Genomic DNA, 57363 nt, shown 5'->3' on the forward strand with positions numbered 1-57363 from the left:
ACCACCGCTGACGCGAGGATGACGGTTTGGGTGTGCGGGGATGACCGCTTTGCGAGTCTACAACAATCGCAAAGGCTCTTCCTGTAGCGCCGCCAGCTGCTCCCGCAGCTCCAGCACATGCTCCGCCCAGTAGCGCTCGGTATTGAACCAGGTGAAAGAGCGGGGAAAGGCCGGGTCCTCCCAGCGCCGGGCCACCCAGGCGGCGTAGTTCACCAGGCGCAGGGTGCGCAGCGGCTCTATCCAGCGCAACTGGGCCGCATCGAAATCACAGAATTCCGAGTAGCCTTCCACCAGTTCGCAAAGCTGTAGCTCCCGCTCGTGGCGCTCGCCGTTGAGGAACATCCATAAGTCCTGTACCGCGGGGGCCATCATGCTGTCGTCCAGGTCGACAAAGTGGGCGACATCGTCGCGCCACAGGATATTACCCACGTGGCAGTCGCCGTGGACGCGGATTTCGTCTTCCCCGGTGGGCTGGTAGCTTTGTTCCACGGTTGCCAACAGGTCCGCGGTGAGCGATTCGTAGGCGGGTCGCAACTCGGAGGGGATAAAGTGTTGCAGCAGGAATTCGCGATTCTCGGCCAGCATGCGCTGGACGCAGATTCGCTGCCGGTGCTGGAAGCGGGAGGCCCTGCCCACGGCGTGGATGCGTCCCAGGGTCCGGCCCAGCACCAGCAGGTTATCCAGGTTGTCCAGTTCCGGAGGGTAGCCGCCGCGACGCTGGAACAGGGCGAAGTAGAAACCCTGGTACCGGTGCAGCGACTGTCCCCCATCTCCGACCATGGGGGCGACGACCGAGATCTCCGCCTCCGCCAGCTCCAGACTGAAACTGTGCTCCTCGCCGATCTGCTCCAGGCTCCAGCGCTGCGGTCGGTAGAATTTGGCGATCAGCGGCTCGCCCCCTTCGATACCCACCTGGTAGACCCGGTTTTCGTAGCTGTTCAGGGCCAGCAGGCGGGCATCGGACAGGCGTCCGGTTGACTCCACGGCGTCAATGACCGTGTCCGGGGTGAGCAGGTCGTAGGGATGCAGGTTCACGGCTGGTCTCCCGCCTCGGAGAGCAGGGCAACGCTCTTGATCTGGGCGAATACGCTGTCGCCCACTTGCAGCGCCAGGCGGTCAGCCGACTTGCGGGTAATGCGGGCCAGCAGGTGCTGCTCTCCCAGGCGCAGGCGCAGTAACAGGCGCGCCCCCCGGCAGGTTTCGATTTCTTCCACGGTGACCGGCAGGATATTGAGAATGCTGGAATCCTCGGGCCGTGAGCGGCAGATGCTGACATCCCTGGCGGGGATGCGCAGGCGCCGCGCTGAACCAACGGGCTGTTGCAGGTGATTCACGTACAGTGTTTCTCCCTCCACGTTAATCTCGGTCAGGGAGAAGGTGTCGTCCTGTGCCTGTATGCTGCCCTGCAGCAGGGCGGCGGCCTGCTCTTCATGGGCGAGGCGGCTGTCCAGCCGGGAACACAGTGCCAGCAGGGAGCCTTCATCCTGCAGTTCGCCGCCGTCCAGCAACAGCAGGTGATCCGCCAGCTGGCTCACTTCTTCGATATCGTGGCTGACGTAAATCATCGGCAGCTCCAGCTCACTGGCTATCTGTTGCAGCAGGCCCAGGCACTCGGCGCTGGCCTGTTGATCCAGGTTGGCCAGGGGTTCATCCAGCAGCAGCAGGCGCGGGGCGCCAAGCAGGGCCCGGCCGATGGCCACCCGTTGCTTTTGCCCCGCTGACAGGGTTGCCGGCAGGTGCGGCAGCAGCTTGCTGAGCCCCAGGGTTTGATACAGTTGTGCCTGCGCCATGGGCGGTGACCCCCGGGCCCGGCGACGGGCGTAATCAAGGTTGCCGGCCACGCTGAGGTGGGGGAACAGGCGCGCATCCTGGAACACGTAGCCAATGCGTCTGTGCCAGGGCGGGGTGTTGCGGTCCGCGGCGAACCAGCATTGCCCGCCAAAGTAAATCTCGCCGCTGTCGGGCTGGCGCAAACCCGCAATACAGTCCAGCAGGGTGCTCTTGCCGCTGCCGCTGGGGCCGTAAATAGCGGTGACGCCCTCACCGGGAATGTCGCTTTTCAGCCTGAGCTTGAAACCACCCTCGCCGGAGCAGCGGATGTCCAGCGCCAGGCTCATACCTTCACCCGCCAGGCCACCGGCCCGTTATTGCGGTAAATGAAAAACAGCAGGGCAAGGGAGAACACCACCAGTCCTCCGGCCATGCGATGGGCCTCATCAAAGCGCAGGGTTTCAACCTGGTCGTACAGCGCGATAGACAGGACCTGGGTTTCGCCCGGAATATTGCCGCCAATCATCAGTACCACCCCGAACTCACCGACGGTGTGGGCGAAGCCCAGGCTGGCGGCGGCGATAAAACTTCTGCGGGTCAGGGGCAGCACCAGGGAGCGAAACTGGTCCCAGGGAGTGGCGCCCAGGGTCGCGCCCGCCTGCAGCAGCCCCCGGGGCAGGGATTGAAAGGCGGACTGCAGTGGCTGTACCACGAAGGGCAGGGAGTAAATCACCGAACCGATCACCAGGGCGCTGAAACTGAAAGCCAGGCGGGTGCCGGTGAGTTGTTGCCACAGCTGGCCCAGCGGCGAATCCGGTGCCAGCGCCAGCAACAGGTAAAAGCCGAGTACGGTAGGTGGCAACACCAGTGGCAGGGCCACCAGTGCCTCGATGACAGCGGACGTATTGCTGCGGCGATTCGCCAGCCACCAGGCCAGCGGCGTTCCCAGCAGTAGCAGGATGACGGTGGTAACGGCGGCCAGGCTGGCGGTCAGGCCGATCACATCCACTTCGGCGGGGCTCAGGGGCAAGGCAGGTATCCGGCGTCGATAATCATTTGCCGCACGGTATCACTTCCCAGCCACTGTAGGTAGGCGCGGGTGGCGGGCGAGGGGTGCAGCACCAGCAGGGATTGTTGCAGGGGGGCGTACCAGTCACCCGGAATCGGTTGCGCTGCGGGCGCCTGGGACGCTGCCACCAGCGCCAGGTCAACCGCCCCCGCGCGCCAGAACTGGTAGGCCTGTAACACACTGGCCCCGCGCACGGGTTTGCGCGCTGCGGCGGCCGCCAGCTCAGGGCGCGACAATACCTGGGCCGCGGCCCGGCCGTAGGGCGCGGTTTGCGGATTGGCGATGGCCAGGGACTTGCGGGGATCGTTGAGTTCACTGAGGTCACCGCCGACGAGTGCCAGTTGCCCGATGGCGTAGCAGGCTTCCTCGACGCCCAGCCCATCCCGGCGCAGGTCGACAACGGTCTGGTGGTCGGCAGACAGGAACAGGTCAAAGGGCGCGCCGTGGCGTAGCTGGGTGGCCAGCACGCCGGTAGAGGCGCTGGACAGGAGAATCGCCGGCCCACCCTCGACCCGGTAGGCCAGGTTGATCTTCTCCAGGGTGGCACGAAAGTTCGCCGCCACGGCCACCCGCAGGGGCTCTTCTGCCGCGGTGCGGGTGCACCCGGCTAACAGAAGGACTAATAGAAGGTATCGGATCATGGACAGTACCGCTATTGTGGAGGTGGAGTGCGGGCCAGGCACCAGACGTCGACGCGCGCCGCTCCCGCCTGCCGCAGCGCGGACGCCGCCTCCCGGGCTGTTGCTCCGGTGGTGAGCACATCATCTACCAGCGCCACGCGGAGGTTGTCACAGCTCCCGGTGACAGTAAAGGTGCCCTGCAGATTGCGCGCCCGCTGGCGGGCGTCCATGCCGGATTGGGCCGCGGTGGCGCGGGTGCGCCTCAGTCGTCCGGCGTCCACTGGCAGGCCCGGCAGCGCCCGGGCGAGCTCCCCCGCCAGCAGTTCCGCCTGGTTATACCCGCGCCGCCATTGCCGATACCAGTGCAGGGGTATCGGCAGCAGAATGTCGGGCAGTACGGTGACGTCGGCGCTGCGCAACCAGAGATCCGCCATTAACGGCGTGAGCGCCAGATCATCCTGAAACTTCCATCGCCGCAGGATATAGGCAAAGTATTCGCCGTAGAGCCATGGGGCGACAACCCGGTCAAAGGCGGGGGGAGCCTGCAGGCATTGCCCGCACAGGAGGCTATCGCTGGCCAGGGGGAGGGCACAGCGCCGGCAACACCGCGCATTGGCCGCCAGCTCGTTCCGGCAGTCGGCGCACAGCGGCAGCCTGCCCGGGCACCGCCACTGGCAAAGGCAGCAGACATTGGGGAACAGGGCGTCGGCGAGGCGCCCGAGGAGGCTGTTAACCATTGTGCGCCCTGCAGGTTGACAGCACGGGGCTTGGGGTTATCATTACCGGCTTCCGCATTCTCTTTTCAGGTGTGATATGAGCACAGCCACCACCCGCCCTGCGCCCGATGCCCAGGAGATACGCCATGACTGGACACGCCAGGAAGTGGAGGCCCTGTTTGCCCTGCCTTTCAACGACCTGCTGTTTGCAGCCCAGAGCGTGCACCGTCAGTATTTTGACCCAAACCAGGTGCAGGTGAGCACACTGCTTTCCATCAAAACCGGCGCCTGCCCCGAGGACTGCGCCTATTGCCCCCAGAGCACCCGTTACGACACCGGCCTGGAAGTGGAAAAACTGATGGAAGTGGAAAAAGTGCTCGAGCAGGCCCGGGCCGCCAAGGCAGCGGGGTCCACCCGTTTCTGCATGGGCGCCGCCTGGCGCTGCCCCAAGCCCCGGGACATGCCCCATGTCGTGGCCATGGTGAAGGGCGTGCGCGAACTGGGCATGGAGACCTGCATGACCCTGGGGATGCTCACAGAGGAACAGGCCGAAGAACTGGCGGAGGCCGGGCTGGACTACTACAACCACAACCTGGATACCTCCCCGGAATACTACGGTGACATTATCACCACCCGTACCTACCAGGACCGCCTGGATACCCTGGATCACGTGCGCAAATCCGGCATGAAGGTCTGCAGCGGGGGCATTGTCGGCATGGGAGAGCAACAAACCGATCGTGCGGGTATGCTCCAGGCCCTGGCCAACCTGCCCCAGCACCCGGAAAGTGTTCCCATCAATATGCTGGTGCGGGTTGAAGGTACGCCACTGGCGGACGAGGAGGACCTGGATCCCATCGAGTTTATCCGCACCATTGCCGTCGCCCGTATCATGATGCCCGCCTCCCACGTGCGCCTGTCAGCCGGTCGCGAGGGAATGAACGAGCAGATGCACGCCCTGGCCTATTTTGCCGGTGCCAACTCCATCTTTTACGGCGAAAAGCTGTTGACCACACCCAACCCCCGGGCCAATCAGGACCTGGCCCTGTTTGCCCGCCTGGGCATTAACCCGGAGCAACGGGAAGTGGCCCAGGCCCCGGAAAATCCGAGCCCGTACTACTACGACGCGACGGCCGCCAGCGCCTGAGCCGTGTGGTGGCCGAATTTGAACACCGACTCGGTGCCGTTCTCGCGCAGCGCCGGGAGCAGCAGCTCTATCGCCGGCGACTGACCCTGGATTCCCCCCAGGGCCCCATCGTGCGCCTGGACGGCGCTGACTACCTCAACTTTTGCAGCAATGATTACCTCGGGCTGGCCGCCCACCCGCGGCTGGTGGCCAGCTTCCGGCAGGCGGCGGCTGACTATGGCGTGGGCAGCGGTGCCTCGCACCTGGTGTGTGGCCACAGCCGCCCCCACCAGCAGTTGGAGGAAGCGCTGGCGGAGCACACCGGCCGTTCCCGGGCGCTGCTGTTTTCCTCCGGCTTCGCCGCCAATACCGGGACTCTGGCCACGCTGCTGCAGCGCGGCGACAGCGTGTTCCAGGACCGCCTGAACCACGCCTCCCTGCTGGACGGCGGCCTGCACAGCGGAGCCCGCTTCCGCCGTTTTGCCCACAATGATGTAGTCGACCTGGCGCGCAAAATGTCCGCGGTTGAAGGCCCCCGGCTGGTGGTGGTCGACGGGGTGTTCAGCATGGACGGTGATGCCGCGCCCCTGGCGGAGTTGGCGGCCCTGTGCCGGCAGCAGGACGCCTGGCTGATGGTTGATGATGCCCACGGTTTTGGCGTGAGTGGCGACAATGGCGCCGGTACCGTGGCCGCCGCCGGCCTGGGGCAGGATGATGTGCCGGTGCTGATGGCGACCCTGGGCAAGGCGCTGGGCACGGGCGGAGCCTTCGTCGCCGGCAGCGATACCCTGATCGAAGCGTTGATTCAGCAGGCCCGCAACTATATCTATACCACCGCCATCAGTCCCGCCCTGGCCGCCGCCACCCTGACGTCGCTCACCCTGTTGCGCGAGGAGAGTTGGCGGCGGGAGCATCTTGCGGCATTGATCAGGCGCTTCCGCCAGGGTGCCGAACAACTGCAGCTGCCATTGATGGACTCACAGAGCGCCATCCAGCCGCTGCTGGTGGGCGATGCGGGCACCGCACTGGACATGAGCCAGTCACTGCGGCAGAGGGGCCTGTTAATCGGTGCTATCCGTCCCCCCACTGTCCCTGCGGGTACCTCCCGCCTGCGTATCACCCTGAGCGCAGCCCACAGCGAGGAGCAGGTCGACCGCTTGCTGGAGGAGCTGGCGCTTTGCCGACCGCAGTAACGATCGGGCGCGAATACCTGCCTGCCACCGATGCCGCCGTAGCCGAACTGGTGCTGCTCCACGGCTGGGGGGCTAACCGCGACATCTGGCGCTCGCTGTTGCCGGCGCTCAGGCCCTGGGCCAACCTTACCCTGCTGGATTTACCCGGCCTGGCACCCGGAATGCATCAGCCGGACCTGGACCTGGAAGGGCTGCTGCGGGCGATCGAAAGCAGTGTGCCCGGCCCCGCGGTCTATCTCGGCTGGTCCCTGGGCGGGCAACTGGCCATGGCTCTCGCCGCCCGGCGACCCGGGAAAACCACCGCGGTGATCACCCTTTGCAGCAGCCCCCGGTTTACCGCGACCGAGAACTGGCCGGGGATGCCTGCTGCAACCCTGGCCCGGTTCAGCCAGATGGTGGCGGACAACCCGGTGACCGGCCTGCGCCGTTTCGACAGCCTGCAGGTGGCGGGAGCGGCGCGCGCCCGGGACCTGCTTCGTTCCCTGCAGGCCATGCGGGGCCGTTGCACTGAGAGCTCCCTGGACGTCGGTTTGCAGTGGCTGGCGCAACTCGACCAGCGCGACGCCTGGTCGCGCATGGCCGTGCCCCAGTTGCACCTGCTGGGCGACAATGACCAGCTACTGGCGGCTGACATTGGCAGCGCCGTTGATGATCTGCTGGCGGGCAACACCGCCGCCGAGGTGGCAACCCTGGCGGCTGCCAGTCACCTGGCCCCGCTGGAGCGCGGTGAAGAGATAACCGCCCGCCTGTACCGGTTTCTGCACGCCCGCGGACGCCTGCGACAGGCCGACCGGACTCCGGCCCCGGTGGCCAAGGCGGATGTGGCCCTGTCCTTCAGTCGCGCCGCGCCCCGTTACGATTCGGTCGCCAGACTGCAGCGGGACGTGGGGCTGGCCCTGCTGCATACCCTCGATGTACTGGACACGCAGCCCGGGACTGTCCTGGACCTCGGCAGTGGTACCGGTTATTTCTGCCCCGAGCTCCAGCGCCGTTTTCCCGCCGCCACCTACCTTGGCCTGGACCTGGCAGAGGGCATGGTGAGGTACGCGCGGGAAAACCATGCCGGGGCCGATAGCTGGGTGGTAGGCGATGCCGAGGCGCTGCCGCTGGCCAGTCATTCGGTTGACCTCATATTCAGCAGCCTGGCGCTGCAGTGGTGCCATCGTGCCGAACTGCTGTTTGCCGAGCTGGCCAGAGTGCTGCGCCCCGGCGGCCGCTGTGTGTTCAGCACCCTGGGGCCGCAAACCCTGAGAGAGCTGCGCGCCGCCTGGGCGGCAGTCGACCAGCACCAGCATGTGAACAGTTTCCTGCCCCTGGAAACACTGCATCGTGCGGCGCAGAGTCAGGGTGAGCTTGCATTGAACGTGACCGAGCAGGTCTACCGCATGGAATATAGCAAGGTGGGCGAGCTGTTGAACGAGCTGAAAACCCTGGGCGCCCACAACGTCAACCGCAACAGGCCTGCCGGTCTCAGCAGTCGCCGGGTGTTGCAGGGGATGATGCGCGCCTACGAGGAGTGGCGGGAAGAGGACATTCTGCCGGCGACTTACCAGGTATATTTTGGCTCTCTGGAGAAATTATGACCCGCACCTATTTCGTGACCGGCACCGACACCGAAGTTGGCAAAACCGCCGTCAGCTGTGCGTTGCTGGAGGCGGCCGCCAGTGCCGGTCTCAGCACCGCTGCAGTCAAACCGGTCGCTGCCGGCTGTGATGACCGCGGTCAGAATGAGGACGCCCTGCAGCTGATGGCGAGCATGACCGCCCGGCTGGACTACGATCAGGTCAACCCGGTGGCCCTGCAGCCCGCCATTGCTCCGCATATTGCCGCGGCGCAGGCGGGTCGCAACCTGCAGGCCTCGCGGCTGGCGGGGCTTTGCCGCGGGGTGATGATGGCCGGCAGCGACCTGGTGTTGATAGAGGGCGCAGGTGGCTGGCGCGTTCCGCTGTCCAGCCGCGAGACCCTGGCGGACCTGGCGCGGGAACTGGGGGTGGGCGTAATCCTGGTGGTGGGCATGCGCCTGGGCTGTATCAACCACGCCCTGTTGACTGCCGAGGCAGTGCGCCGCGACGGCCTGCCACTGGCCGGCTGGGTGGCCAACCAGGCTGGCGAGACCATGAGCTGTTACCCGGAAAACCTGGACACCTTGCGGCGCTGGCTACCCGCGCCCTTGCTGGGCGAGATTCCCCGGCTCGACCCCTGGAATGCCCGCTCCGCCGCAGAATTCCTTTCTTTGCAGGCACTTATAGGTAAGTAAGTGCTTGCTACATAATGTCGGGCGCCCTGCCTGATATGACACTTATAACCAGATTTCTCCCGCAACCGGGGCCTGACAGCGAAAAAGATATTTGACTTTGCACCCGTTTTACGCAAAATGTGTGCACTGCTTACATAGGCCCCGTGGCGTAGCGCTTGCTGCCAACCCCGGGTCGGACCATCGAAAGAGGTAACCACCATGCCAGAGTACAAGGCGCCCCTGCGCGATATCAGTTTTGTCATGAATGAAGTGCTGGAAGCGGAGAAGCTGTACCAGACTCTGCCCGGCTATGAAGAAGCGACCACCGACCTGATGAACGCGATCACCGAGGAAGGGGCGAAATTCTGTGAGGGCGTACTGGCTCCGCTGTACCAGAGCGGCGACCAGGAAGGCTGCACCTGGAGTGAAGAGGGCGTGAAAACCCCCACCGGCTTCAAGGAGGCCTACCAGCAGTTTGTGGAAAACGGCTGGCCCTCGCTCTCTGCCGACGTCGAGTACGGCGGCCAGGGCATGCCCAATCTGGTGGGAATTGTGAACACTGAAATGGTCGGCACCGCCAACTGGGCCTGGGGTATGTATCCCGGTCTCAGCCACGGCGCGATCAAGACCATCGAAGAACACGGCAGTCCCGAGCAGAAGGACAAGTACCTGACTCGCCTGATCTCCGGCGAGTGGACCGGCACCATGTGCCTGACTGAATCCCATTGCGGTTCCGACCTGGGCCTGTTGCGCACCAAGGCCGAGCCCCAGGCCGATGGTTCCTATGCCATTACCGGCCAGAAGATTTTCATCAGTGCCGGCGAGCACGACATGACGGACAACATCATTCATATCGTTCTTGCCCGTCTCCCGGATGCCCCCGAGGGCACCAAGGGCATCTCCCTGTTTATCGTCCCCAAGGTCAACGTTAATGACGATGGCAGCCTGGGTGAGCGCAATCCCGTGCACTGTGCCTCTATCGAGCACAAGATGGGCATTCACGGTAACGCCACCGCGGTGCTCAACTTCGACGGTGCCAGAGGCTACCTGATCGGCCCCGAAAACAAGGGCCTGAACTGCATGTTCACCTTCATGAATACCGCCCGTATCGGTACGGCTGCCCAGGGCCTGGCGCACATGGAACTGTCCTTCCAGGGTGCCCTGGCCTATGCCAAGGACCGTCTGGCCATGCGCAGTCTGACTGGTCCCAAAAACCCCAACGGCCCCGCCGACCCGATCATCGTGCACCCGGACGTTCGCCGCATGCTGCTGACCCAGAAGGCATTCGCCGAGGGCAGTCGCGCCATGCTGTATTTCCTCTCCATGCAGGGCGATATCGTCGACAAGGGTAGCGAGGAAGAAGCCAGGGCAGCCGACGACCTGATGTCCCTGCTGACCCCCATCGCCAAGGCCTTCATGACGGAGACCGGTTACGAAGCGGCCAACCACGGCGTGCAGGTGTTTGGCGGTCACGGCTTTATCCAGGAGTGGGGTATGGAGCAGATCGTTCGCGACTGCCGCATCGCCATGCTGTACGAGGGCACCACCGGTATCCAGGCGATGGACCTGATTGGCCGCAAGGTACTGGGCTCCGGCGGCAAGCTGCTGACCCAGTTTACCGCCATGATTGACGAGCTGGTGGCCAGTGGCAGTGAAGAAGACAAGCAGTTCCTCACCCCCCTCAAGGCGCACAGCGACGAGTGGCTGGGCCTGTCCATGAAGATCGGTGAAGCCGCCATGGCCAACCCGGATGAAGCCGGCGCCGCCGCCGTCGACTACCTGATGTACTCCGGGTACGTGACGCTGGCCTACTTCTGGGCCCGGATGGCGATTGTCGCCCGCCAGAAAATTGCCGAAGGTGGCGAGGACAAGTCCTTCTACGAAGCCAAGCTGATGACAGCCAAGTTCTACTTCGAACGCCTGTTGCCTCGCACCGAGTCGCTCAAGGCGACCATGTTGGCCGGCGCCGACAACCTCATGCAAATGCCCGAGGAGCTGTTCGCAGTCTGACCAATGCTGCTGGGGAGTCATCCCGATTTCGGGGGTGACATTCCCTACTTTCGAGGGGAGAATACGCGTAACCGTGTTCTCCCCTTTTTTTATACCCGAAAAGCGGGGGGGAGATGGGGTCAGAGTAAAAACTCGCCCGGGTTCTGGCGTCGCAACAGCGGCCCAAGGTTCAGGCGAGTTTTTACTCTGACCCCAAATACCCGGGAGCACGACAACCTGACCGATTGATGCAGTAGCCAAACATGACCAATGACCAGACCGAGCAAGACCGCTCCCACCAGAACAGCCTCTACCCGGAAGACCAGCAAAAGGTGGACGCATTCCTCAAGCGAGGGGTGAACTCGGTAGAACGCAAACCCTTCCGCCCGGGCCGCCTGCTCATCATGCTGGTCGTGGTGGTGATGGGCCTGAGCATCTTCAGCCAGTGGCTGGCCCGCTGGGCGGGGGTTTACTAGGCAACAGCCCATTGGTTCGCCCCCAAGCATTTGGTATAGTACGCGGCCTCAACAAATCACGGTGTGTAGCGCAGCCTGGTAGCGCACTTCCTTCGGGAGGAAGGGGTCGGAGGTTCGAATCCTCTCACACCGACCAATTCGCGATAAAGTTCAGTACCCATCTATAACTAAAAATCTCACAAGGCCCTGTTTGCAGGGCCTTTTCCGTTGCGCTTGTTGTATTGCTGGCCGCCCTCTGCCGATGGCGCTGGTGACACTGCGAACAGACAACCGGTTGCAGGAGTATTGACGCCGCAGTAGATGCCGATATCCCGATCAACCGCAATCAACACCCGTTTTCAGGTTGGTTTCAGCCTGGGTCATATGATGCGCGTTGGTCTTCGCCCCACACCCCGCGAAGCTGACTTGACAACAAGAGCGCACGACAATGAAACACACAACCCATTTGCTGGCACTGCTGCTGGGCCTGAGCCTGTTGACCGCCTGTGGTGGCGGCAGCTCCTCGCCAAAGCATGACCAATCCCCCGTGATCGAGCAACCGGAAGAGGAAGTCGATCCCAACCTGGTCATCATCGAATCGGGTGAAGACTTCCAGCCCCGCCTTATGGAAGCCCTGATCGAAGCCCAGCCGGGACAGATCATCGAGCTGCCCGAAGGTGAATTCTTCTTCAGCTCCGCCATCAGCCTGGACGTGGACAACGTCACCATCCGCGGCCAGGGACAGGACAAGACCATTCTCAATTTCGACGCCCAGACCAGCGGTGGCGAGAGCGTCCTGGTTACCAGCAATAATGTGGTACTGGAAAATTTCGCTGTGGTCGATCCGCCTTCCGATGGCATCAAATTCAAATTCAGCAATGGTGTCACCATGCGCGCACTGCGGGTGGAGTGGACCTGCGGGGCCTGTGGTGAGAATGGCGCCTATGGGATTTACCCGGTGCAAACCGAAAACGTGCTGATTGAAGACAGCATTGTTATCGGCGCCAGTGACGCCGGTGTCTACGTGGGCCAGTCCGACAAGATCATCGTGCGGCGCAACCACGTCTCGCTGAACGTGGCGGGCATCGAGATCGAAAACTCCAGCAACTCTGAGGTCTACGACAACGAAGCCATCGACAATACCGGCGGTGTACTGGTTTTCGACCTGCCCAACCTGTCCCGGGAAGGCGAGCGCACCAAGGTCTACAACAACGTCATTCGTGGCAACAACACCACCAACTTTGCCCCCGGCGGCAGTATCGTCGGCGTGGTTCCCACTGGTACCGGCATGCTGATCATGGCCTTCGACGACGTGGAGGTGTTCGACAATGTCATTGAGGACAACCAGTCTGCGGCGATTGTCGTGGTGCACTACGATATTGCCGGCCGCCCGACAGACGACGTTACCTACGACGGCGCGCCCCGGCGGGTCTACATTCACGACAACCACTACCGTAACAACGGCTACGAGCCGGCGGAACTTGCCGCGGAAGTCGCTCCCCTGTTCGCTGCCGTCGGTGGCCTGCCGGACGTATTTTACGACGGCATCGGCGAGGAAAACGGTCGTTTTGAAGATGCCGACCGGATTTGTGTCAACGAAGATGAAACGGTAACCGTGGGCATTCTCATGGGCGAGAACGGCCCGGCCGTAGATCGCGACTACTTCGACTGCGCCCACGCCTCGTTGCCGGAAGTGGTACTGGATACCCCGGAAGAAATCAGTGAAGGGGAGAAACCGCTGACCGAGGAAGAAATCGCCGCGATCTGTACCCCCGAAGGCGACGAGCCCAACCTGGACGCGGTGGAAGTCAATTGTGACAGCCTGTCCGCCTATAACCTGTTCGCGGATGCCAGTGATCCCCGCAGCGGCGCCAATAAGGGCATCGCTTACGACATGATCACTCCGCTGTTCACCGACTACGCGGCCAAGTACCGCTTCATTTTCGTACCCGAGGGCAAGCAGGCGGCGTATAACTCCCGCAGCAGCCTGGACTTCCCGGTGGGTACCATCATCGCCAAGACCTTCACCATGCCCCGGGATTTCCTCAACGAGGCCGCGGGGGAAGAGATCATCGAGACCCGTCTGCTGATCCACCGCAAGGAGGGCTGGAAAGCGCTGCCGTTTATCTGGCGCGAGGACCTCAGCGACGCCGACCTGACCCTGGCCGGCGGCACGCGCGAAATCAGCTGGATTCACAGCGATGGCAACACTCGCAGCACCCAGTACGTGATTCCCGATGCCAACAGCTGCAAAACCTGTCACAGCACCGTTCGTTCCGAGTCCGGTAGCGGCGTCAACCAGGAGACGGTGATCACCCCGATAGGTCCCAAGGCACGCTTTCTCAACATGGACGGTCAGTACAATGGCAAGACCGTCAACCAGCTGGCCTATATGGAACAGCAGGGTGTGCTGGTGGGCCTGCCCGACGACCTGGCGACCATCGACACGGTACCGGCCTGGGATGACAACGCGGCAGAGCTGCAAAACCGCGCCAAGGGTTATCTGGACGCCAACTGCGCCCACTGTCACAGCCCGGGCGGCTTTGCCAGCAATTCGGCACTGTTCCTGGAGTACTGGCGCGAAGTCGATACCGGCTACGGCATCTGCAAGACGCCGGTGGCTGCCGGGGCCGGCTCAGGTGGACTGCGTTTTGACATCGTTCCCGGCGACGCTGACGCCTCCATCACCGCCTACCGCATGAACTCCAATGAGCCCGACGTGCGCATGCCGGAAATCGGCCGCAGCCTGGTTCACACCGAAGGTGTCGGCCTGATCCGCGAATGGATTAACAGCCTGCACGGCGCCTGCGAGTAACGCGGCCACAGGCAGTGAGAACAAAGATCGGCCTGTGAGTGTGTCTAAAAATATCTCAGGACGTTGACAAAATACCCGTATCGCCAGGTACGGGTATTTTTTTATGCGCCGCTTAGAGTAAGCGTCTCGACCTCGCAGCTCCCGGTGATCTCGGCATCGGGGCCCGGATATACATCGCGGCGAGGTCTCTCAACTTGATATGGAACAGCTCAGTGGCCCTCAGTTCAAAGGCTAGCCGCGGATGCGGACCTTGGCCGGCTCCCCCGCCTCTTCGCGCACCAATCGCGGCACCAGGTAGCCGGGCAGGCGGCGCTCCAGCTGGCTGATGAGTGTTACCCCTTTCTCTTCCGGCACATCGAAATGCGCTGCACCGCGCACCTTGTCCAGCAGGTGCAGGTAGTAGGGCAGCACGCCCGCTGCGAACAGGGTCTCGCTGAGGTCCGCAAGCGCATCCTCGCTGTCGTTTATGCCCGCCAGCAGTACGGCCTGATTGAGGACCGGGATGTTCGCATCCAACAGCTTGTGCAGGGCAAGGCTGACCTCGCCGTTGATCTCGTTGCCGTGATTGCTGTGCACCACCATTACCGGCTGCAGTCGGGTGCTGGTCAGTGAGGCCAGCAGCCCGCCAGTGACCCGTGCCGGCAAGACGATCGGCATCCGGCTGTGAACCCGCAGGCGCTTGAGGTGGGGGATATCGGCCAGTTGCTCGACCAGGGTTGCCAGCTGCCGGTCAGAGACCAGCAGTGGATCACCGCCGCTGAGTATCACCTCGGTGATGCTGGCATCGGCGGCGATATGTTGCAGCGCGTCGTGCCACTGCTGGCGGCTATTGCGATTCTCGCTGTAGGGAAAATGGCGGCGGAAGCAGTAGCGGCAGTTAATGGCGCATCCCCCGCTGAGAATCAGCAGGGCCCGGCCAGAATATTTCTGGATGATACCCGGGTGAGTGATGGCGTCCCCGGTTTCGCCCACCGGGTCGTCACTGTAGCCCCGGGTCGGCAGCAGCTCCAGCCTGTGACCCAGCACCTGCCGCAACAAGGGGTCTGCGGGGTCACCCGGCCGCATCCGGGCGACAAAGCTGTGGGGTACCTTGAGGGCGAAGGACTGGCACGCGGCGCTGGAAAACCCGGTCTGTTCCGGAGTCAGCTGCAGCCGCGCGAGCAATTCCTCGCCGCAATTCACCGCGTCGCGTAATTGGGATTGCCAGTCGCTGGCGGGCTGGATATCGGCCAGGGGTATCAACGGTATTGTGTCCAGGTGTTGAGTGGCCGGCTATTCTACCAGCTGCGACGACCTAGCCCAGTCGATCCCGCAGGCTGTAGAACAGCATGCCCGCCACCAGGCCGGGGAAGCGCAGCAGGGTGCCGCCGGGGAACGTCTTTGACGGTACCCTGGCCATGATATCGAAGCGTTCGGCACTGCCGGAAATCACTTCCGCCAGCAGCTTGCCGGCGAAGGTCGCTGTGGGCACGCCGTGGCCGGAGTAGCCGTGGGCGTAGAACACGCTGGAAGATAGCCGGCCGACGTCGGGCATGCGATTGAGGGTAATGGCGAGGGTGCCGCCCCAGCCGTAGTCGATGCGGGTGTTGGCCAGCTCCGGGTAGATGCGCAGCATGTACTTGCGCACGAAGCTGCCAATGTCCGCGGGAAACCGGCGGGTGTAGGATTCGCCACCGCCAAACAACAGGCGGTTGTCGGCGGACAGCTTCCAGTAGTCGATCACAAACAGGCTATCGGACATGGAGGTGTCGTCGCGGATCAGGCGGCGGGCCGTCTCCTCCGGCAGGGGTTCCGTGGCCAGCATGTAGTTGTTAATGGGCATGATGCGCCCGGCGGTGCGCGGTTCCAGTTTCTCCAGGTAGCCGTTGCAACCCAGCACCAGGTAGCGGGATTTAACCGTACCCCGGTCGGTCTTTACCGTTACCTGCTGACCCTCGGTGTAGGACAGCACCCGGCTGCCCTCGTGTAACTGTGTCCCCAGGTCGCTGGCGGCCCGGGCCAGCCCCAGGGCGTAATTCAGCGGGTGCAGGTGACGGGCCCCTTCATCGAGTACGCCGCCGTGGAAGCCCTGGCCGGAGGTCATTTCGGCCAGTTCCGTCGGATCGACGTAGCGAATTTGCCCGTAGTTGTAGACCTTCTGCAGGTGCTCGGCTTCGGCGATGAACCCGGACTGTTCCCGGGCCTTGGAGGCCACATGCAGGTTGCCGGTCTTCAGCTCGCAGTCGATCCGGTATTCATCGATCAGCCCGCAGACGGTGTCCACCGCCTCCAGGCCGAGGTCCCACAAGGCCCTGGCGTGGTCCAGGCCCACCATCTTCTCCAGGGTTTCCTGATCGGCCCGCTGGCCGGTCCCCACGTGACCGCCGTTGCGCCCGGAGGCACCCCAGCCCACCTTGTTGGCTTCCAGCAGAATAACGCTGTAGCCCGCCTTGCGCAGGTGAATGGCGGTGGAAAGGCCGGTGTAACCACCGCCAATAATGCAGACGTCCGCCGAGGCCTCGCCCAGCAGGGGAGGAAACTCCAGCTGCTGGTTGGCGGTAGCGGCATACCAGGATTCGACATGAGCTGTATTTTGCATGGTGGCAATATACCGTTTCGGGGCATGGTCCGGTCATAACACGTTAGGGTTAGCTCGGCCCCAAAGCCCTTGAACCGGGCAGGTTTCGCCGCGATACTCGGCTTTTGGGTCACATGGATATGGTATGAGTACCGACACGCAGGTCATCAAGGACTGGCTGAAACAGCACCAGATATCGGAAGTGGAATGCCTGGTGCCGGACATGACCGGCAACGCCCGGGGCAAGTTTATCCCGGCCAACCAGTTCCTCGACATGGGCGAGCCGCGGCTGCCGGAAAGCATCATGGTGCAAAGCGTCACCGGCGAATACTGCGATGAGCACTGGGAGCTGGTGGAGCCCACCGACGCCGATATGATCCTGGTGCCCGACCCGTCCACCATGCGTGTGGTCCCCTGGGCGCGGGAACCTACCGCCCAGATCATCCACGACTGCTACACCATGGATGGCAAGCTCCATCCCCTGTCCACCCGCAATGTCCTGCGCAAGGTACTGGATCTCTATGCAGCGGATGGCCTGCAGCCGGTGGTTGCGCCAGAGGTGGAATTTTTCCTGGTGGCCCGCAACATCGACCCCGATTACGAGCTCTCCCCGCCCGAGGGTCGTTCCGGGCGCAAGGAGACCTCGCGACTCTCTTACAGCATCGACGCGGTGGCGGAGTTCGAGGACTTTGTCGAGGACATGTACGACTACGCCGAGGCGCAGCAGTTGCGGGTCGACACCCTGATCCACGAGAACGGCGCCGCGCAGATGGAGATCAATTTTCTCCACGGCGACGCCATGGACCTGGCGGACCAGGTGTTCACGTTTAAGCGCACGGTGCGGGAAACCGCCCATAAACACGGGGTGTACGCCACCTTTATGGCCAAGCCCATGCAGCAGGAGTGCGGCAGTGCCCTGCACCTGCACCAGAGCATTGTGCGCGCCGACAGCGGAGAGAATATTTTCATTACCGAGCAGGGTGAGCACACCGAGGCCTTTCTCAGCTATATCGCCGGCTTGCAGCATTACACGCCCGAGTTGATCAGCTTTTACGCCCCCAACGTGAACTCCTATCGCCGGCTGGCACCGGACATCTCCGCGCCCATCAATCTCAACTGGGGCCTGGACAATCGCACGACCGCCTTCCGGGTCCCGGCGAGCAGCCCGGCCGCCACCCGGGTGGAAAACCGCTTCCCGGGGGCCGACGTAAATCCCTACCTGGCGATTGCCGCCAGCCTCGCCAGCGGCTACCTGGGTATGAAGAAGCAGCTCAAGCCCAGTAAGCCCCACCAGGGCACCGCCAATGAGGACGAGGTGGAAGTGGCGCGCACGCTGGAGGAAGGCCTGCGTAACCTGGGCAATTCGCCGGAGGTGCAGGAGGTGTTTGGCGCGCTTTTCCTCAAGGCCTATGCCGCAGTCAAGCGCGATGAATTCGAGGAATTCAACCGGGTCATTTCTTCCTGGGAACGGGAACACCTGCTGCTGCAGGTCTGAATGGGAGCGGCGACGGCAGGATGAAGGACACTGACGGCCTGGTAGGCACCAGCAATGCCCGTTACGGCCTGTTCACCCTGGTCAAGTATCTCGTCTACGCGCTGCTCAGCCTCAATGTCTATCTCTTCCTGCAGGAAGAGCTGGGCGCGCTGAAACACACCTTCGTTGACGGTTATGAACTGGGCCAGGTCATCCAGGTGTTCGCCGCCACCATCGACACCACGGCATGGGTCGTGCTGTTGCTGTTGTTCGAACTGGAGACCTCGGTACTGGACGATGCACGTATTCGCGGGCCGGTGAAGTGGTTGCTTCACGGTTTGCGACTGGTGTGTTACGCGGCCGTGTTTTACGCCTTTACCGGATACTACGCCGAGCTGGTGACGCTGTATCAGGTGACTGCCCTCCCGGGCTTCGATGCCTGTCACAGCCTCGACCAGAGCCTTGCCCTGTTGCTCGACATCGACGAATACGAACCGCTTTCCGCTGCCAATTGTGCCTCCCTCGTGCAGCCGGTCTACCAGATCGGCGACTTCGATATCGTTGCCCAGGGCGAAATATTGCAGCAGGCACGCTGGCTCGCCTGGACCGACGTGATCAACTCCGCGACCTGGTTGCTGGTGGTTATTGTGTTGGAGGTCGAGGTACGTCTGCAGCTGCGGGGCGACCTCTCAGAGCGGATCATGCGGGTTACCCTGGTGTGCAAGTATGCGCTGTACGGCACCCTGTTCGCCTGCGCCGGATACTGGGGGGTGGCCGGCGATTTCCTGGATTTCTGGGACGCCGCCCTGTGGTTGTTCGCGTTTATATTTATCGAGTTGAATGTGTTTGAATGGCAGGCCGAAACCAGCAAGGAAGCCCCGGCAGCGGCTTGAGGTAATACCATGTTCAGTAGCGATGATCTTTCCAGCCTGCGCTGGGATGCCGTATCCGGCGCGGTCGAGATTATCGACCAGACCCTGCTCCCCCACACCCTGCGCTGGGTTCACCTGGACTCACTGGAAGCTTATTGCCACGCCATCAGCGCCATGCAGGTGCGCGGGGCACCGCTGATCGGGGTGACTGCGGCATTCGGGTTGGCTCACGCCATTGCCGGCGATCCGTCCGACCACAACCTCGAACTGGCCAGTGCCCGCCTGCTGGCCACTCGCCCCACGGCGGTCAACCTGCGCTGGGCGCTGGAGGAGATGGCGCGGGAGCTGCAACCGCGTCCCCTCAAGCAGCGTGCGGACGCCGCCAGGAAGCGGGCGATCGCCCTGCGCGAGGCAGACATCGACAGTTGTTCCGCCATCGGCGATAACGGCCTGGCCCTGTTGCGCGCAATCAGCTACCGGGACACCCTGAACATCATGACCCACTGCAATGCGGGATGGTTGGCTACTATCCAGTGGGGTACGGCGCTGGCGCCAATCTACAAGGCCCACGCAGCGGGTCTGCCCGTCCATGTGTGGGTTTCGGAAACCCGGCCGCGCAACCAGGGCATGAACCTGACCGCCTGGGAGTTGCAGCGCGCCGGGGTACCCTGCACGGTCGTAGCGGACAACAGCTGTGGCCAGCTGATGCGTGCGGGCGAGGTGGATTGCATTATCGTCGGTTCAGACCGCACTGCCGCCAATGGTGATGTGTGTAACAAGATCGGCACCTATCTCAAGGCGCTGGCGGCGGCCGACAACAACATTCCGTTTTACGTGGCACTGCCTGAATCCACTATCGACTGGCGCTGCGCTGACGGTGGCGGCATTCCCATTGAGGAACGCGACCCGCTGGAAGTGCTGGCGATCGCCGGTGTGGACGCGGCGGGGCAGGGGCTGGAGATCAATCTCGCGGCGGCGGCAACCAGCGCCGCCAATCCGGCCTTTGATGTCACACCCGCGCGACTGGTGACCAGCCTGGTGACGGAATACGGCGTGTTTGCCGCCGATTCAGCAGGGCTGGCAAGGCTGAAAGAACAGTTGGGAATCGCTGGGGACGGCGAGAATATTGGCTAAAACGTACCAGAGCCGCGAGCCTCAGCTGCGGCGATTGCTGCGTCCGGAACAGGTGTTTCCAGGGCACGGGGCCCTAGAAGTCGTCCAGTTCCAGGTCGTAGTAGCCTAATTCGTCCCGCAGGCGTTTCTCTTCCAGACGCTGTTCCGCCCGGCGGCGCTTTTCAGCCAGGCGTTGCTTGTCGCTGGAAATGGGGGACAAATCGGCAAAATCCTCATCGGATAGATCTCCAAGCACTGGCTCGAAAATATCATCCAGAGGTTCCGGTTGGGACGGCTCCTGGTTGCGCTCTCCCATAAATCACCTCCCGATGATTTACATAAGGTCACAGGAGACAGAAACAGCTCTGCCTCAAGGCGGAGTAAATCAAAAAAACCCCGCGTGGGAAATATATTTTTTGTGGTTTTTTTAACCCCTGAATCGGGTAGCCCGCGGCCTTCCCTGGCCCTCCCTGCCCCCTGTCGACATCCCTGTCATACCGTCCCTGGTTCATGGGGTGGCGGGCTACCCGACAGAGTTATCTGCAAAGCCTGTGCCAGTTATTTCGGCTGAAAACGGACGAAAACGCCGTCATTTACCGCCTGAAAGCGTGTCCGGTCACGGCCGTACTTCCCGGGGAGTCAACCGTGCCACAATGTCCAGCGCCACCTGCTCGGGGGGCCCGGCACCGGCATCCACGGTGTAGTCGGCGTACTTTTCATAGAGCGGCGTGCGTTCGGCATACACTTGCGCGAAGCTGTGGTTGGCGGCGCTGGCAATCCCGCGCGGTGGCGCGGCGGCCACCCGTGCTTCCAGGGTGGCCAGGTCAGCCTCCAGGTAAACCACCGGCCCCAGCGACTTCAGCCGCCGCATGATGGCCGGGCTGTACACCACGCTGCCACCGGTGGAGACCAGGGCGTGGTCCAGGGCGATATCGAGCAGCACCGCTTCTTCCACCTGGCGCAGGTAGTGATGGCCCTTGCTGTCGACGATCTCCTGCAGGGTAGCCTCCTCCCGCACCTGGATGTCGAGGTCCGTATCGATAAAACGCAGCCCGGTCAGTTTCGCCAGCAGGACGCCGACCGAGCTTTTTCCGGCGCCGGGCATGCCCACCAGGCTGATGGTGTTGAATACGCTCACGTTGCTCTCTCATTGGCTGGGGCCGCCATTATCCAAGAGCGCATGCGCAGGTGCCAGCCCGAGCTTGCAGCGCTCGATGGCAGTGGTTAGAGTGGCAGCCCTCGCCACCCGACCAGGAATCAAGCATGAGCCTGTTAACGACCCCTCTGGATAGCCTGCACCGTGAGCTGGGTGCCAAAATGGTGCCCTTTGCCGGTTACGATATGCCGGTGCAGTACCCAACCGGCATTATCAAGGAGCACCTGCACACCCGTGCGGCGGCGGGTTTGTTCGATGTTTCCCACATGGGACAGGTGGTCATCGAAGGTTCAGGCACGGCGGCGATGCTGGAGTCCCTGGTGCCGGCAGACGTGCAGGGCCTGGGCCTCGACCGCCAGACCTATGCGCTGTTTACCAATGAGCAGGGCGGTGTGCTGGATGACCTGATCATCACCCGCTGGGCCGAGGACCGGTTTTTCCTGGTGGTTAACGCCGCCTGCAAGGTCCAGGATATAGAACACCTGCGGGCCCATCTCGACGGCCAGTCCCTGCAGGTGCTGGAACAACAGGCGCTGCTGGCGTTGCAGGGCCCCAGAGCACGGGAAGTGATGGAAAGCCTGTGTCCGCAGGCCGCCGGGCTGGTGTTCATGCAGGGCTGTGCCGCCAGTATCGATGGCGTCGATGTCTACATTACCTGCTCGGGATACACCGGCGAAGACGGTTTCGAGATTTCCGTTCCCAATGCCGCCGCCGAGTCACTGGCCCGCCGCATCCTCGCTTTTGAGCAGGTCCAGCCGGTAGGCCTGGGCGCCAGGGACTCCCTGCGCCTGGAAGCCGGGCTATGCCTCTACGGCCACGAGCTTAATACTGACATCGACCCGGTGCAGGCCGGCCTGCTCTGGTCCATCAGCAAGGCCCGGCGGGCCGATGGCGAACGCCCGGGGGGGTTCCCCGGGGCCGAAGTGATCTTTGACCGGATCATCAACAAGCCGGCCCTGCGCCGCGTTGGCCTGGCTGTGGAGGGCAAGCGTCCCGTTCGCGAGGGTCAGACGGTGGTGGACAGTAACGGCGAGCCGGTCGGCGAAATCTGTTCCGCCTGCTTCGGCGCCAGCTTTGGCGGGCCCATTGCCATGGCCTATGTGCAGCGGGAACTGGGCGAACCGGAGACCGCGCTGGCCGTGGATGTCCGCGGCAAGCTGTTGCCGGTCACCGTGACCCGGATGCCTTTCAGTCCCCAGCACTACTATCGGGGTTGAGTCGGCGGGGCAGGGCGGGCCTGCGCAGGGCCAGCAGCCATTGCCACCACGACTGCAGGGGCCGCAGCAGGAACGACAACCGGCGCCAGGGTCGGTAGCGCCACAGCAGACTCCCGCCGGCGGCGACTGCCAGCAGGGCCAGGGCGCTGCAGACCAGTATGCGCCAGGGCAGGGGCCGTGCTCCGCCAGCTGGCTCGATAAGCTCACCGGCGACAAACACCTCTATCGCCGGCAGGCTGCGTAGTTTGAGGGTTTCCTCCCGGGTGTCCCACCAGAAGAAGTCCAGGGCCGGCAGCACATAGTTACCCGCCTGTTCGGCAACATAGCTGATGGTTTGCTCCCGGCTGCCGACGCTCCGGCCGCGGTTGTTGCTGTTTTTCAACACCGGTGGTGCCGGGTAGGCAGCCAGTCCGTCCTGTTTGATTTCGGCGACTTCCGGCAACATCATCGCCGGCACGTCCTCCGCCGTGAAGCTGATGCGCCGTTCAAAGGCGTCGCCAGGCTGGAGCTTGCCAGTGTCCCGGCTGACGGCCTGGGTGACGCGGTAGTCCGGGGAGGCCACCCAGGATTCAGCCTGTTCCAGTGCCGGGGGCAGGCTGACGGTAAAGGCCAGCGGCGGACTGGTTGCCTCGCCCTCGATATTGCCCAGTTCGCCGCCATTGACCTTCAGGCCCAGCGTCACCGCGGGAATCCGGAACTCACCGGGCCGCTGTGGAAACAGGTCTATGGTCCAGCGCTGCAGTACCCAGGTCGTACTCTGGCGGGTCTCGCTGGCGTTGGCGGCAAACTGGTCCGTCTGCAGAATCACCAGCCCGGGCACCTCCGGCAGGCGAATCCGGGTGCCACCGGTAAACCAGGTACTGGTTGCGACCTCGATCACCATTCTGGCGCGCTGGCCCGGCACCAGGTCGCCGGTGTGTTCCAGGCGACTGTCTATGGTCAGGCGGCCATTTTCCAGCAGTGTATCCAGCTGGCTGGCAGCCAGGGTCGGGATAGAGGCCAGCAGGAATAGCAGGCAGTTGATCCGTCGGAGTGTCACTGGCTGGTCTCCCGGCGTTGCAGCTGCATATGGAACTTGGTGGCGAGGAAATCGGACGGGTCCCGCTGAACTCCCCGCAGCCACATGTCCCGGGTGGCCTGACTCTGCAGTATCTCCTCGGCGGTGAAGTGCTTTGTTTCGACCTCATCGAAGCTGAGCTCTGCTGCACCCTCGGCGGGAATGGCATCGTCGCCCCCCAGTTCCTTTTCCTCGCTGCCAATGCCGGATTCCGGGGTTTGCGACTCGCTCAGGCGGTTGATCTCGTCGATCAGCGCCTGCACCTTGTCCCGGTTTTCCCGGGCCCCGGGGTAATCGGGGGCCCGTTCCAGCAGCCGGTCATAGCGATTGACGGCGCGCAGGAAATCCCGGGCGTGGGCCCTGGCGTTCGCCTCGTTGAACAGGGCGGTGTCACTGTCGGAGCGCGAAAAGTATTCCGCTGCCTGCATGAAATCTTCGTTGTAGTAATAAGCGATGCCCTTCCAAAGGGGGTCCTGGAACTGCCTGGCCGCGGCCCGGTAGTTGCCCGTTTGCAGCAGTAGCCGTCCCTGCTGGTCCGGGGTGAGCCAGAGGCTGGCGAACCATTCGCCCACCCCCCGGCCCTGTTGCGCCGGCGCCGACGCGGGCGGATTGTCACTGGCGGTGGCGGGAGCCGGCGTACCGGCCAGTACCATGGGCACCAGCAACCAGGCCCAGGCTATCGTCCAGCCCCTGCGAAACCACAGCAGCCACAGGGGTATGCACAGGAATACCAGCGGATAGCCGCTGTCCAGCCAGGGCAGGGCATCGTCATCGATCACGACGTAATGGCTCTCGATATACCGCTCCAGCACCCGCACATCACTGTCATCGATGGTGGCATCCAGGTAGCGGCCATTGGCGGCGTCCGCGATCGCCCGCAGGTTGTCTCGATCGAGGGGGATGATGCCGTTGTCGTCAGAGTCGCCGCCGATCCCGAGAATCAGCAGCTGGTGGGTCCGCTGGCTGAAATATCCGGCGAAGGCTTGCCGACTGCCGCTGCTAGCGCCGTCACTGATCAGCACCACCGTGGCGGCGGCGGTGGTGTCACGCAGAATGTCGTCAATCAGTGGCAGCGCTTGTTCGGGGAACTTGCCGCTGCGAGGCATCATGCTGGGCTGCAGCGCCGCCAGGTACTGATTCAGGATGTCCTGGTCTGCGGTCAGGGTAAGTACCGTGTGGGCGCTGCCCGCGTACACCACCAGCGCCGAGGTTTTGTCCGGCCTGAGGGCGAGCAGGTCAGAGGCTTTCTGCCTGGCCCGGGCCAGGCGCGACGGCTGCACGTCTTTTTGTTCCATGGAGTCGGACACATCCATGACCAGTACCAGGGCCGACGCGTCCTGACTGAGGGGAGAGGGTTGCTGGCGCCAGCTTGGGCCGAGGATGATGACGATAAACAGCGTTGCATTCAGTAAGCTCACAGAGGCTGGATTGAACCACCGTGACTGTCGCCGTTCCAGGCGCAGGTGCTGCAACAGGTGGGGAGCGATAATCCCGCTGAACATGTCGCTCTTGCCCTGCCGGCGCTGGATGAATACGGTCAGCGCTATGGTCGGAATTACCAGCACCAGCCAGCCCGGCCGCAACAGGTGGAAATACTCAAGCGCCGAGAGATCAGGCAGCATCGGGAGCCTCCCGATCGCGCAGGCTGACCAGGGCGTTGTATCCGTGATACAGCACATACAGCAATACCACCAGTAGCACGGGCACCCAGTGCAGGCTTTGTCGGGGCCGAAAACTGACGGTTTCGTAAAGCGCGGGCTCCAGTTCGCCGATCGTCAGGTAGGCCTGGCGCATTTGCTCCCTGTCCAGCGCCTGGAAGGAGCGGCCGTCGGCGATCTCGCTGACCCGGTTGATGGTCTCCATGTCCAGGGCGTCTTCGCCCACGGTGGTGGGGTCACCGATTGCAATGGTGTAGATACGGATATTGTTGGCGGCGGCAACCTTGGCGGCATCGATCGGCGGCACGGTGCTGCCGGTGTCGTTGCCGTCGGTCAGCATGATCAGCACCCGGTTGTCAGACTCACTCTCGCTGAACAGCTTGATCGCCAGGCCGATGGCATCACCGAACACGGTGCTGGGCCCGGCCATGCCGATCCCGGTTTCAGCAAGCAGTTGCAGCCATACCTGGTGGTCGTCGGTGAAGGGGGTTTGCAGGTAGGCAGCATCACCGAAGACGATGAGCCCAAGCCGGTCGGAACTGCGCCTGGCGGCGAGATCCTCGAGCACCCGTTTTACTGCCTGCAGGCGATCAATGCTGCCGCCGTCCGGCAGGGTGAAGTCCCTGGTCTCCATGGAACCGGAGAGGTCCACCGCCACCATCAGGTCCCGCCCCGACTTCTGCTGCTCAACAGGAGGTCCGATCCACTGTGGTTTGCTTGCCGCCAGTACCAGGAAAATCCAGGTCGCGATAACCAGGATTTTTTGCAGGCGATCGCGGCGCGGGATGCGGGCGCCCTGCTCCGGGCGTTGTTCACTCAATTCCACCAGCTTTTCGAAGAAAGGGACCATCACCGAGTCGCGACTCTCCCGGTAAGCCGGTAGTAGCCGCATCAGTAGCGGTAGCGGCAACAGCAGGAGCGCCCAGGGATACGCCAGTTCAAGCATCGTAGCGATTTCGGTGTTCGTTAACCCAGGCCAGACTGGCCTCCAGCAACTGTTCTGCGGCTGTGCTGTCCACCGGCTGCTGCCGGTAAACGCCCAGTGCCAGCAGCCGGCACTGCTGTTCGGAGAAGGGTGGGTGTTCGCAGCGGCTGTTGAGAAATTCAGTCCAGCGCTCTCCCCACAGGGCTGCTACCTCCTGTCGTGAGAAGCCGGCGAGGGCAGACAACTTGAGGGTGCGATTAATCTCGGCGACAAAGCCCGGGGATACCTCCAGGCTTTGCAGGCGTGCCGTGGCTTCACGCCGATAGCGGTTGCGATACCAGTACCGCAGCCTGCGGCTGGCCGTGCGCAGTAACCACAGCAGCAACAGCGCTGCCACCAGGATCCAGCCCGGGGTCTGCGGCAGCCAGTCGATCGCCGGGGGCGAGACCACCTCATGAAAATCCCCCAGGGCATAGTTGCCAAAGATCTCCGGTAACGCGGGCAGGCTCATGCCAGTACTCGCTGGCCACCCAGTCGCTCGCGCAGCTGCTGGGCAGCGGGCTCGGCGGTACTGATGGGGATCACTGGAATCTGGTGACGGGTCAGGTCAGCGCGGACCTGGGCAAAAGAGCTTTCAAAGCTGGCTTCGAACTTTTCACCGAGTTCATTGTGCCCGGGGTCCAGTTCCAGCTGGTAGTAACCGTCACTCACCACCAGTTTATCGGCGCTGGAGATGTCGCGTTCCAGCGGGTCATAGACCAGGCCGCAGATAATGTCATTGTGCCGGGCGATGCGGCGGATATGCGCCATCGCCTCTCCACTCCAGCCGTGAAAGTCGGACACCAGGACCACCAGGTAGTCGTGGCTGACCCGTCGTTCGACAGTTTCAAGCGCCTTGAGCAGGGCCCCGGGGTTATTTTTGATACCACGGTTCACCGACAGCTGCTGGTTCATGGTTGCCAGGTCGCCCAGCCAACCCATGACTTTCTTGTCGCTGCGGGAGGGTCGGGCCTCGGCCACCCGGTCATCATTGAACAGGATGGCACCGATGCGGTCCCCCACCGCCAGCACCCGCCAGGCGGTAATGGCTGCCACCTCGGCCGCCACCACCGATTTCATCTTGTAACGGCTGCCAAAGAACATCGGCAGTCGCTGGTCGACGATAACGATGACCGGGCGGTCCCGTTCCTCGGTATATACCCGCACATGGGGTTTGCCGGTACGGTTGGTCACCCGCCAGTCCATGGTGCGTATATCGTCACCGGGTCGGTAGTGGCGCAACTCGTCGAAATCCAGGCCGCGACCACGCAGTTTGGAACGCTTGCGACCGGCCAGTAGCGAACTCACCGGCTGTTTCGGCAGGTAGCTGAAACCGCCCGCGGTGTGGCGCAGGCGCACCAGGTCCTGCAGGCGAGTGTAAACGCGGTCCTGGGAACGCTCGGGCACGGTTCAGCCTACCGCCACCCGGCTGAGGATCTCGTCGATGACCTGGTCGGCCGTGACCCGGTCCGCCAGGGCATCGTAGCTGAGAATCAGGCGGTGGCGCATAACAGCGTGAAGCACCGAGGTGACATCTTCCGGGGTGACATGATCGCGGCCATCCAGCCAGGCACTGGCGCGGCTGCAGCGGTGCAGGGCAATCGTCGCCCTGGGGCTGGAGCCAGTGTCCACCCAGTTTGCCAGTTGTTCGCTGTAGGCCCCCGGCTGGCGGGTCGCGATGACGAGATCCACAATATACTGTTCCACAGGCTCGGCGATGTTCATGTTGCCGATGACATCGCGGGCGGCGAAGATGTGTTCCTGGGAGATCATCGCCAGTTGTGCCTGCCTTTGGGCTTCCTCGGCCTGCAGCATGCGCACGATCGAGAGCTCGGCGTCGGTATCCGGGTAGTCCACCGAAATTTTCATCAGGAATCGATCCATCTGCGCCTCGGGAAGCGGGTATGTGCCTTCCTGCTCAATCGGGTTCTGGGTGGCCAGCACCATGAACAACCGGGGCAGTGGGTAGGTCTTGCCAGCGACGGTGACCTGGCGCTCCTCCATGGCCTCCAGCAGCGCAGCCTGAACCTTGGCCGGGGCGCGGTTAATTTCGTCGGCCAGCACCAGTTCATTGAATACAGGGCCCTGCTGGAAAATCAGCTCCGACACGCCCTGGTTGTCCTGGTACACCTCGTTGCCGGTCACATCAGACGGCAGCAGGTCAGGGGTGAACTGGATTCGTCCGAGGCTGGCCTGCAACACCCGAGACAGGGTCTTGATGGACCGGGTTTTCGCGGTACCGGGCAGTCCTTCCAGCAAGACGTTACCGTTGCACAGCAGCGCCAGGGTCAGGGTGCGTACAACCTCTTGTTGACCGATCACCGAGCGGCTCATCTGTTCCATCATGGACCTTACAGCTTGCAGAGGTTCTTGGGACAAGGGGTGCTCCTTTCCTGATGGGCTGGGTGCCAGCGAATTATAGCCGGGCCGTGGGGCTCGCCGTCAGCAATCAACAGGGGTAAGTATACAAATTGTGTACAACTTATGTCGTAACTGCTGACGCCGCTGGGGCCCGTCTTGCTATTATGGTCTATTCTGGAGGAGGGATTGCAAGCGGGCCTGATCACGCGCGGACCGCGGTCGATCACGGTGATTGGAAAAGGTGACAAAGATGAAAAAGCGATGATTGGTGCCGTCCCTGTTTGGCTTGTGGTTTGCCGGGTCAGCCGTGTGGTCCCAGGATATTGGCAAGCTGGTAGAGGCCGTCGACACGGACAAGGCGATCGAGTCCGTCGATAAGGAAAAAATGACCGAAGCGGTTTCCGGCGATGGGGTGGATTACCAGAAGGCCTACGACTCGGTGGACAAGGAAAAGGCCGTTGAAGCTGTCGATATGGATAAGATCAAGGAAGCGATGAGCAAATAGCGATTGTGGGGGCAGCACAGGTGTTCATGGAATTTCAGCATTGGCTTAAGGGTATTCAGGTTTCCATCGGGCCGTTCGCCGTCATCTGTGCCGCGACAGCGCTGGCCCTTCTGACCGCCTGCAGCACGGCGGGCCTCAGGGAACAGTCGCCCGGCAGGGCGCAGGTGCACGCGCTGCCCCCGGCACAGAGCGGGACACTCGCTGAGATTTCCACCGGTATCGCTACCGGGCATGGCGAGGACCACTCCGGATTCTGGCTGCTCGACAGCAGCGAGGACGGTCTGCGCTGGCGTCTGGCGCTGATTGATTCAGCCACCACCTCCCTCGATATACAGACCTATCTCTGGTACCCGGATCACAGTGGCGCCCTCATTCTGGAGCGGGTTATCCTGGCGGCCGAGCGTGGAGTCAAGGTCCGAATCATCGTCGATGATTTGATTCTCCAGGGTCAGGACCAGTTGATCGCCAACCTGCATGCGACACCCAATATCGAGTTCGCCATTTTCAATCCCTGGCAAGACCGGAGTTCACTTATCAACCGGGCCGGGGAGATGTTGGCGCGGATGGAGCGACTCAATATCCGCATGCATGACAAGTTGATGATTGCCGACGGTCATGCGGTCGTCATCGGTGGGCGCAATATCGGCGACCACTACTTCGGCCTGAGTGATACCTATAACTTCCACGACACGGACTTGCTGGGCATTGGCCAGATCGGCCGCGAGGCCAACGAGATGTTCGACCGCTTCTGGAACAGTGAATGGGTAGCCACGGCGGATGCGTTGACGACCGAACCCGACCCGTCGATTGTACGCAAGCAGCGCAGGGCGATGCAGAAACGGCTGCAATCAGCAGACCGCCTGCAGCGGTTTCCGCTGGAGCCCGTCGACTGGAGTGTGGAGTTTGAGCAACTGGCGAAGGAGTTGCGCATCGGGCGCAGCATGCTGGTCTACGATGAGGCCGCCCGCGAGCAGATCTCCCAGAAAATGGCGGGCAGCATGTTCAACTTTTTCAATATCGCCGAGGAGGAACTGCTGATCCAGAACGCCTACATCATCCCCGGCGACGACGCGATCGATTTTCTCCAGAACAAGCGGGACGCGGGGGTCACTATCCGGGTGATTACCAATTCCCTGGCCTCCCATGATGTGCCGGCGGTGAACAGTCACTACGAGCCCTGGCGAGACGATTTTATCAACGCCGGCGTGGACCTCTGGGAGTTCCGCTCCGATCCCGCCATCAAGGGCACAGTAGTGGATGTGCCGCCGGTCAATTCAGGTTTCAGCGGCTTGCACAGCAAGTGCGCGGTCGCTGATCGCCGCTATGTGTTTGTCGGCTCAATGAATCTGGATCCGCGGTCCCGGTCAATAAACACTGAAATGGGCGCCATGGTCGACTCACCCGAACTGGCTGAAGACCTGGCCCGGGTGCTGGAACGGAATATGAGCGGTGCCAATGCCTGGCAGGTGCAGATGGATAAGAACGGTAAGCTGTCCTGGGTCAATAGCGAGCAGACGCTTTACCAGCAGCCTGCCCGTGACGGCATGCAGCGGGTGATGAACGTGCTGATGAAGCTTGGTCCCAGGGATCAGTATTAATGCCCGGCCGGCAGAGCCCGATGTGTACTGCTATCCCCCGGCGATACCCGGCCAGGACAGGCCTGGCGTATTCCTGGTTACTGCTGGTCTGTATGCTGGTGCTTGCCGGCTGTGCCAGCAGGCCCTACCAGCCTGCCGACCTGGAGGCAGCCGGGTTTCTGCAGCGCGCCGTAGTCCAGCAACAGGATGGACTGGTCATCTCTGCTTCGGTACCCACGGCTGAAGAAACCCTTGCCCTGACCGGGCTTGATTTGTACGCCCAGGGCATACAGCCCGTGTGGATCAAGGTGGAGAATCGTAGCGACGAGTTTGCCCGGGTCATTACCTGGAGCATTGACCGGGATTACTTCGCACCCATCGAGGTGGCCTATATGAACCGGCGTCCCTACAGCAAGGAGGGCTACCAGGCCATGGAACGCTGGTTCAGGGACTCGGCCCTGCCACGGCGGATAGAGGCCGGGGAAACGCGCAGCGGGCTCGTCTACACCAACCTCATGAGCGGTACCAAGGGCTTTAACATGTCCCTGATTCATCGCCAGGGCCTCAAGGATTTTACCTTTTTCGTGCCCCTGCCGGGTTTCACGCCGGACTTTATGACCAGGGACTTTGCCAGTTTTTACAGCAGTGAAGAAATCGCCGATTACGACCAAACCGCGCTGCCGCGTGTGCTGCGGGATGAGCTGGACTGTTGCGCGACGGACCGGGACGGGGTTGCCAGGGGCGCCCCGTTCAATGTGGTGTTGCTGGGCAAAGGCTCTACCGTGCGCCGCGCAATGCTGCGCGGTGGCTGGGTGGAAACACCCGCCGATCCAGATATTGCCAAACGGGCGCGATTGCAGTCCTTTCGAGGGCGTGAACCCGACGCCATCTATTCCCGGCAACGGGCGGACGGCGACGAGTTGATTGTGCTCCACTTGTGGCTGTCGCCCTGGCAACTGGATGGGACTCCCGCCTGGATTGGGCAGGTTTACTACGCCCAGATCCAGGATCCGCTGTTGCAGTGGATGGAATCACGGGGCGTCACCGATACCGACGTCTACAAATTTTTTGCCAGGGAAAGCCTGGTTTCAGATATCGATAGCGCGCAGCGGTACCTGTACCAGAATCTCTGGTACGGCGGATCCCTGGAGAAGGTAGGCTATGTGCGCGGCATGGATCCCGTGCCCCTTGATAATCCGCTGCAGGGTTTCGATGGCACACCGTTTTTTACCCACGGTATGCGTATGGTCGCAATCCTGTCCGATGAATTCCGGGCCATCGATGAGGTCGTCTATCTCAACGATCCTGACTTTCCCATCTATTCCCGAAACACCGGGGCGCCGTTTGACGGGCGCGAGGTGCGACCGCCGAATGATCGCCTGCAGACCCAGACGAAAGGCGCCTTGACCGTGACCACCGCAGTCCCCAGTGCAGAGGAGGCGAAGGCGGTTTTCGATGTCGATCTGTACGCCCGCAATATTCAGCCGGTCTGGATCAAGGTCGAAAATCGAAGTGACGAGGTATTGCAGCTTACCCCCATGGGAATCGACGCATCCTATTTCACCCCGCGGGAAGCGGCCAACCGCACCCGGACCGGCGTTCAGAACGAGAATGCCGGGCGCTATGAGCGCCGCGGCCATATCAGACTCAGCGTGCTGCCGAACAGTGCCCAGTCGGGCTATGTTTTCAGTCGAGTCGACGAAGGCACCAAGTCATTCAATGTCGATGTCCTGGGTGAGAACGAGGCGCATCTGATGACTTTTTTCGTGCCGGTGCCGGGCCTGAAAATCGACCACTACAGCGTCGATATGAATACGCTCTACCCGCCCGGGGAGGTTCGCGAGGTCAATCTGGCGGAACTGGTCGCCGAACTCGAGGCCATGCCCTGTTGTGTCAGGAATGCCGCCGGCAATGACAAGGGTGATCCGCTGAACCTGGTGTTCATTGGTAAGCCCCTGGACCTCTACTACGCTTTCATGCGCGCCGGTTGGGACGAGACCGAGACCATCTACGGCGCCTCCCTGTGGAAAACCGGCCTCTCGGCGATAACGGGCGGAGCTTACCGTTATTCGCCAGTCAGTGCGCTGTACGTTTTTGACCGTGCCCAGGACGCGGCCCTGCAACGCGCTCGCGGCAGTATTCACGAACGCAATCACCTGCGCGTCTGGATGACGCCGCTGCGACATCAGGACATGCCGGTGTGGATCGGGCAGATCAGTCGGGATATCGGCGTGCGCTTTACCCGTAAGACGATCACGACCCACAAGATTGATCCCGACGTCGACGAGACCCGCGAGTTTTTGCTCGAAGATATGGCATTTACCCAGGGACTGAAAGCGTTTGGCTATGTCGGCGGGGTCGGGGCGGCGGATTATGAAAATCCTCGCGGCAACCTGACGGGGGATCCCTATTTCACCGATGGCCGGCGGGTGGTGATGTGGATGTCCGGCGAGCCGGTGGGACTGGACGAACTGCAAATGATTGATCTGTCACCTTACCGTACGGGCGTCGTCGGCCCCTGAGAGGCGGTTCAGTGCGCCCAGTCGCGTTGCGCCTTGAACTGTTTCGAGAGATAGTCCATCTGGTCCACCAGGATGCGGTCCTTGGCCAGGTAGTGCCACTCGTAGGGATTGGGCCGGAAGGGTACTGCCAGCAGCGGCATACCCGCTTCCTCCGGCGTCATGTTGTCCTTTTTCCAGTTGCAACGTCGGCAGGCAGCGACCACGTTTTCCCACTTGTCCTGGCCGCCGCGAGAACTGGGCAGGACATGGTCGCGGGTCAGGTCGGCGCGTCTGAACTGCTGGCCGCAGTACAGGCAGCGGTGATCATCGCGCCGGAACAGCGTGCGGTTGCATAGCGGCGGGGTGAAGCCCTGGATAATGCGACCCTGGATCGCAATGATGGGTTGCAGGTCGATGCGCGAACGTTGGCCTGAAAGTCGCTGAATACCGCCAAACACAGGGGGTAGTGTCTCGCCGATGCCGTAGATGACATCGCCTCTGGCGTAGGCAGAAATTGCCTCGTGGGCGGTGATCCAGCCGCGTGGCTGACCCGCCATGTCCAACCGCAGGATCGCTTGCATGGGTTCCTACTCGAAGACTCCGTTACAAGCTACTGCAAATTGGTGTTGACTACAATCGTGAATATCTGACGTCCGGGGCTAGTTGATGGGGTGGTTTCGCACTGGCTGCTGATTTCGCGGGTTGGGTTTTACAATCCCGTAGCTGGCTTCAAAAGTGCCCACCTCCAGCGGTCGGTCAAACACGTAGCCCTGGAGAATGTCACAGCCAAGGTCTTTAAGTCGCTCGGCAATTTCCGTGCTTTCGACACCTTCGGCGACCACTTTCATGGAGAAGTTATGGGCAAGGTCGATGACCGCCTTGACGATGGCGTGATCCTTGCCACATTCCAGCATCTTCATCACGAAACTGCCGTCTATCTTGATCTCGTCCACTGGCAGGTCGCGGAAGTAGGAGAGTGAGGAGAAGCCGGTACCGAAGTCGTCCAGCGAAACTTTTACCCCTCTCACCCGCATGTCGGCCAGCTGTTCCATCATCGTGGTCTGGTTATCCACCATAATCCGCTCGGTCACTTCCAGTACCAGCCTGGCGGGGGACACGCCGTAAATGTCCAGGGCGTCGTTCACCACCGACGCCAGCTGACCGTCCAGCAGCAGTTGCGGTGCGATGTTTACGGCAATCGTCAGTTCTTCCGGCCAGAGGGCCAGTCGCGCGATGGCAGACTTGACCGCCCAGAAGGTCATGGGGCGGATGACGTCATGGCACTCGGCCACGGCGATAAACTGCCCGGGTGGTATGACTTTTTTATCGCGGGTATGCCAGCGCATAAGCGCTTCCGCTCCCACCAGCGACTGATAGCTGGCGTGGATTTTCGGCTGGTAGTAGAGCTGCAGTTCGCCCAGGTCCACGGCGGTTTCCAGCCGCTCCAGTAACTTCTGTTCCTCGGCGGCCTGTACCGTTTTTTGCGGAGCATATACATCGTAAATGCGCGCCGCATCGCGGGCCTGCCGCAGGGCCATGCTGGCCCGGCGCAGGGCCAGTTCGAGATCGTTATCCGGATCGGATGATTCAGTGAACCCGGCGCGTATCGTGAGGGAGACGGGACGACCGAACTGGTAATGGGGTTCGGCAAACATGCGCTCCAGCTTTGAGGTCGCCAACTCAAGTTCGCCGCGGGTAGCCATGCCGCGCAGTATGACACAGAAGCGGTTGTCATCCAGCCGCTTCCATTCGTCCCTTGGTCGCACCCAGTCCTGCAGTCGCTGGAAAAATGCCTGCTGCACATCGCCAAAGCTCGATCGCCCGAGCCTGTCCAGTAACTCCTCGGCATCAGCGAGTTCTACCAGTCCGACCATGTTGTGATTTGACGGGGTCATATGTAGTACTCCTCGCTGTTCACGCCGTGACTGCCGGGTAACAGCTCACGGGTGATCCAGCGCTCGATTCCGCGCGGGTCATTCTGGTTGCCAAGGTCGACAATCTCCAGGGGGTCCCGCTTGTGTTTATTGCCGTCGAGCACTACCACGACTTCGGGCTTGAGTCGGCGGGTCTCGTTCTGGCGGGTGACAATGCCCACCTCGCCGGTATTGAGTTCTACCAGGGTGCCAGTGGGGAACAGGCCAATGGCCTGGATAAACTGCTCCACCAGGGCGTCCTGGAACTTGCTGCCCTTGGTGTCCAGCAGCTCCTGGGCGGCTTCATGGGAGGTTCTCGCCGGTGCCCAGGGGCGGGGCGTAATCATTGCATCGTAAGTATCCACAAGCCCCGCGATTCGAGCGAGCAGGGGGATCGCGGCACCCTGCAACCCCCGCGGATAGCCGGAGCCGTCCATCCGCTCGTGGTGGTTCTCGATAATACCCAGTATTTCAAAGTTGACGTTCCTGGAGTCGGTGACCATCTCTGCGCCCATGGTGGGGTGGGCGCGGATAATCCGCTGCTGCGCCTCGCTGAGTCGATTGGCCTGTCCCAGCAATTCCGCCGGTAGCTGGGTCATCCCCACGTCACACATGGCACAGCCCACTGCCAGGGTTTCCAGTTCGTCACGGTGTAACCCGATCTGGCGACCGAGGATGGCAGCCCAGGCGGCCATGGACACGCCATGCTCGAAGCGATAGTCGCCGCTTTCCTTGAGCCGGAGCAGGGCGCCTACCGCCTCCCTGTTCTTGAATACAGATTCGATGAGCGGGCTGATGGACTCCTGCACCTTTGATATCTCGGCGCTGCGACCCGCACGCAGTGAATCAAAAACCCTGTCCAGGGTCTGGGCGGCATTGTCGAAACAAGCCCTTGCCTGGCGCATGTCGGCGCGCAGTTCCAGCCGCTCCTGCGGAACCGCGTGGGTTGGCGCCGCATCCAGGCAGAGAAAGTTTCTCTGTGCCTTGTACTCGGCGTCGACAAAGACATGGTCGACAAATCTGGAGACGTAAATTGCTTCCGCCGGGTCGCGGACCACAAAACCCTGGAGCGCAAACGGGGTTTCCAGCCACGGCCTGTCCAGCTCGGCAACAAACATGCCGGGCTGGAGGCTGATAGCTGGAACCTTGACTAGGCGCATCCCGACTCCGGGGCGTAACTATTGATGATGGCAGGCTATTAGCGGGCTGGCAGCAAGTCGATAACGGACGCGCGAGACTGTGACCAGGGTCCGGTTTTTCTTCGCTGAAATGTGACCATAATCGCGTTTTCCGGGCTAGCGGGCCAGCCAGCTCTGCTCGGCCAGCAGGCGCGAACCCTGTAGCACCCGGCCGGTAAACCTGTCGCCGGTATTGACCCGGCCGACCCCGGCGGGGGTGCCGGTCATCACAATGTCGCCATCTTCAAGGGAAGTGAATTCACTGAGTTGGGCCAGTATTTCCGCCGGAGGGTACATCATCAGTTCCACGCCGCCTGACTGCCGCAGTTCGTCGTTGACCCACAATTGCAGTGACAGGGCGGTGGTATCCTCGATAGCGCTGAATCGGGAAAACAGCGCGGCGCCGTCGAAGGCCTTGGCGCGCTCCCAGGGCAGCCCCCGTTCCTTGAGCGTTGTTTGCAGCCTGCGCTTGGTCAGGTCCAGGCCGAAACCCGCCGCCACCGGCTTGCCCGATTCGATCAGCAGTGCGATTTCACCTTCGTAGTGTAAGGGCTCCCCGCCCAGGCTCGAACGCAGCTCGTGGCCGATGGCAGAGTTGGGTTTTCCAAACACCACCATCTGCTCCGGCACCTCGTTGCCCAGTTCCTCGATGTGCGCCACATAGTTACGGCCCACGCAGACAATTTTGCTGGGGGTGATCCGGGTATTGTCAACCGTTACTGTATTCATGCGCTATGCTTCCAGAGGTGTGTGCCATACCATTATAAGCGCCTGTCCGGCTCGCGGTGGCCTGTGCTAGGCTGCTGAAAAACCCAATAGCGAGGGAGGTAGCCTTGGAAGTGGAAATAAGCATCAACCTGACCGCGGCCATTGTCGCGACCGTGGCGTCTTTTATACTGGGCGGCCTCTGGTACGGGCCGGCTTTCGGCCAGCGCTGGCAGGCGCTGGTGGGTCTTGCCGATGAAGAGATTGCCAGCAGTGGCCCACCGCTGAAGATTTTCACCGCCGCCTTTGTGCTCACACTGGTCCAGGCGCTGATGCTCTCGGCGATTATTCCCGCAGACCCGAATGTCACGGTCGGGCTGGTTTATGCGCTGGTGATTGGTATCGGCTTTGTGGCCACCGCCTTCGGAGTGAACTACCTGTTCTCCCGCTCCCCCCGGGCGTTGTTCGCCATTGACGCGGGATTCAACGTGCTCCAGTTCGCCCTCATGGGGGCCATTATCGGCGCCTTCGGCTGAGCTATTCCTGCATGCCGTGGTAGAGCAGCCTCACCAGTAAACGGGCACCGTCGTTATCCTTCAGTTCGGCGTAGCGCGGGCCATCGCGCTTGCCGATGTCGCGAATATCGGCCATGAGTTCGGGATGAAACTGGCAGGTAAAGGAACGGCGGATGCTGTGGGTTTCCCAGTCCTTGTAATAGATGCAGGTAGTGGACACCTCGGTCCAGTGGTCCTCGTTGACCCGGGTCTGGGACAGGATCTCAACAGCGTAGGGCATGCTCAGCAGCCAGGCCAGCGGACTGACTGCGATCTGGTAGCGCAGGGGGACAATGGTGTCGTGCAGTAGTTTAAAAGCCCAGTTGGCGAACAGGGCTGCCTCCTCGTTGACCTCGTCGCCATGGAACATTTCGATATTGAGCGCCCGCTCGCTGCGCATGAGAGTATCGATGACCCCCTCCAGCTCGTCGGCGATCAGCGCATGGGTGTCGTGGAGTTCCGCCGGAATGTGCTCGGCGTAGCTGTCGGAACCATAGGGCAGCAACTGGCGAGTACCCACCTCCACCTGTTCGTTGGCGGCGACCGCAAAGCGTTGGTCCTTCCATCCCCTGGCGATCATCTTGCCGTTCTTGATGACATCCAGGCTGTCGCCCATTTCCCGGATCCGGGCGGCGGCATTGCGCAGGCTCTCCAGGGCGCGCCCGCTCTGGTCCAGCGGCAGGTAACGCAGGGCGTAAATCTCTTTTACCGCGCGGCGCAACAGGCGGATCTGGGAACAGGCTGCCAGTTGATGGCCCAGGCAGATGAAAATTGCCGGGCCGCTGTCGGTGGAGCGTCGCAGCAGCAGCTCGTCGGTAAACCCGAGAATATCGTCCAGGCTGGCGTTGGAGCCGGCGAAGGTTTCCGGCGCATGGGCCGAGGGGTTGCCACCCTGCACCACAGTGGCGATGCCGGCGCTGGTGGTATGTGCCAGGCGCTTGGCGTTGAAGACCCCGGACTGCCACAGCGGGTAGAGAATGGTGTCCGCATCGGCTATCTGTTGCAGGATGTAGGCAACATTTTTCGATGCCCGGACGCCTTCGCCCTGCAGGTTGATGCCGACATTTTCCCAGGGCTCGACAACGTGCACGCCCTGTCGGTATACCTCGGGCATGCTCAGTAACAGTTCCAGTTCGTCGGGCCCGTGGATGACTTTTTCCAGCGGCGGCGCCACCCCCCAGTCGAACAGGCTGCCATCCAGCAGCATATCGCGCCCGGGGTAGGGGGAGGGAGAGGTACGGTCCCTGAGGTAGTAGCCCAACAGGGCGTGGACACTCTCCGGGCTGGCCGGGTGGGAGCCCAGGATACCGGGCGTGGTTCGCCAGGCGAGAGATTCCGCCGTAGGTTTTCGTAAGCCTGTCATGGTGTGATTGCGTTCCTGGTGAAATTGATCTCACGGGGGTATTAAACGCAGCAAAAAACGTGCCAGTCTTTTGGGTTTACTTCGCCGGTTGCTGGTTTTCCAGTGCCAGTATGCCCCGGCGAGGCTCCACGAACAGGGCCTCGCAGCTGGCCGTCAGGGTACCGTCGGCCAACATTTTCGCGGTGATCGTGGTTTTTCGGCCATCCACTTTCACCAGTTCCCCTTCAAGCCTGAGGTCAGTGTTGAGCGGGGTCCGGGCGTGATAGTTCACATGCAGGTAGCCGGTCATCCCCGGTTGGCCACCCAGTTTCTGGGCCACGCCCATGAACTGGTCGAAGATCGCCGCGACATAGCCGCCGTGCACACTGCCCGGTGGTCCCTCATAAACCCAGCCGCAGACGCAGTGTCCCAGCGCCCTGTCCCCCTCGATCCAGGTGTTTACCGGCGGGGCAATGGGGTTGGCGTAACCCCCCAGTGGATTCAGTTCGTGGCTGACCTGACCGAAGGAGCCATGGTTACCACTTTTGATCCATTCCAGCCGGCCGTACAGCCGGGGCGAGCGGGAAAATTCCGCCGCGGTTTTTTCCAGCTGGTCGGCGATGTTGTGCATCTTTTCAGTATCTGGCGAGCTGGTGACCAGGACTTCCGAGAGTTCCTGGATGGCGCAGGCGACCCGCCGTTTCGCCTCCCACTCGTCGCTGATGGGTGGGGTGATGTCCTCGCTGGCGAAAGGGTCGTTGAAATCGTTCATCAGGGCACCTGTGTTCTGTCCTCGGCGGGGCATTTTACTGCAGGAAGGCCCCGGTGGCGGTTCAGCTTGTCAGGCTCTAACGTGCTTGGGGCTTTTCCGGCGTTTGGTCATAATAGCGCCATGCCATATGAACTGCTTGCCGGCCTGGCGTTGTTTTCTTTCGTCAGTTCCATCACCCCCGGGCCCAATAACCTGATGTTAATGGCTTCCGGCGCCAATTTTGGCTTTCGTCGCACGCTCCCGCATATGCTCGGGGTAGGCATCGGCTTTACCGCCATGGTGGCCCTGGTGGGGCTGGGCCTGGTGGGCCTGTTCGAGGCCTACCCGCTGAGCTACGAGGTGCTCAAGGCCGTCAGTGTCATCTACCTGGTTTTCCTGGCCTGGAAAATTGCCACCTCAGCGGCACCGGCCGGAACCGGAGCCTCTGAGCAGCGTCGGGGCAAGCCGATTACTTTTTTGCAGGCGGTAATGTTCCAGTGGGTGAACCCCAAGGCCTGGACCATGGCGTTGACCGCACTGACGGTCTACGCCCCCTCCCAGAGCCTGTGGGCGGTGTTGTCGGTGGCGGGTGTGTTCGGGCTGGTCAATCTGCCCTGTGTCAGCTCGTGGACGCTGCTGGGCCAGCAGCTACAGCGCTGGCTCACCAGTCGGCGGCGCCTGGTTGGGTTCAATCTGAGCATGGCGGTGCTGTTGGTCGCTTCCCTCTACCCGGTGTTGATGCCCTGAGTTTCAGCGCCATTCGGGGCTGGAGGTCCGCAGATCGCTAATCGTTCAGGTTGGCGCCGCCGTCGTCCATGTGTTCCGGGCGCTTCCAGTAGCTGAACTGGGGTGTCCAGTCCTCCGCGCTGAGGCCGGCAAGGCTGAGCAGGGGCCACAGGCTGCAATACTGGTCACCGGGGCCGAAGCTGCTGCCCCCAAGGCGGTAAATCCTGCCCTCCCTGCGCTGGTAGCAGACCACACCGGGGGTGTTGCCCTGACCTGGCTCGGTGCCCTGTTCGCGGATATAGTCACCTCCGCCGTGGGATGCCATGCGAAAGCGCCAGCCGCGCTCGTTGGCGAAGCGGCGCTGCAGAGCCGGGTCATCCCGGGACACCAGCACCACGCTCATGGCGGTTTCCAGGTGGGGCAGAAAGGGATTGATGCCGTCAGCCCACACGGTGCAGTAGCGACAGCCCTGACCCATGTTATGGATGACCAGCAGCCGGTCACGACCGGCAAACATCTCGCCGAGACTGGTGGTTCCCTCCAGGGTCTGGAAGGGGTAATCCGGCACTTCTTCGGGTTCGGTCTCCCGCCGCAGCTGGTGCAACTGCTGTCCCAGCTCGTAAATCTGCTTTTCCAGCTCGCGGACTTTAGCTACGCTCATCTTCCGGTCTCCCTGTGGGCGCTGCGTCAGGAGTTAGCAGTATAGTCGTTGCACAGCACGGTAGTAGTAAACTCGGGCGCATTGGGTAAACTGGCTGGTATAAAAATACCAGTACAGAGGCCGCAAGCATGTACGACATTGCCAGTACCGTCTCCCGGGTCGCCAACGAGACTTACAGCCACACCCGGAGAATCATGCCGCCGCAGCCCTGGTGGGAACACCTGGAGAGCAGCTTTCACAAGTTTCCCGATGACTTTGAGCTGGATCTGCGCACCGAAATGACGGTGGAGGCCACCGCCTTCGGCGATTTACTGCTGCGTACCACCGGCGCCAGCATGATGAACGCGCTCGCCGTGCCGTCCAGTTTCCAGCCCAGGCAACTGCAGCGCGATGCCGGAAATCGCGCTTATTACCAGCGCAAGGCCGACAAAGCCGACCCGGATGCCTTCTTCAAACGGCCTGACTCCTCCCGGGTAGCGATGCACTCTGCCAGTGCCGGCCTGCTGCGCTTCAGGCCCAGGGACGGCAGTTGCCGGCTGCTCAGCTTTGACAGCCCGTTCCAGGCGGTCAATCCGAAGCTGCGCGAAGACTACCGAAAGAAAAAACGCAACATGCGGGCGGTGGCCCAGTACTGGCGTCACGATGATGGCCCGCGCCCGACCATTGCGGTCATTCACGGTTTTATGGCCGATCCCTACTGGATGAACCGGATGTTTTTTGCCCTGCCCTGGTTCTATCAGCAGGGTTACGACATTTTACTGTTTACCCTGCCGCATCACGGCAAGCGGGCGTCGCGCCTGTCACCCTTTAGCGGGCACGGTTTTTTCGCCGGTGGCACCGCCCATATCAATGAGTCCTTCGCCCACGCGGTGCACGATTTCCGTATCTTCCTGGACTGGCTGGAGTCCGAAGGGGTGAGCAAGGTGGGGGTGACCGGCATCAGCCTTGGCGGTTATACCTCGGCGCTGCTCGCCTCGGTCGAGGAAAGGCTGGAGTTTGCCATACCCAATGTGCCGGTGGTCAGCCTTGCGGACCTGGTGCTGGAGTGGTTTCCGCTCAACCTGTCCATCAAGGCCATGCTCAAGGCCACGGGCACCAGTATTCGGGAAATCCGCCACGAATTGGCGGTGCATTCTGCACTGACCTACCCGCCGCGCCTGCCCAAGGAGCGGCTGATGGTGATCGCCGGCGCCGGCGACCGGCTGGCCCCGCCCAAACACGCCCGCCTGTTGTGGGACCACTGGGACCGGCCACAGATCCACTGGTTCCCCGGTAATCACCTGGTGCACCTGGACAAGGGCAAGTACCTCAAGGCGATGGCGGCCTTCATGCGCGAAATCGAATTCGATCGTATGTAGGCCGGGCTCCTAGCCGCGAGGCATTAACGCCAGTTGGCGTGACAGGGCGACCAGCCTGCCGCTGCTGTCCCAGATCTCGCCGTCCTCCTCCAGTACGCCGCCGGTCATGAAACGGGTGCTGAACTTGCAGCGCAACCAGCCAGGGGCCGGAATGCCGCGAATCTGGGTCGTCATCTCCAGGGTCGGCACCCAGTTTATCGGCAGGTCGGCATTGAACACGGTGGGCGGGAACGCATCCGCCACCAGCATCAGGCCAAAGGCATCTACCGGTTCCTCCTCCGCCAGCCGAATCCAGCCCCGCACCAGGGGCTGGCCGCTGGGCTGCCCCCGGAACACCAGGGCATCTTCCGGGTGCAGCCGCATGTCAACCCGGCCCATGAGCGGCGGCGGAAATCCCGCTTCATTAGGGACGACGCGCGCACAGTCCTCAGGGTCCGGCAGTGCCGGAGGCTCAGCGTCTACGCGTACCACGCCGTCGACAGTTTCCAGTTCGGTGAAAGCCCCGAGCAGCTCGATCAGGTTGTTGTCACCGGACTTCACGGTGGCTCGCAGGGTATCGAAGCTGCGCCCGGCCTTGAGCACGTGCGGATGAATGCTGATGGGCCCCGCCTTGCCCGGCGACAGAAAGTGGGCGGTCAGGCTGACCGGGTGTGGCCGGCTCGCCACTGCCATGGCCCTGGCGCCGAGGGCCATCAGGTAGCCGCCATTGGCATTGCCGAGTATGTCCCAGCCGGGGACGATAGTGGCCTCGTAGTGATCGCCCGCGGCCTGGACGGCGGTTGCGCTACTAAAACTCATGGTCCCTTCCCTGGCGACTGATAATGGATTCTATTTTGAAACCAAAATAGTCGCCGGTCAATCTGTGGCCCTGGCCCTGGCCCTGGCCCTGGCCCGCCGGTAGCGGTAAAGGGAGAGTGCCGCACTGGAACCGAGTACCAGGGTGCAACCGGCGATCTTCACCGGGGTCATGGGTTCGCCCAGGAACAGGGCGCTGCCGATCAGCGCCCCGGGCAGGTAGAGGTAGTAGATCATGCTGGAGTAAATGGCGGGCAGTTCAGTGCTGGTTTTCACCCACAGGCCGTGGGAGACCACCGTACACATCAGGCCCAGCACCAGTAACTGGTAGACATCGCTCAGCTGCAGATCCCAGTTGGCTCTGCCCCACAGGGGCAGGAATACCAGCAGGGCAAAGAAAAACTGCCCCCAGGTGCGCTCCAGCGTGCCGATGCTGCTGGCGCGCTGGTGCAGCAGCGGCATGGCGGCATACAACAGTGCGCTGAGCAGGCCCACGGCGATGCCCAGGGAGACATCGTTTTCCAGGGTAAATTCCGGCGACACCACCACACAGCCGGCAAAGCATACCCCGATAGCCAGCCACTCCACCGGCGCCACTTTTTCACCGTTGAACAGGTAGGCCAGAATCAGGTATTGCACACTGTAGGTGAGAATAGTGAGAGCGGCGATAGCGGCGGTGGCCAGCTTGATGCTGAAAAAATAGGTCAGCCAGTGCAGGCCGAACACCGTGCCAATGACCATGAGTTGCAACCACTGGCGTCTGCCCAGGCGCAGCAGGTGGCCGCGCATCAACACCAGCGGCATAAACACCAGCACCGCGATGCCGAGGCGGGCAATCCCGATGGTGTAGGCATTGGCTGTCGTGGCTTTGATCAGCACCGGCACTGCGGACATGATCAGCACTGCCATCACGCCGATGAGGATGAGGCGGGGTTGAGCCATTGGGTTAACGGGCGTAGGCCTCGATCAGGCTGCGGTGTTGGGGGAACGCTGCCAGCAGTGTGGCCCTGTCCCCCAGGCGCATGTCCTCGTAGTCGAACCCCGGCGACACGGCTTCACTGATCAGGCCGTAATCCCCGTGCGCCAGGTGGGAGGCTTTCCAGGTGCCGCCGGTCACCGTCAGCTGCAGCTGCTGCCCGGCGGCGAGGTCCGGCCCGAGCACCGCGGTCTCCAGCGTGCCGTCCGGGTGAATCAGGTAATAGTTCAACGGCGCGCCCAGGTGGTAATAGTGAACGATGTCAGAGCGGTTCAGGTGCCAGTGGCCCACCGGGGAGTCCGCGGTCAGCAGGTAAAAAATCGACGTCATGGTGAAACGGGGGCCGCTGCCCTGGTCGATCTTCTCCCGATGGTCCGCCTGGAAGGTTCGTTTGAAATAGCCCCCCTCGACGTGGGATTCCAGGCCCAGCTGTTCGATGACGGTGTTGCGATCGGGATAGTTCAATCCGGATCCCCCTGCAGTAACGTGGAAGGCGATCAGCCAGAGGGCCAGGGCGGCCGGGAACAAGCTCATGAGGAGGAATCCCGGGCCGCCAGTGCCGCGCGGATTTTAGCAGACGCCGTGTCTATGTCCCGGCGCAGGGCGGCTTCGTCGATAGTGTTGACCTGGCGCTCCTCCATCAACACCTTGCCTGCCACCACGGTAGTGACCACGTCGCTGGCATCCAGCATGTAGACCAGGTGCGAGACAACGTCGTACAGCGGCTGGTGCTTCGTCTTGCTGACATCGACCTGGATCAGATCGGCCTGCATGCCGGGTTTCAGCTGCCCAATACTGTCTGCCATACGGATGGCGGCTGCGCCGGTCCGCGTTGCCATCGCCAGTGCCTGTTTCGCCGGCAGGGCCGTGGGATCGCCACTGGCCACCTTGTGCAACAGCGCGGCCAGGCGCAGCTCTTCCCACATATCCAGGTCGTTGTTGGACGCGGCACCGTCAGTGCCGAGGCCCACCTTGACTCCGGCCGCCAGCATCGCCGGCACGGGCGAGATCCCCGCCCCCAGTTTCATGTTGGAGGTGGGGTTGTGAATGGCCCCGACCCCGGCTTTCGCGGTCAACGCGATGTCGTTCTCGTCGAGCTGCACCATATGGGCGGCGATCAGCTTCTGGTCGTACATCCCCAGGCCCGCCACGTGTTTCACCGGACTGGTCTGGTAGTGCTGGCGGATGAAGGCGGTCTCCGCCGGCGCTTCGGCCAGGTGCATGGAAATCCGGGCGCCTGCCTGCCCCGCGGCTTCCACGGTGGCTTGCAGATGCTCCGGGGAAACCGTGTAGGCTGCGTGCGGCGCAAACGCCGGTGTCACTCTCGGGTGCCTGCCCTGCCAGCGCTGGACGAAATCACGGGCGGCGGCGAAGGAGTCATCCCAGCCCTTGAAGCCGGGACTGGGATAATCGATGTGCGGGGCGGCCACCACAGCCCGCAGTCCGCAGGAGTCGACCACCGCGGCAATCTGGTCGGGGTAGAAATACATGTCCACGAAGGTGGTGGTGCCGCCGCGGATCATCTCCCAGCAGGCCAGGGTGGTGCCGGTGGTGACAAACTCGGGAGTGATAAAGCGCCCTTCCATCGGGAAAATATAGTCGTTCAGCCAGGTCATCAGGTCCAGGTCATCGACCATGCCCCGGAACAGGGTCATGCTGGTATGGGTATGCCCATTGATGAGGCCGGGTAACACCACCCGGCCACGACCGCTGATCGATTTTGGTGCAATGTACTGGCTGTCGATCGCCTCGCGGCTGCCCACTGCCAGGATCCGGTCGTCGGCGATGGCCACTGCACCATCTTCGATCACCGGCTCTCCCTCTTCCATGGTCAGCAGGTAATCGGCGTAGATGATCAGGTCCGGTTGGGCCGCCCCGGCGGGTAGCGCCGCCAGTAGCGGCAGCGCCAACAGAAAAATAAACAGTTTGTACAAGTTTTGACTCCAATGCCTGTTCGCCCTGCAGCATAGCACCGGGGCGGACAGGGCGGTAATTCTGGTACTTTTGCAGAACCGGGTGCAGGCTGCCTACTCCCTGCACAGCAGAGAGTGTAGTTTTGTGGCCTTCACCTGTTTCATTCGCTGTGCCATATCGGGATTGGGTCATTCGACCACAACAACGGGCAGACGATACTGCCTTCGTAGGGAGAAAATCATGAAGCTCACCGCACCCCGCCTCGCCATTGCCGTCGCACTGGGTTCTGTTCTCGGCACCAGCGTGCCTGCCCTGGCGCAACTGGAAGAAATTATCGTCACCGCACAGAAGCGTGAGCAGGGACTGCTGGACGTTCCCATCTCTGTGGCCACCCTGTCCGGCGAGCGATTTACCTCGATGTTCGAGGGGGGCGCCGATATCCGTGCCCTCTCGGCGCGTGTCCCCGGTGTGTATGCGGAATCGTCCAATGGCCGTGCCGCCCCGCGCTTTTATATCCGTGGTCTCGGCAACATCGATTTCGACCTGGCGGCGTCCCAGCCCGTGTCCATCATCATGGATGAGGTGGTGAAGGAAAACGTGGTGCTGAAAAGCTTCCCGCTGTTTGATATCGACCGGGTGGAAGTGTTGCGCGGACCGCAGGGTTCATTGTTCGGCCGCAATACCACCGCTGGCATCATCAAGTTCGATTCCAATAAGCCTACCCAGGATTTTGAGGGCCGGGCCAAAATCGACGTGGGCGAGTTGGGCACAGTGAATTTCGAGGGCGCCGTGGGCGGCGGCCTCACCGACACCCTGGCCGGCCGTATCGCCATCCTGGTACAGAATCGGGATGACTATATCGACAATGATTACACCGGTGAGTCCGACGCGCTCGGCGGATTCGAAGAGAATGCGGCCAAGGCTTTCCTGCGTTGGGATGCCACCGATGACCTGAGCTTCCTGCTCGGTGCGCACTACCGCGATCTTGACGGCACCTCTGCCACCTTCCGCGCCAATATCTTCAACCCCGGCAGCAACAGCCTGAACCAGAATTACGATCGCGAAACTGTGTACTTTGACGGGGGCGACAACAACCCCCAGGAGTATGAGTCCAACGGCGTGAACCTGAAAATCGACTGGGGCTTCTCTGGACTGACCCTGACCTCAATCACTGCCTGGGATGAAGCAGACGGCTTCAGCCGTGGTGATATCGACGGCGGCTTTGGTGCGGTTTTCCTTCCCGAGATGGGCCCCGGCTTCATCCCGTTTCCGGCGGATACCCAGGATGATGCCGATGTGGAGCAGTTCACCCAGGAGTTGCGCCTGGCCAGTGACTATGGTGAGCGCTTCAACTGGCAGGTGGGCGCGTTCTACTTCGACAGCGAGTTGGATGTCACCACCGACCCCGGGTTCACCCGCCTGACGGTGAATCATGAAAACACCACCTGGGCGGTGTTTGGCCAGGGCGATTACGCCCTCACCGACGCCCTCACCCTGACTGCCGGTCTGCGCTGGACTGACGATGAAAAAGACTTCACCGCTCCGGGCTATGATGTCGATGTCTCTGACGACCAGGTCAGCGGCGATATTGCCCTGTCCTATGCGCTCGATGATCGTTCCCTGTTCTGGGGCAAGATCGGTACCGGCTTCCGCGCGCCGACCATCCAGGGCCGTGACGTGGTGTTCGGTGCAGCCCCTTCGGTCGCCGACTCGGAAACCATCACCTCTTTCGAACTGGGCTACAAGTCCCAGTTTATCGATGACACGATGCGCCTGAATGCGGCGATCTTCTACTACGAGGTGGATGATATCCAGTTCACCGCGGTGGGCGGGGCGGCCAACCTCATTCAATTGATCAACGCAGACACCGGCACCGGCGTGGGCTTCGAGCTCGACGTGGAATGGCTGCTCACCGATAACTTTGTCATGACCTTCGGCGCCGCCTACGCCGATACCGAGATCGAGGACCGCAACCTGGCTGTGGGTAGTTGTGGTAGCGGACTGTGTACTGTCACCAACCCCATCGACGCCAACGGTAACGTGCTGGTGGACGGCAACCCCTTCCCCAACGCGCCGGAGACCACCTTCAACGTCACTGCCAGCTACAGCTACCCGCTGAGCAGTGGTGACTCAGAGCTGTTCTTCTTTACTGACTGGTCCTACCAGGGCGACACCAACATCTTCCTCTACGAGGCCAGGGAGTTCCAGACAGATGGTCAGTATGAAGGGGGTTTCCGGGCCGGCTGGCGGCGTGCAGACTCGGGTCTGGAGATCGCCCTGTTTGGTCGCAACATCACCGATGAAGAAAACGTCCAGGGCGCGATCGACTTCAACAACCTGACTGGCTTTACCAATGAGCCCCGGGTCTTCGGGGTGTCCGTTTCCTCGGAGTTCTGATCCCGGTGATCCAGCGTGCAAAGCGGCTGTGTTCTTCTACACTAATTGGGCTGTTGCGGTAGTTGGTGTGTATGCGGAGGGAACACAGGTTATTGACCTTAGCCGTCATCCCCGCGAAAGCGGGGATCCAGGTCTGTGACTTGAGTCGCTGGATTCCCGCTTTCGCGGGAATGACGAAAGTAGCGTTCAAGGGAATGACAGGACCTGGGTTTTCCAACACATACTGACCAGGACCCCGGCAATGCCGGGGTTTTTCTTATGGGCTTTGGCAATTAACGAGTCTGATAATAAACAGAAAGGGACCGAACCATGTTCATAGTCGAATCCTACGGTGTCGCGGTAGCCCTGTGCTTCGTCACCATGTTGTGCTGGGGCTCCTGGGCCAATACCCAGAAGCTGGCCTCCCAGGAGTGGCGTTTCCAGCTGTTCTACTGGGACTACTCCATCGGCGTGCTGCTGTTGGCCCTGCTACTGGCCTTTACCCTTGGCAGCAGTGGCGAAGAGGGTCGAAGTTTTGTCGAAGACATTTCCCAGGCCAGTCCCGAGGCGATCAGGATGGCCCTGCTCGGTGGCGCAGTATTCAACCTGGCGAACATCCTGCTGGTGGTCGCCATCGACATCGCCGGCATGGCGGTAGCGTTTCCCGTCGGTATCGGATTGGCGTTGGTCATCGGCGTACTTGCCAATTACGATCCGCAGCAGGTGAGCAACTCAATGCTGCTGTTCCTCGGCGTGGGTCTGGTGGTGGTCGCCATTGTCCTCGACGCGCTGATTTACCGCCGGCTCCCCACTGACGGGCAGGCCGGGGTCGGCAAGGGACTGATGATTTCCGTCATTGCCGGTATCGCCATGGGCTTTTTCTACCGCTTTGTAGCCCAGTCCATGTCCTTTGACTTCGCCAACCCCGAACCGGGCCTGATGACGCCATACTCCGCCGGAGTCTGGTTCGGCATCGGCCTGCTGGTATCGAATCTGCTGTTCCTGATTCCCCTCAATTACAAACCGGTAACCGGCGACCCGGTCCCGCTGGCAGATTACTTCCGCCAGGGCACGCCGCGGCTGCACCTGGTCGGTATATTCGGAGGGGCCATCTGGGCGACCGGTTTCTGCTTTAATATTATCGCCGCGGGCAAGGCCGGGTACGCTGTTTCCTACGGCCTGGGGCAGGGTGCCACCATGGTCGCCGCCTTCTGGGGTGTGTTCATCTGGAAAGAATTCAGGGATGCGCCAGCGGGAACCAACCGCCTTATCGCCGCCATGTTTGCCGCCTTCCTGGTGGGTCTGGGCATGATTATTTATTCCAATCTGTAGGGCGTTCAGCCCTTTCTGTTAGAGGTAGTGTGGTCATGAAACTGATACAGCGATTCCTGCTCGTGTTAACAGCACTGGCCCTGGTGTCCGGCGCACAGGCGGCGCCCATCCCGGTCAAGGTGGTGGTCGTCACCATGTTTGAAACTGGCGAGGACAGTGGCGATGACGCGGGCGAGTTCCAGCGCTGGAACGAGCGCCAGAAACTGGATAAGGTGTTTCCCGCACCGCACATGCACCACGACATTCACATGAATGAAAAAACCGGAGTAATGGGGATTGTCACCGGTATGGGCACTGCCAATGCCGCTGCCAGCGTTATGGCCCTGGGGCTTGATCCGCGCTTCGACCTCAGCAAAGCCTACTGGCTGGTGGCCGGCATCTCCGGATTCGACCCGGCGGACGCGTCGCTGGGGTCCGTGGCCTGGGCGCGCTTCCTGGTAGACGGGGACCTGTCTCATGAAATCGATGCGCGGGAGATACCCGAGGATTGGGATCATGGCTACTTTCCCCTTTTCAGCCAGGGGCCGGGCGATAAGGAACGGCTGTCCTATAGCCTCGGGGAAATGTTCGAACTCAATGGCGACCTGTTCGAGTGGGCCTACCAGTTCACCAAAGACATGGCGTTGCCGGATCACGAAACCCTGGAAGCAACGCGTAAGCTTTACGTGGATTATCCGGTGGGCCAGCGCAAGCCCTTCGTGCTCAAGGGTGACCAACTGGCGGCAATGACGTTCTGGCACGGCGAGATCCTGAACGACTGGGCCAACCAGTGGGTGGCGTACTGGACCGGTGGTCGAGGTAACTTTGTCAGTTCGGCCATGGAAGACACCGGCACGTTCCAGTCACTGACCTACCTGCACAATGCCGGCAAGGTGGACAAGAACCGGGTAATGGTGCTGCGCACCGCGTCCAACTACACCCTGCCGCCACCCGGCAAGTCGGCGGCCGAATACCTGCTGGAGGAGCAACACGACAGTTACGCCGGTCTCGATGCGGCACTGGAAAACGCTTATCTGGTAGGCAGTGCGGTGGTTGAGGAACTGCTGGCCAACTGGGACAGGTACCGGGACAACATCCCTGCCCCTGATCAGTGACCGAAGGCTGCGGCATCCAGGTAAGAGGTCTGGGTGCCGCGGGCGGTAACGCTGTTTGAGGCATACAGAATCGCCCGTTCTATTGCCCGGTTGATGTCGCCCGAGGCCACCAGGGTCTGGGCGAAACAGCCGACAAAGGCATCCCCCGCACCTGTGGTATCCACCGCGTCCACACTTGGGGCGGTAAAATGCCGCTTCTCATCGCCGTGCATGTACAGTGCTCCTTTCTCCCCAAGGGTGACGATCAGGTGCTTGAGGCCCCGTTCAAACAGCGAGTGGGCCGCCGCCTCGATCTGCGGCAGGTCCTCGACTGGCATCCCGGTCAGTATCTCCAGCTCGGTTTCATTGGGTACCAGGAAGTCGCAGCGGCAGGCCCAGGCCAGGTCAAGTTCCGGAGTTGCCGGCGCCGTGTTGAGAATCACCGGTACGCCGGCCTCGTTGGCCAGGGCGATGGTGTGGTAAATAGTTTCCAGGGGTATCTCCAGCTGCATGACGATCAGTTTGCACTGGCGCAGGGTGTCGGCGGCGGCATCGATGGCCGGTGGCAGCAGGTGCTTGTTGGCACCCGGTATGATCAGGATGCGGTTGTGGGAATCGCGGTCCACCATGATCGGAGCCACGCCGCTGGAAACGCCGGGCACGCGCTCGACAAAGCGTGTGTCCACGCCGCATTCCTCGAGGTTCCGGATGGTGTTATCGGCGAAGGCGTCATCGCCGACCCGAGTCATCATCAACACCTTGCCGCCGAGCCGGGCCGCGGCCACCGCCTGGTTGGCTCCCTTGCCGCCACAGCCCATGGCGAAGTCGTCCGCTTCCAGCGTCTCCCCCAGCTTGGGCATCTTGTTGATATACGCGACCAGGTCGACCATGTTGGAGCCAATGACTGCGATTTCCATAGCACCCTCGGGAGTTGTTTATTATCGGCCCAGTATAGACCAGAATAGTTGCTTGCCCGCCGGAGGTGGCTTTCCATGACCGAACTCGCCCAGTACATAGATCACACCCTGCTCAAACCGGAAGCCACTCCCTCGCAGGTCGAGCAGCTCTGCGCCGAGGCTGCGCAATACGGTTTCAGGACGGTGTGCGTCAACTCCGGATATGTGTCGCTGGCGGCCACCTGTCTTGCCGGGACCGGAGTCGGGGTATGCTCTGTCGTCGGCTTTCCCCTGGGCGCCATGTCCTCCGCCGCCAAGGCCTTCGAAGCGAAGACCGCCATCGCCGACGGCGCCAGTGAAATTGACATGGTCGTTGCCATTGGCCAGGTCAGGGCCGGTCATTGGGGCGCGGTTCGTGACGACCTGGAAACGGTGTTCCGGGCCTGTGGCGATGTGCCGCTGAAGGTGATTTTCGAGACCTGCCTGCTGGAGGACGAGGAGATCGTCAGACTCTGCCAGCTTTGCAGCGACGTTGGCGTCGCTTTCGTCAAGACCTCCACCGGCTTTGGCTCGGCCGGCGCCAGTCCGGCGCTGGTGAAACTGATGGCAGCGTCCGTGGCCGAGGGCGTGGCGGTGAAGGCCTCGGGTGGTGTGCGCGATATCCGCAGCGCCCGCGAAATGATCGCCGCTGGTGCGACCCGGCTGGGCACCAGCTCGGGAGTGGCCATTCTGCAGGGCGAAAGCGGTTGCGCAGAGTATTAGCCGCCGTCATGAAAAAAACCGGGACCAATGACCTGTGTCATGGCTCCCATGCGCCCGATCTGTCACGCTTCCAACCATGAGAAAGACTAGCGAACTGATCTGGCAGGACGCACAGCATCAGGTATTGTTCCAGATTCTCGATGAGATTGCCGAGCCAAGCCGCGGCACGGATATACTGGAGAAGCTGCAGCTTTACACGGAAACCCATTTTTCGCTGGAAGAGGAATACATGGAGCAACTGGGCTACCCCGGCAGGGAGGCCCACCGACGGGCCCATGATCGCTTTCGCGAGGAGATTGCTCAGTTGCTGCAGCCAGGTCAGGTGCGAGACGAGGCTTTTATGGCCCTCATTTCGACCTTCCTGACCGAATGGCTGACCCGACATGTGCTCGGCACCGACAAGGATCTGGAGGACTTTATTCTTCGTTCCGATGCCAAATAACGCCACTCAGGCCGCGCAGTCTTTTTTCTCCTCGGCCAGCATCTGCCTGAGCTCGGGAATACAGGAACCACACTGGGAACCACAGCGCAGCTTCTCGCCCAGTGCCTCTACCGAATCGGCACCCTCGCCAATGGCGGTGCGTATGCTGTTTTCGCCGACCTCCCAGCAACTGCAGACCAGGGCGCCGGCGTTTTCGATTCCGGGCGTGCATCCGGCCAACAAGGTGTGTGGCTTATCCGGCAGCGCCTGTGTACCCAGCGCCGCCATCCACGCCTGTGGCGGCAGGCCGGCTCTGGCTGGATGCAGGAAAAAAGCGTGCTGCAGCTGCTCATCGCGTAGGTAGAGTTCCCGGAGTGTCTGGTTTTCGGCATCCAGGTAGGAGATCGAGCGTTCATTGCCGATCTCCAGCTGTTGTTTCAGTTGATCGGCCAGCGCGCCCGGAGTGGCATGGTCCGCGACGAGGTAGAGGAAGCCCCCGTCGACAGGAATACGCGACCAGTAAGCCAGGCCCTGCAGCCGCGTTTCCCGGCGGCTGAACAGCCGTCCCCAGCTGTTGACTGCGACCGCAAGGATCTGGACATCGGCAAACTTGGACTGCGGCTGTCCGGAGTGGGGGTCGGTCAGGGCCGGAACCAGCGCGCTGATCGCGCCCGCGGAGCTGAACTGCTCACTCCAGTGAATGGGCGCGAATACCTGCCCATCCGCCAGTCCCTCGTCGATTGTGACTAATCCCGTCACCTGCCCCTGGGTGTTTGCCACCGCGACCAGTTCACCTTCCTCCAGCTGCGCTGCCCGGGCGTCTGCCGGAGACACGCCGATGCTGAAGAAGTCGCGGTGGCGTGACAATCGGGGAACCCTCCCGGTGCGGGTCATGGTGTGCCACTGGTCCCGCAGTCTCCCGGTATTGAGCGCGTGATGTTCCACCGCCGGTGGCAGCCGGGGAACGATCGGCACCAGCTGCGCTTTTCCGGTCCGGGTGAAGTAGTGCCCGTCCGCCAGCAGCTCGCTGCTGACGCCAGGGGCTACCGGCCAGCGCACCGGTGCCAGTCGCCGGTATTCAGCGTCGCTGACTCCGCTCAGGCCGCCAATGTTGAAGGCGCGCTGGCCATTATTCTCGAAGGCCGACAGGGCCGCGTGCTCGCGGAAGATTGCTGCCGGGCCGTCATAGTCAAAATGCGCCCCCAGACCCAGCCGGCGCGCCACCTCGGTAACCATCCACCAGTCGGGCCTGGCTTCGCCCGCGGCTGCCACCAGGCTGCGTTGTCGCGAGATCACCCGTTCGGAGTTGGTTACGGTACCGTCTTTCTCACCCCACCCGGCGGCCGGCAACACCATATCGGCCCGGCGGGCAGTATCGGTGTCTTCGGTACAGTCTGATACCACGACGAAGTCGCAGCGTTCCAGGGCGGCCTTGACCATGGCGGTGTCCGGGAGGCTTACCGCCGGGTTGGTGGCCATGATCCAGAGGAACCGGATTTTACCGTCCGCCGCAGCCTGGAACATATCGACTGCCTTGAGGCCGGGAGAACTGGCCATGTCACTGGCGTTCCAGAACCGGGCGACCCGGTCGACCTCGTCATCGGCAAAATCCATGTGGGCGGCCAGTTGGTTGGCAAGGCCGCCGACTTCACGTCCCCCCATGGCGTTGGGCTGCCCGGTGATTGAAAAAGGACCCGCCCCGGGCTTGCCGATCCGCCCGGTGGCCAGGTGACAGTTGATGATGGCGTTGCATTTGTCGGTGCCCGTACTCGATTGGTTGATCCCCTGTGAGTAGAGCGTCACGGTCTTTTCGGTGTCGCCAAACCACTGGTAAAACGTGCTCAGCACCGACTCCGACAGACCGGTGGCGGACAGGACGTGCGCCCGGTCGATGCCGGCGACTGCTGCGAGGGCCGCTTCGAGCCCCTCGGTGTGGCGTTCAATATACGCGTCATCCAGTAGCCGGGACCCTGCAAGGTGGTTGAGCAGTCCGGCGAACAGGAAGGCATCGCTGCCAGGTTGTATCTGCAGGTGCAGGTCTGCCGCGTCACAGGTGGCAGTGCGTCGTGTGTCGACCACCACAACCCGCTTGTTGGGGTTAGCCCGCTTGGCCGCAACAATTCTCTGGTACACCACCGGATGGGTCCAGGCCGCATTGGAGCCGACCATGACCAGCAACTCGGCGGATTCGACATCGTCATAGCTGCAGGGCACCAGGTCCTCGCCAAAGGCGCGCTTGTAGGCGGCGACGGCTGAGGACATGCAAAGGCGCGAATTGGTATCCACGTTGGCACTACCGAGGAAGCCTTTCATCAGTTTGTTGGCAACGTAATAGTCTTCCGTCAGCAGCTGACCAGAGAGATAGAATGCAATCGACCCTGGTCCATGGCGGTCGCGGGTGTCGCGCAGTTTCGCTGCCACCGTATCCAGGGCCTCGTCCCAGGAAACGGTTTGTCCCTTTGCCCGGGGGTGGAGGAGCCGGCCCTCGTCGCCGAGTGTCTCAGCCAGTGCCGTCCCCTTGACGCACAGGCGGCCGGCATTGGCGGGATGGTTCCCGTCCCCCATGACCGCGATAACGTTTCCCTGGTCCAGCTCGGCGCTCACACCGCAGCCGACGCCACAGTAGGGACACGTGGTGTTGCAGAAACTCATTTCAATGCTTGATCAATACGTTGTTGCCGTCCAGTCGCACCTCGTAGACCTCGACCGAGACATTGTCTTCCTCGAGGCACCGGCCGCTGGCCAGGTCGAAATGCTGCTTGTAAAGCGGTGACGCCACCACCAGCCGGCCACCGACGTCGCCGACGATGCCGCGTGACAGCACATTGGCGCCGCCAATCGGGTCGCGATTACTCAGCGCGTAGACCTGCTGGTCTTCTTCCGGCAGATAAAAGAGCGCGATTTGTTGCTGGCCGACCATTGCACAAACCCCGGACCCGGGCACCAGGTCGTCACGGGTGCAGATGGATTGCCAGTGTATTTTTTCTACTGCTGTCATGTTTCTAGCCTCTGTGAATTTCCGTTTTGCTGACCGGGTTATCCCTGTGGGCAGGAGTCAGGCGCCAGGAGCCGGGGTAGCTTAGTTGCCAGCCGAGACCAGCCGCAATCTCTCCTCCGGCTTTGCCGGCCGGATCTGCTCACGTTCTTTTACAAACACCACATTGCTGTCCGCCTCGTCCGAGTTGACGAAACTGCGGAAGCGCTTGAGCTTCTCGGGGTCGTCGAGGGTTGTTTTCCACTCGCACTGGTAAGTGCCGACAATCAGCTCCATCTGTGACTCCAGCTCCGCAGCGATGCCCAGTGAATCCTCGATAACGACTTCGCGCAGGTAGTCGATACCGCCTTCAAGGTTATCCATCCAGGTGGAAGTGCGCTGCAGGCGGTCGGCGGTGCGGATATAGAACATCAGGAACCGGTCGATGTACTGGACAAGGGTCTGGTCGTCCAGGTCGGTGGCAAACAGGTCTGCGTGACGGGGTTTCATGCCACCGTTACCGCAGACATAAAGATTCCAGCCGTTCTCGGTGGCGATAACGCCGAAGTCCTTGGACTGGGCTTCCGCGCACTCACGGGTACAGCCGGAGACCGCAGACTTGATCTTGTGGGGGGCGCGCAGGCCCTTGTAGCGATTCTCGATAAAGATGGCCATGCCAACGCTGTCCTGCACGCCGTAGCGGCACCAGGTGCTGCCCACGCAGGATTTTACTGTGCGCAGGGCCTTGCCGTAGGCATGGCCGGTTTCGAAACCCGCGTCTACCAGTGCTCGCCAGATTTCCGGCAATTGCTCCAGCCTCGCGCCGAACAGGTCTACCCGCTGACCGCCGGTAATCTTGGTATAAAGATCGTATTTTTGTGCAACCTGGCCCAGGACAATCAGTTTTTGTGGGGTGATTTCGCCGCCCGCTACCCGTGGCACAATCGAGTAGGTGCCGTCCTTCTGCATGTTGGCCATGAAGGTGTCGTTGGTGTCCTGCAGTCCCACATGGGGTGTCTCCAGGATATGTTCATTCCATAACGAGGCCATGATGGACGCGATGGCGGGCTTGCACACGTCGCAACCGCGTCCCTTGCCGTGAGCGCCCGCCATGGCGGCGAAGGTTTTTATTTCGCCCACTCTCGCCAGGTGATAGAGCTCCTGCCGGGTATAGGGAAAGTGTTCACAAATGCTCTTGTCCACCGCCACGCCGCGGGCAGCCAGTTCATCGTCCACCAGGTTCTTCAGCATCGCGGAACAACCGCCGCAACCGGTGCTGGCTTTGGTCGCGCTTTTAACCTCCTCGAGGGAACAGCCGCCGCCATCGATAGCGCCGACGATGTCGCCCTTGGTGACATTGTGACAGGAACATACCGTGGCGGTAGCGGGCAGGGCCGCAACGCCCAGGGTGGGCGCCTCGCCAGCGGTGGGAGCGATCAAACCCTGGGGTTCGGCAGGCAGTTCGATAGCGTTGAGGTGGTATTGCAGCAGACTATCGTAGCCGCTGCAGTCACCGACCAGCACAGCCCCCAGCAGGGTCTTGCCATCGCCCGAGGTGACGATTCGTTTGTACACCTCTTCCCGTTCGTCACTGAACACGAAAGAGATGGACCCCGGGGTACGACCGTGGGCATCGCCGATGGAGCCAACATCCACAC

General features: G+C 62.0%; 52 protein-coding genes and 1 tRNA gene (1 of these 53 only partly in view). 23 read left to right on the plus strand and 30 right to left on the minus strand.

Translation table 11 applies throughout. The features are described from left to right. Positions 1–57 precede the first annotated feature (57 nt). From E2F43_RS06540 to E2F43_RS06560, 5 genes are read right to left on the minus strand one after another with little or no spacing between them, the layout of a single operon-like run. Positions 58–1035 carry a serine/threonine protein kinase gene (locus E2F43_RS06540; protein ID WP_133210761.1) on the minus strand — a complete coding sequence of 326 codons (978 nt, stop codon included), beginning with the start codon at positions 1033–1035 and terminating at the stop codon, positions 58–60. After that, positions 1032–2117 carry a molybdenum ABC transporter ATP-binding protein gene (gene modC / locus E2F43_RS06545; protein WP_133210763.1) on the minus strand — a complete coding sequence of 362 codons (1086 nt, stop codon included), beginning with the start codon at positions 2115–2117 and terminating at the stop codon, positions 1032–1034. Before modC ends, E2F43_RS06540 begins: the two co-directional genes overlap by 4 nt. Continuing rightward, on the minus strand, positions 2114–2800 hold the full coding sequence (modB, locus tag E2F43_RS06550) for a molybdate ABC transporter permease subunit (protein ID WP_133210765.1): 687 nt from the start codon (positions 2798–2800) through the stop codon (positions 2114–2116). Before modB ends, modC begins: the two co-directional genes overlap by 4 nt. After that, positions 2791–3480, minus strand: coding sequence for a molybdate ABC transporter substrate-binding protein (gene modA / locus E2F43_RS06555; protein ID WP_133210767.1), 690 nt, complete (start codon positions 3478–3480; stop codon positions 2791–2793). The genes modB and modA overlap by 10 nt, the downstream gene beginning before the upstream one ends. Before the next feature lie 11 nt (positions 3481–3491). Then, on the minus strand, positions 3492–4196 hold the full coding sequence (locus E2F43_RS06560) for a ComF family protein (protein ID WP_133210769.1): 705 nt from the start codon (positions 4194–4196) through the stop codon (positions 3492–3494). Positions 4197–4272: 76 nt separating this feature from the next. Between E2F43_RS06560 and bioB the strand changes: the two genes are divergently transcribed. The 8 genes from bioB (at position 4273) to E2F43_RS06600 (ending at position 13986) form a co-directional block, all read left to right on the plus strand. After that, on the plus strand, positions 4273–5319 hold the full coding sequence (gene bioB / locus E2F43_RS06565) for a biotin synthase BioB (protein ID WP_133210771.1): 1047 nt from the start codon (positions 4273–4275) through the stop codon (positions 5317–5319). Between the two features lie 8 nt (positions 5320–5327). Next, positions 5328–6491, plus strand: coding sequence for an 8-amino-7-oxononanoate synthase (gene bioF, locus E2F43_RS06570; protein ID WP_133210773.1), 1164 nt, complete (start codon positions 5328–5330; stop codon positions 6489–6491). After that, positions 6476–8074: a malonyl-ACP O-methyltransferase BioC gene (gene bioC / locus E2F43_RS06575; RefSeq protein ID WP_133210775.1), complete on the plus strand. Its 1599-nt coding sequence runs from the start codon at positions 6476–6478 to the stop codon at positions 8072–8074. Before bioF ends, bioC begins: the two co-directional genes overlap by 16 nt. Then, the gene (gene bioD, locus E2F43_RS06580) at positions 8071–8748 is read left to right on the plus strand and encodes a dethiobiotin synthase (protein ID WP_133210777.1); all 678 of its coding nucleotides are present in this window, start codon (positions 8071–8073) and stop codon (positions 8746–8748) included. Before bioC ends, bioD begins: the two co-directional genes overlap by 4 nt. Before the next feature lie 198 nt (positions 8749–8946). Then, positions 8947–10737, plus strand: coding sequence for an acyl-CoA dehydrogenase C-terminal domain-containing protein (locus E2F43_RS06585; protein WP_133210779.1), 1791 nt, complete (start codon positions 8947–8949; stop codon positions 10735–10737). Between the two features lie 242 nt (positions 10738–10979). Then, a complete protein-coding gene (locus tag E2F43_RS06590) occupies positions 10980–11192 on the plus strand; it encodes a DUF3094 family protein (RefSeq protein ID WP_133210781.1) in 213 nt (70 codons plus the stop codon). A gap of 59 nt (positions 11193–11251) precedes the next feature. Further along, positions 11252–11328, plus strand: a tRNA-Pro gene (locus E2F43_RS06595). A gap of 291 nt (positions 11329–11619) precedes the next feature. Continuing rightward, positions 11620–13986 (plus strand): SO2930 family diheme c-type cytochrome, encoded by a 2367-nt coding sequence (locus E2F43_RS06600; protein ID WP_133210783.1) that lies wholly within the window; start codon positions 11620–11622, stop codon positions 13984–13986. 231 nt (positions 13987–14217) lie between these two features. On the opposite strand, the gene epmB is transcribed toward E2F43_RS06600, so the two are convergent. Continuing rightward, a complete protein-coding gene (epmB, locus tag E2F43_RS06605; RefSeq protein WP_133210785.1) occupies positions 14218–15228 on the minus strand; it encodes an EF-P beta-lysylation protein EpmB in 1011 nt (336 codons plus the stop codon). Positions 15229–15280: 52 nt separating this feature from the next. Then, the gene (locus E2F43_RS06610) at positions 15281–16564 is read right to left on the minus strand and encodes an NAD(P)/FAD-dependent oxidoreductase (protein ID WP_133210787.1); all 1284 of its coding nucleotides are present in this window, start codon (positions 16562–16564) and stop codon (positions 15281–15283) included. A gap of 124 nt (positions 16565–16688) precedes the next feature. On the opposite strand from E2F43_RS06610, the gene E2F43_RS06615 reads away from it, so the two are divergent. Genes E2F43_RS06615 through mtnA form a run of 3 tightly spaced genes read left to right on the plus strand, consistent with a single transcriptional unit; the run spans position 16689 to position 20023 of the window. After that, a complete protein-coding gene (locus tag E2F43_RS06615; RefSeq protein WP_133210789.1) occupies positions 16689–18038 on the plus strand; it encodes a glutamine synthetase family protein in 1350 nt (449 codons plus the stop codon). Positions 18039–18058: 20 nt separating this feature from the next. Continuing rightward, complete coding sequence (locus E2F43_RS06620; protein WP_133210792.1) at positions 18059–18910, plus strand: hypothetical protein; 852 nt, start codon at positions 18059–18061, stop codon at positions 18908–18910. A 9-nt stretch (positions 18911–18919) separates the two neighbouring features. Next, entirely contained in the window at positions 18920–20023 is a 1104-nt protein-coding gene (gene mtnA, locus E2F43_RS06625) for an S-methyl-5-thioribose-1-phosphate isomerase (protein ID WP_133210794.1), read from the plus strand. A gap of 73 nt (positions 20024–20096) precedes the next feature. Here mtnA and E2F43_RS06630 read toward each other — a convergent pair whose 3' ends face one another. Both E2F43_RS06630 and E2F43_RS06635 read right to left on the minus strand, forming a co-directional pair. Then, entirely contained in the window at positions 20097–20318 is a 222-nt protein-coding gene (locus E2F43_RS06630) for a PA3496 family putative envelope integrity protein (protein ID WP_133210796.1), read from the minus strand. 300 nt (positions 20319–20618) lie between these two features. After that, the gene (locus E2F43_RS06635) at positions 20619–21140 is read right to left on the minus strand and encodes a shikimate kinase (protein WP_133210798.1); all 522 of its coding nucleotides are present in this window, start codon (positions 21138–21140) and stop codon (positions 20619–20621) included. A 125-nt stretch (positions 21141–21265) separates the two neighbouring features. Between E2F43_RS06635 and gcvT the strand changes: the two genes are divergently transcribed. Next, the gene (gene gcvT, locus E2F43_RS06640; RefSeq protein ID WP_133210800.1) at positions 21266–22375 is read left to right on the plus strand and encodes a glycine cleavage system aminomethyltransferase GcvT; all 1110 of its coding nucleotides are present in this window, start codon (positions 21266–21268) and stop codon (positions 22373–22375) included. On the opposite strand, the gene E2F43_RS06645 is transcribed toward gcvT, so the two are convergent. The 6 genes from E2F43_RS06645 to E2F43_RS06670 are packed head-to-tail and all read right to left on the minus strand — an operon-like array spanning position 22347 to position 28433. Next, entirely contained in the window at positions 22347–23414 is a 1068-nt protein-coding gene (locus tag E2F43_RS06645; protein ID WP_133210802.1) for a BatD family protein, read from the minus strand. The two genes, gcvT and E2F43_RS06645, sit on opposite strands and share 29 nt — an antisense overlap. Then, positions 23411–25054: a vWA domain-containing protein gene (locus E2F43_RS06650; protein ID WP_165954208.1), complete on the minus strand. Its 1644-nt coding sequence runs from the start codon at positions 25052–25054 to the stop codon at positions 23411–23413. Before E2F43_RS06650 ends, E2F43_RS06645 begins: the two co-directional genes overlap by 4 nt. Then, positions 25044–26036: a vWA domain-containing protein gene (locus tag E2F43_RS06655; RefSeq protein WP_133210806.1), complete on the minus strand. Its 993-nt coding sequence runs from the start codon at positions 26034–26036 to the stop codon at positions 25044–25046. Before E2F43_RS06655 ends, E2F43_RS06650 begins: the two co-directional genes overlap by 11 nt. Beyond that, positions 26029–26526 carry a DUF4381 domain-containing protein gene (locus E2F43_RS06660; protein WP_133210808.1) on the minus strand — a complete coding sequence of 166 codons (498 nt, stop codon included), beginning with the start codon at positions 26524–26526 and terminating at the stop codon, positions 26029–26031. Before E2F43_RS06660 ends, E2F43_RS06655 begins: the two co-directional genes overlap by 8 nt. Beyond that, positions 26523–27461, minus strand: a complete 939-nt coding sequence (locus E2F43_RS06665) for a DUF58 domain-containing protein (RefSeq protein ID WP_133210810.1) — start codon at positions 27459–27461, stop codon at positions 26523–26525. Before E2F43_RS06665 ends, E2F43_RS06660 begins: the two co-directional genes overlap by 4 nt. Before the next feature lie 3 nt (positions 27462–27464). After that, positions 27465–28433: an AAA family ATPase gene (locus tag E2F43_RS06670; RefSeq protein ID WP_420820761.1), complete on the minus strand. Its 969-nt coding sequence runs from the start codon at positions 28431–28433 to the stop codon at positions 27465–27467. 250 nt (positions 28434–28683) lie between these two features. Between E2F43_RS06670 and E2F43_RS06675 the strand changes: the two genes are divergently transcribed. The 3 genes from E2F43_RS06675 to E2F43_RS06685 are packed head-to-tail and all read left to right on the plus strand — an operon-like array spanning position 28684 to position 33019. Beyond that, positions 28684–28920, plus strand: coding sequence for a hypothetical protein (locus tag E2F43_RS06675; protein WP_238946766.1), 237 nt, complete (start codon positions 28684–28686; stop codon positions 28918–28920). 26 nt (positions 28921–28946) lie between these two features. Further along, a complete protein-coding gene (locus E2F43_RS06680) occupies positions 28947–30518 on the plus strand; it encodes a phospholipase D family protein (RefSeq protein WP_133210814.1) in 1572 nt (523 codons plus the stop codon). Positions 30519–30538: 20 nt separating this feature from the next. Continuing rightward, positions 30539–33019: an LssY C-terminal domain-containing protein gene (locus E2F43_RS06685; protein WP_165954209.1), complete on the plus strand. Its 2481-nt coding sequence runs from the start codon at positions 30539–30541 to the stop codon at positions 33017–33019. An 8-nt stretch (positions 33020–33027) separates the two neighbouring features. Here the strand turns inward: E2F43_RS06685 and E2F43_RS06690 are convergent, their stop codons facing one another. The 4 genes from E2F43_RS06690 to E2F43_RS06705 all read right to left on the minus strand — a co-directional run bounded on the left by E2F43_RS06690 (position 33028) and on the right by E2F43_RS06705 (position 36818). Next, positions 33028–33579, minus strand: a complete 552-nt coding sequence (locus E2F43_RS06690) for an HNH endonuclease (RefSeq protein ID WP_133210818.1) — start codon at positions 33577–33579, stop codon at positions 33028–33030. A 78-nt stretch (positions 33580–33657) separates the two neighbouring features. Then, on the minus strand, positions 33658–34893 hold the full coding sequence (locus E2F43_RS06695) for a putative bifunctional diguanylate cyclase/phosphodiesterase (RefSeq protein WP_133210820.1): 1236 nt from the start codon (positions 34891–34893) through the stop codon (positions 33658–33660). Next, on the minus strand, positions 34890–36071 hold the full coding sequence (locus tag E2F43_RS06700; RefSeq protein ID WP_133210822.1) for an HD-GYP domain-containing protein: 1182 nt from the start codon (positions 36069–36071) through the stop codon (positions 34890–34892). Before E2F43_RS06700 ends, E2F43_RS06695 begins: the two co-directional genes overlap by 4 nt. A 135-nt stretch (positions 36072–36206) precedes the next feature. Next, positions 36207–36818, minus strand: a complete 612-nt coding sequence (locus tag E2F43_RS06705; RefSeq protein WP_133210824.1) for a fumarylacetoacetate hydrolase family protein — start codon at positions 36816–36818, stop codon at positions 36207–36209. A 110-nt stretch (positions 36819–36928) separates the two neighbouring features. On the opposite strand from E2F43_RS06705, the gene E2F43_RS06710 reads away from it, so the two are divergent. After that, on the plus strand, positions 36929–37330 hold the full coding sequence (locus E2F43_RS06710) for a DUF1761 domain-containing protein (RefSeq protein ID WP_238946794.1): 402 nt from the start codon (positions 36929–36931) through the stop codon (positions 37328–37330). A 1-nt stretch (position 37331) separates the two neighbouring features. On the opposite strand, the gene E2F43_RS06715 is transcribed toward E2F43_RS06710, so the two are convergent. Together E2F43_RS06715 and E2F43_RS06720 are read right to left on the minus strand one after the other, a co-directional pair. Further along, complete coding sequence (locus tag E2F43_RS06715) at positions 37332–38711, minus strand: hypothetical protein (protein ID WP_133210828.1); 1380 nt, start codon at positions 38709–38711, stop codon at positions 37332–37334. Between the two features lie 76 nt (positions 38712–38787). After that, complete coding sequence (locus E2F43_RS06720) at positions 38788–39462, minus strand: PaaI family thioesterase (RefSeq protein WP_133210830.1); 675 nt, start codon at positions 39460–39462, stop codon at positions 38788–38790. 120 nt (positions 39463–39582) lie between these two features. Here E2F43_RS06720 and E2F43_RS06725 point away from each other — a divergent pair, with 120 nt between their 5' ends. After that, positions 39583–40188 (plus strand): LysE family translocator, encoded by a 606-nt coding sequence (locus E2F43_RS06725; RefSeq protein WP_133210832.1) that lies wholly within the window; start codon positions 39583–39585, stop codon positions 40186–40188. A gap of 37 nt (positions 40189–40225) precedes the next feature. Here the strand turns inward: E2F43_RS06725 and E2F43_RS06730 are convergent, their stop codons facing one another. Further along, the gene (locus E2F43_RS06730; RefSeq protein WP_133210834.1) at positions 40226–40828 is read right to left on the minus strand and encodes a DUF899 family protein; all 603 of its coding nucleotides are present in this window, start codon (positions 40826–40828) and stop codon (positions 40226–40228) included. A gap of 128 nt (positions 40829–40956) precedes the next feature. On the opposite strand from E2F43_RS06730, the gene E2F43_RS06735 reads away from it, so the two are divergent. Further along, complete coding sequence (locus tag E2F43_RS06735) at positions 40957–42186, plus strand: alpha/beta hydrolase family protein (protein WP_133210836.1); 1230 nt, start codon at positions 40957–40959, stop codon at positions 42184–42186. Between the two features lie 9 nt (positions 42187–42195). Here the strand turns inward: E2F43_RS06735 and E2F43_RS06740 are convergent, their stop codons facing one another. The 4 genes from E2F43_RS06740 to E2F43_RS06755 are packed head-to-tail and all read right to left on the minus strand — an operon-like array spanning position 42196 to position 45891. Further along, positions 42196–42984: a thioesterase family protein gene (locus E2F43_RS06740; protein ID WP_133210838.1), complete on the minus strand. Its 789-nt coding sequence runs from the start codon at positions 42982–42984 to the stop codon at positions 42196–42198. Positions 42985–43041: 57 nt separating this feature from the next. Continuing rightward, positions 43042–43923 (minus strand): DMT family transporter, encoded by an 882-nt coding sequence (locus E2F43_RS06745; protein ID WP_133210840.1) that lies wholly within the window; start codon positions 43921–43923, stop codon positions 43042–43044. Positions 43924–43927: 4 nt separating this feature from the next. Next, positions 43928–44491 carry a cupin domain-containing protein gene (locus E2F43_RS06750; RefSeq protein WP_133210842.1) on the minus strand — a complete coding sequence of 188 codons (564 nt, stop codon included), beginning with the start codon at positions 44489–44491 and terminating at the stop codon, positions 43928–43930. After that, the gene (locus E2F43_RS06755; protein ID WP_133210844.1) at positions 44488–45891 is read right to left on the minus strand and encodes an amidohydrolase family protein; all 1404 of its coding nucleotides are present in this window, start codon (positions 45889–45891) and stop codon (positions 44488–44490) included. The genes E2F43_RS06750 and E2F43_RS06755 overlap by 4 nt, the downstream gene beginning before the upstream one ends. A 220-nt stretch (positions 45892–46111) precedes the next feature. Between E2F43_RS06755 and E2F43_RS06760 the strand changes: the two genes are divergently transcribed. The 3 genes from E2F43_RS06760 to E2F43_RS06770 all read left to right on the plus strand — a co-directional run bounded on the left by E2F43_RS06760 (position 46112) and on the right by E2F43_RS06770 (position 50673). Then, a complete protein-coding gene (locus E2F43_RS06760; RefSeq protein WP_133210846.1) occupies positions 46112–48268 on the plus strand; it encodes a TonB-dependent receptor in 2157 nt (718 codons plus the stop codon). Between the two features lie 309 nt (positions 48269–48577). Then, the gene (locus E2F43_RS06765) at positions 48578–49579 is read left to right on the plus strand and encodes a multidrug DMT transporter permease (protein ID WP_133210848.1); all 1002 of its coding nucleotides are present in this window, start codon (positions 48578–48580) and stop codon (positions 49577–49579) included. Positions 49580–49614: 35 nt separating this feature from the next. Further along, positions 49615–50673: a purine nucleoside permease gene (locus E2F43_RS06770; protein WP_133210850.1), complete on the plus strand. Its 1059-nt coding sequence runs from the start codon at positions 49615–49617 to the stop codon at positions 50671–50673. Here E2F43_RS06770 and rbsK read toward each other — a convergent pair. Continuing rightward, positions 50667–51569 carry a ribokinase gene (gene rbsK, locus E2F43_RS06775; protein WP_133210852.1) on the minus strand — a complete coding sequence of 301 codons (903 nt, stop codon included), beginning with the start codon at positions 51567–51569 and terminating at the stop codon, positions 50667–50669. The genes E2F43_RS06770 and rbsK overlap by 7 nt on opposite strands. A 75-nt stretch (positions 51570–51644) precedes the next feature. Between rbsK and deoC the strand changes: the two genes are divergently transcribed. Together deoC and E2F43_RS06785 are read left to right on the plus strand one after the other, a co-directional pair. Beyond that, positions 51645–52310, plus strand: a complete 666-nt coding sequence (gene deoC / locus E2F43_RS06780) for a deoxyribose-phosphate aldolase (RefSeq protein WP_133210854.1) — start codon at positions 51645–51647, stop codon at positions 52308–52310. Between the two features lie 76 nt (positions 52311–52386). Then, complete coding sequence (locus E2F43_RS06785) at positions 52387–52752, plus strand: hemerythrin family protein (RefSeq protein WP_133210856.1); 366 nt, start codon at positions 52387–52389, stop codon at positions 52750–52752. 6 nt (positions 52753–52758) lie between these two features. Here E2F43_RS06785 and E2F43_RS06790 read toward each other — a convergent pair whose 3' ends face one another. From E2F43_RS06790 to nirB, 3 genes are all read right to left on the minus strand, one after another. Beyond that, positions 52759–55383: a nitrate reductase gene (locus E2F43_RS06790; RefSeq protein WP_133210858.1), complete on the minus strand. Its 2625-nt coding sequence runs from the start codon at positions 55381–55383 to the stop codon at positions 52759–52761. Position 55384: 1 nt separating this feature from the next. After that, the gene (nirD, locus tag E2F43_RS06795) at positions 55385–55729 is read right to left on the minus strand and encodes a nitrite reductase small subunit NirD (RefSeq protein WP_133210860.1); all 345 of its coding nucleotides are present in this window, start codon (positions 55727–55729) and stop codon (positions 55385–55387) included. An 81-nt stretch (positions 55730–55810) separates the two neighbouring features. Then, positions 55811–57363, minus strand: partial view of a nitrite reductase large subunit NirB gene (gene nirB / locus E2F43_RS06800; RefSeq protein ID WP_133210862.1) — the 3' portion only. The gene runs 970 nt beyond the window's last position; the window shows 1553 of its 2523 coding nt (coding positions 971–2523); the start codon falls outside the window, past its right edge; the stop codon is at positions 55811–55813.

It is taken from the genome of Seongchinamella unica, from assembly GCF_004354085.1.
GTDB classification, from domain to species: Bacteria; Pseudomonadota; Gammaproteobacteria; order Pseudomonadales; family Halieaceae; genus Halioglobus; species Halioglobus unicus.

Bases quoted from the DNA above. Each gene is read 5' to 3' on its own strand.
- E2F43_RS06785 (WP_133210856.1), top strand. From the start codon at position 52,387: ATGAGAAAGACTAGCGAACTGATCTGGCAGGACGCACAGCATCAGGTA.
- E2F43_RS06620 (WP_133210792.1), top strand. From the start codon at position 18,059: ATGAAGGACACTGACGGCCTGGTAGGCACCAGCAATGCCCGTTACGGC.
- E2F43_RS06765 (WP_133210848.1), top strand. From the start codon at position 48,578: ATGTTCATAGTCGAATCCTACGGTGTCGCGGTAGCCCTGTGCTTCGTC.
- E2F43_RS06615 (WP_133210789.1), top strand. From the start codon at position 16,689: ATGAGTACCGACACGCAGGTCATCAAGGACTGGCTGAAACAGCACCAG.
- E2F43_RS06560 (WP_133210769.1), bottom strand. From the start codon at position 4,196: ATGGTTAACAGCCTCCTCGGGCGCCTCGCCGACGCCCTGTTCCCCAAT.
- E2F43_RS06750 (WP_133210842.1), bottom strand. From the start codon at position 44,491: ATGAGCTTGTTCCCGGCCGCCCTGGCCCTCTGGCTGATCGCCTTCCAC.
- bioD (WP_133210777.1), top strand. From the start codon at position 8,071: ATGACCCGCACCTATTTCGTGACCGGCACCGACACCGAAGTTGGCAAA.
- E2F43_RS06760 (WP_133210846.1), top strand. From the start codon at position 46,112: ATGAAGCTCACCGCACCCCGCCTCGCCATTGCCGTCGCACTGGGTTCT.
- E2F43_RS06725 (WP_133210832.1), top strand. From the start codon at position 39,583: ATGCCATATGAACTGCTTGCCGGCCTGGCGTTGTTTTCTTTCGTCAGT.
- mtnA (WP_133210794.1), top strand. From the start codon at position 18,920: ATGTTCAGTAGCGATGATCTTTCCAGCCTGCGCTGGGATGCCGTATCC.
- E2F43_RS06660 (WP_133210808.1), bottom strand. From the start codon at position 26,526: ATGAGCCTGCCCGCGTTACCGGAGATCTTTGGCAACTATGCCCTGGGG.
- E2F43_RS06720 (WP_133210830.1), bottom strand. From the start codon at position 39,462: ATGAACGATTTCAACGACCCTTTCGCCAGCGAGGACATCACCCCACCC.
- E2F43_RS06715 (WP_133210828.1), bottom strand. From the start codon at position 38,711: ATGACAGGCTTACGAAAACCTACGGCGGAATCTCTCGCCTGGCGAACC.
- rbsK (WP_133210852.1), bottom strand. From the start codon at position 51,569: ATGGAAATCGCAGTCATTGGCTCCAACATGGTCGACCTGGTCGCGTAT.
- E2F43_RS06770 (WP_133210850.1), top strand. From the start codon at position 49,615: ATGAAACTGATACAGCGATTCCTGCTCGTGTTAACAGCACTGGCCCTG.
- E2F43_RS06610 (WP_133210787.1), bottom strand. From the start codon at position 16,564: ATGCAAAATACAGCTCATGTCGAATCCTGGTATGCCGCTACCGCCAAC.
- E2F43_RS06695 (WP_133210820.1), bottom strand. From the start codon at position 34,893: ATGACCCCGTCAAATCACAACATGGTCGGACTGGTAGAACTCGCTGAT.
- E2F43_RS06790 (WP_133210858.1), bottom strand. From the start codon at position 55,383: ATGAGTTTCTGCAACACCACGTGTCCCTACTGTGGCGTCGGCTGCGGT.
- bioB (WP_133210771.1), top strand. From the start codon at position 4,273: ATGAGCACAGCCACCACCCGCCCTGCGCCCGATGCCCAGGAGATACGC.
- E2F43_RS06690 (WP_133210818.1), bottom strand. From the start codon at position 33,579: ATGCAAGCGATCCTGCGGTTGGACATGGCGGGTCAGCCACGCGGCTGG.
- modA (WP_133210767.1), bottom strand. From the start codon at position 3,480: ATGATCCGATACCTTCTATTAGTCCTTCTGTTAGCCGGGTGCACCCGC.
- E2F43_RS06650 (WP_165954208.1), bottom strand. From the start codon at position 25,054: ATGCTGCCTGATCTCTCGGCGCTTGAGTATTTCCACCTGTTGCGGCCG.
- E2F43_RS06600 (WP_133210783.1), top strand. From the start codon at position 11,620: ATGAAACACACAACCCATTTGCTGGCACTGCTGCTGGGCCTGAGCCTG.
- E2F43_RS06700 (WP_133210822.1), bottom strand. From the start codon at position 36,071: ATGCGCCTAGTCAAGGTTCCAGCTATCAGCCTCCAGCCCGGCATGTTT.
- E2F43_RS06685 (WP_165954209.1), top strand. From the start codon at position 30,539: ATGTGTACTGCTATCCCCCGGCGATACCCGGCCAGGACAGGCCTGGCG.
- modC (WP_133210763.1), bottom strand. From the start codon at position 2,117: ATGAGCCTGGCGCTGGACATCCGCTGCTCCGGCGAGGGTGGTTTCAAG.
- E2F43_RS06590 (WP_133210781.1), top strand. From the start codon at position 10,980: ATGACCAATGACCAGACCGAGCAAGACCGCTCCCACCAGAACAGCCTC.
- E2F43_RS06745 (WP_133210840.1), bottom strand. From the start codon at position 43,923: ATGGCTCAACCCCGCCTCATCCTCATCGGCGTGATGGCAGTGCTGATC.
- E2F43_RS06735 (WP_133210836.1), top strand. From the start codon at position 40,957: ATGTACGACATTGCCAGTACCGTCTCCCGGGTCGCCAACGAGACTTAC.
- deoC (WP_133210854.1), top strand. From the start codon at position 51,645: ATGACCGAACTCGCCCAGTACATAGATCACACCCTGCTCAAACCGGAA.
- nirD (WP_133210860.1), bottom strand. From the start codon at position 55,729: ATGACAGCAGTAGAAAAAATACACTGGCAATCCATCTGCACCCGTGAC.
- E2F43_RS06705 (WP_133210824.1), bottom strand. From the start codon at position 36,818: ATGAATACAGTAACGGTTGACAATACCCGGATCACCCCCAGCAAAATT.
- E2F43_RS06740 (WP_133210838.1), bottom strand. From the start codon at position 42,984: ATGAGTTTTAGTAGCGCAACCGCCGTCCAGGCCGCGGGCGATCACTAC.
- E2F43_RS06655 (WP_133210806.1), bottom strand. From the start codon at position 26,036: ATGCTTGAACTGGCGTATCCCTGGGCGCTCCTGCTGTTGCCGCTACCG.
- gcvT (WP_133210800.1), top strand. From the start codon at position 21,266: ATGAGCCTGTTAACGACCCCTCTGGATAGCCTGCACCGTGAGCTGGGT.
- E2F43_RS06680 (WP_133210814.1), top strand. From the start codon at position 28,947: ATGGAATTTCAGCATTGGCTTAAGGGTATTCAGGTTTCCATCGGGCCG.
- E2F43_RS06630 (WP_133210796.1), bottom strand. From the start codon at position 20,318: ATGGGAGAGCGCAACCAGGAGCCGTCCCAACCGGAACCTCTGGATGAT.
- E2F43_RS06585 (WP_133210779.1), top strand. From the start codon at position 8,947: ATGCCAGAGTACAAGGCGCCCCTGCGCGATATCAGTTTTGTCATGAAT.
- E2F43_RS06730 (WP_133210834.1), bottom strand. From the start codon at position 40,828: ATGAGCGTAGCTAAAGTCCGCGAGCTGGAAAAGCAGATTTACGAGCTG.